The 57,671-nt window shown below is 33.0% G+C and carries 52 protein-coding genes (2 of these 52 running past the window's edge); 35 read left to right on the forward strand and 17 right to left on the reverse strand.

All coding sequences use genetic code 11. From position 1 onward, the window contains the following. From LO744_RS18175 to LO744_RS18195, 5 genes are all read left to right on the forward strand, one after another. A protein-coding gene (locus tag LO744_RS18175; RefSeq protein ID WP_230671928.1) for a LemA family protein crosses the window boundary here: on the forward strand, positions 1-574 show its 3' portion. 35 nt of this gene lie to the left of the window's left edge; 574 of the gene's 609 nt are visible here — the last part of the coding sequence; its start codon lies off the left edge, out of view; it ends in the stop codon at positions 572-574. Beyond that, complete coding sequence (locus tag LO744_RS18180; protein WP_230671930.1) at positions 574-1,002, forward strand: TPM domain-containing protein; 429 nt, start codon at positions 574-576, stop codon at positions 1,000-1,002. Before LO744_RS18175 ends, LO744_RS18180 begins: the two co-directional genes overlap by 1 nt. Beyond that, complete coding sequence (locus LO744_RS18185) at positions 983-1,786, forward strand: TPM domain-containing protein (protein ID WP_230671932.1); 804 nt, start codon at positions 983-985, stop codon at positions 1,784-1,786. The genes LO744_RS18180 and LO744_RS18185 overlap by 20 nt, the downstream gene beginning before the upstream one ends. A 282-nt stretch (positions 1,787-2,068) precedes the next feature. Next, positions 2,069-2,590, forward strand: a complete 522-nt coding sequence (locus LO744_RS18190; RefSeq protein ID WP_230671934.1) for an NAD(P)H-dependent oxidoreductase — start codon at positions 2,069-2,071, stop codon at positions 2,588-2,590. A gap of 1 nt (position 2,591) precedes the next feature. Beyond that, a complete protein-coding gene (locus LO744_RS18195) occupies positions 2,592-4,469 on the forward strand; it encodes a monovalent cation:proton antiporter-2 (CPA2) family protein (protein ID WP_230671936.1) in 1,878 nt (625 codons plus the stop codon). A gap of 1 nt (position 4,470) precedes the next feature. Here LO744_RS18195 and LO744_RS18200 read toward each other — a convergent pair whose 3' ends face one another. Further along, the gene (locus LO744_RS18200) at positions 4,471-5,280 is read right to left on the reverse strand and encodes a head GIN domain-containing protein (protein WP_230671938.1); all 810 of its coding nucleotides are present in this window, start codon (positions 5,278-5,280) and stop codon (positions 4,471-4,473) included. A gap of 230 nt (positions 5,281-5,510) precedes the next feature. On the opposite strand from LO744_RS18200, the gene LO744_RS18205 reads away from it, so the two are divergent. Beyond that, entirely contained in the window at positions 5,511-7,652 is a 2,142-nt protein-coding gene (locus tag LO744_RS18205) for a M3 family metallopeptidase (RefSeq protein ID WP_230671940.1), read from the forward strand. A gap of 62 nt (positions 7,653-7,714) precedes the next feature. Here the strand turns inward: LO744_RS18205 and LO744_RS18210 are convergent, their stop codons facing one another. Continuing rightward, complete coding sequence (locus tag LO744_RS18210; protein ID WP_230671943.1) at positions 7,715-9,001, reverse strand: peroxiredoxin family protein; 1,287 nt, start codon at positions 8,999-9,001, stop codon at positions 7,715-7,717. A 198-nt stretch (positions 9,002-9,199) separates the two neighbouring features. Between LO744_RS18210 and LO744_RS18215 the strand changes: the two genes are divergently transcribed. Beyond that, positions 9,200-9,577 carry a YchJ family protein gene (locus LO744_RS18215; RefSeq protein WP_230671945.1) on the forward strand — a complete coding sequence of 126 codons (378 nt, stop codon included), beginning with the start codon at positions 9,200-9,202 and terminating at the stop codon, positions 9,575-9,577. A 350-nt stretch (positions 9,578-9,927) separates the two neighbouring features. On the opposite strand, the gene LO744_RS18220 is transcribed toward LO744_RS18215, so the two are convergent. The 3 genes from LO744_RS18220 to LO744_RS18230 all read right to left on the reverse strand — a co-directional run bounded on the left by LO744_RS18220 (position 9,928) and on the right by LO744_RS18230 (position 11,762). After that, entirely contained in the window at positions 9,928-10,428 is a 501-nt protein-coding gene (locus tag LO744_RS18220) for an FKBP-type peptidyl-prolyl cis-trans isomerase (RefSeq protein ID WP_230671947.1), read from the reverse strand. 113 nt (positions 10,429-10,541) lie between these two features. Further along, the gene (locus tag LO744_RS18225) at positions 10,542-10,793 is read right to left on the reverse strand and encodes a VF530 family protein (protein WP_230671949.1); all 252 of its coding nucleotides are present in this window, start codon (positions 10,791-10,793) and stop codon (positions 10,542-10,544) included. A gap of 114 nt (positions 10,794-10,907) precedes the next feature. Next, a complete protein-coding gene (locus tag LO744_RS18230; protein WP_230671952.1) occupies positions 10,908-11,762 on the reverse strand; it encodes a hypothetical protein in 855 nt (284 codons plus the stop codon). 214 nt (positions 11,763-11,976) lie between these two features. On the opposite strand from LO744_RS18230, the gene LO744_RS18235 reads away from it, so the two are divergent. The 4 genes from LO744_RS18235 (at position 11,977) to LO744_RS18250 (ending at position 17,120) form a co-directional block, all read left to right on the forward strand. Next, positions 11,977-12,138, forward strand: a complete 162-nt coding sequence (locus LO744_RS18235) for a hypothetical protein (RefSeq protein ID WP_230671955.1) — start codon at positions 11,977-11,979, stop codon at positions 12,136-12,138. Between the two features lie 5 nt (positions 12,139-12,143). Then, positions 12,144-13,352: a metallophosphoesterase family protein gene (locus LO744_RS18240; protein ID WP_230671957.1), complete on the forward strand. Its 1,209-nt coding sequence runs from the start codon at positions 12,144-12,146 to the stop codon at positions 13,350-13,352. A gap of 170 nt (positions 13,353-13,522) precedes the next feature. Next, the gene (locus LO744_RS18245) at positions 13,523-16,561 is read left to right on the forward strand and encodes an SMC family ATPase (RefSeq protein WP_230671959.1); all 3,039 of its coding nucleotides are present in this window, start codon (positions 13,523-13,525) and stop codon (positions 16,559-16,561) included. 109 nt (positions 16,562-16,670) lie between these two features. Then, positions 16,671-17,120 (forward strand): STM3941 family protein, encoded by a 450-nt coding sequence (locus tag LO744_RS18250; RefSeq protein WP_230671961.1) that lies wholly within the window; start codon positions 16,671-16,673, stop codon positions 17,118-17,120. Between the two features lie 51 nt (positions 17,121-17,171). On the opposite strand, the gene LO744_RS18255 is transcribed toward LO744_RS18250, so the two are convergent. Together LO744_RS18255 and LO744_RS18260 are read right to left on the reverse strand one after the other, a co-directional pair. Next, on the reverse strand, positions 17,172-18,191 hold the full coding sequence (locus tag LO744_RS18255) for an LLM class flavin-dependent oxidoreductase (protein ID WP_230671963.1): 1,020 nt from the start codon (positions 18,189-18,191) through the stop codon (positions 17,172-17,174). A 268-nt stretch (positions 18,192-18,459) separates the two neighbouring features. After that, on the reverse strand, positions 18,460-19,041 hold the full coding sequence (locus LO744_RS18260) for a TetR/AcrR family transcriptional regulator (RefSeq protein WP_230671965.1): 582 nt from the start codon (positions 19,039-19,041) through the stop codon (positions 18,460-18,462). Positions 19,042-19,440: 399 nt separating this feature from the next. Here LO744_RS18260 and clpB point away from each other — a divergent pair, with 399 nt between their 5' ends. The 5 genes from clpB to LO744_RS18285 all read left to right on the forward strand — a co-directional run bounded on the left by clpB (position 19,441) and on the right by LO744_RS18285 (position 24,751). Then, the gene (gene clpB / locus LO744_RS18265) at positions 19,441-22,035 is read left to right on the forward strand and encodes an ATP-dependent chaperone ClpB (RefSeq protein ID WP_230671967.1); all 2,595 of its coding nucleotides are present in this window, start codon (positions 19,441-19,443) and stop codon (positions 22,033-22,035) included. Between the two features lie 176 nt (positions 22,036-22,211). Further along, positions 22,212-22,688 carry a hypothetical protein gene (locus tag LO744_RS18270; RefSeq protein ID WP_230671969.1) on the forward strand — a complete coding sequence of 159 codons (477 nt, stop codon included), beginning with the start codon at positions 22,212-22,214 and terminating at the stop codon, positions 22,686-22,688. A 10-nt stretch (positions 22,689-22,698) separates the two neighbouring features. Then, on the forward strand, positions 22,699-23,349 hold the full coding sequence (locus tag LO744_RS18275) for a hypothetical protein (RefSeq protein ID WP_230671971.1): 651 nt from the start codon (positions 22,699-22,701) through the stop codon (positions 23,347-23,349). Further along, positions 23,325-24,110: a sensor histidine kinase gene (locus LO744_RS18280; RefSeq protein ID WP_230671973.1), complete on the forward strand. Its 786-nt coding sequence runs from the start codon at positions 23,325-23,327 to the stop codon at positions 24,108-24,110. Before LO744_RS18275 ends, LO744_RS18280 begins: the two co-directional genes overlap by 25 nt. After that, on the forward strand, positions 24,107-24,751 hold the full coding sequence (locus LO744_RS18285; protein WP_230671975.1) for a response regulator transcription factor: 645 nt from the start codon (positions 24,107-24,109) through the stop codon (positions 24,749-24,751). Before LO744_RS18280 ends, LO744_RS18285 begins: the two co-directional genes overlap by 4 nt. 114 nt (positions 24,752-24,865) lie before the next feature. Here the strand turns inward: LO744_RS18285 and LO744_RS18290 are convergent, their stop codons facing one another. After that, positions 24,866-25,570 carry an FKBP-type peptidyl-prolyl cis-trans isomerase gene (locus LO744_RS18290; protein WP_230671977.1) on the reverse strand — a complete coding sequence of 235 codons (705 nt, stop codon included), beginning with the start codon at positions 25,568-25,570 and terminating at the stop codon, positions 24,866-24,868. 223 nt (positions 25,571-25,793) lie between these two features. Further along, complete coding sequence (locus LO744_RS18295; RefSeq protein WP_230671979.1) at positions 25,794-28,166, reverse strand: outer membrane beta-barrel family protein; 2,373 nt, start codon at positions 28,164-28,166, stop codon at positions 25,794-25,796. A gap of 145 nt (positions 28,167-28,311) precedes the next feature. On the opposite strand from LO744_RS18295, the gene LO744_RS18300 reads away from it, so the two are divergent. Further along, complete coding sequence (locus LO744_RS18300; protein ID WP_230671981.1) at positions 28,312-29,631, forward strand: sensor histidine kinase; 1,320 nt, start codon at positions 28,312-28,314, stop codon at positions 29,629-29,631. Then, positions 29,621-30,307, forward strand: a complete 687-nt coding sequence (locus tag LO744_RS18305) for a response regulator transcription factor (protein WP_230671983.1) — start codon at positions 29,621-29,623, stop codon at positions 30,305-30,307. Before LO744_RS18300 ends, LO744_RS18305 begins: the two co-directional genes overlap by 11 nt. Positions 30,308-30,311: 4 nt before the next feature. Here LO744_RS18305 and LO744_RS18310 read toward each other — a convergent pair whose 3' ends face one another. The 3 genes from LO744_RS18310 to LO744_RS18320 all read right to left on the reverse strand — a co-directional run bounded on the left by LO744_RS18310 (position 30,312) and on the right by LO744_RS18320 (position 32,820). Continuing rightward, positions 30,312-31,139, reverse strand: a complete 828-nt coding sequence (locus tag LO744_RS18310) for an endonuclease/exonuclease/phosphatase family protein (protein ID WP_230671985.1) — start codon at positions 31,137-31,139, stop codon at positions 30,312-30,314. A gap of 120 nt (positions 31,140-31,259) precedes the next feature. Next, positions 31,260-32,141: an SDR family oxidoreductase gene (locus LO744_RS18315; RefSeq protein WP_230671987.1), complete on the reverse strand. Its 882-nt coding sequence runs from the start codon at positions 32,139-32,141 to the stop codon at positions 31,260-31,262. 268 nt (positions 32,142-32,409) lie between these two features. Continuing rightward, on the reverse strand, positions 32,410-32,820 hold the full coding sequence (locus LO744_RS18320; protein WP_230671989.1) for a DUF1573 domain-containing protein: 411 nt from the start codon (positions 32,818-32,820) through the stop codon (positions 32,410-32,412). 150 nt (positions 32,821-32,970) lie between these two features. On the opposite strand from LO744_RS18320, the gene LO744_RS18325 reads away from it, so the two are divergent. From LO744_RS18325 to LO744_RS18335, 3 genes are all read left to right on the forward strand, one after another. Then, positions 32,971-34,218, forward strand: a complete 1,248-nt coding sequence (locus tag LO744_RS18325; RefSeq protein ID WP_230671991.1) for a sensor histidine kinase — start codon at positions 32,971-32,973, stop codon at positions 34,216-34,218. Positions 34,219-34,238: 20 nt separating this feature from the next. Next, positions 34,239-34,922, forward strand: coding sequence for a response regulator transcription factor (locus LO744_RS18330; protein WP_230671992.1), 684 nt, complete (start codon positions 34,239-34,241; stop codon positions 34,920-34,922). 92 nt (positions 34,923-35,014) lie between these two features. After that, a complete protein-coding gene (locus LO744_RS18335; protein ID WP_230671994.1) occupies positions 35,015-37,309 on the forward strand; it encodes a GH92 family glycosyl hydrolase in 2,295 nt (764 codons plus the stop codon). A gap of 219 nt (positions 37,310-37,528) precedes the next feature. On the opposite strand, the gene LO744_RS18340 is transcribed toward LO744_RS18335, so the two are convergent. Then, complete coding sequence (locus LO744_RS18340) at positions 37,529-38,866, reverse strand: dihydroorotase (protein ID WP_230671996.1); 1,338 nt, start codon at positions 38,864-38,866, stop codon at positions 37,529-37,531. Positions 38,867-38,986: 120 nt separating this feature from the next. Here LO744_RS18340 and LO744_RS18345 point away from each other — a divergent pair, with 120 nt between their 5' ends. The 8 genes from LO744_RS18345 to ribA all read left to right on the forward strand — a co-directional run bounded on the left by LO744_RS18345 (position 38,987) and on the right by ribA (position 45,956). Then, complete coding sequence (locus LO744_RS18345; RefSeq protein WP_230671998.1) at positions 38,987-40,441, forward strand: lipopolysaccharide biosynthesis protein; 1,455 nt, start codon at positions 38,987-38,989, stop codon at positions 40,439-40,441. Positions 40,442-40,473: 32 nt separating this feature from the next. After that, the gene (locus tag LO744_RS18350; protein ID WP_230672001.1) at positions 40,474-41,490 is read left to right on the forward strand and encodes a sugar phosphate nucleotidyltransferase; all 1,017 of its coding nucleotides are present in this window, start codon (positions 40,474-40,476) and stop codon (positions 41,488-41,490) included. A 134-nt stretch (positions 41,491-41,624) separates the two neighbouring features. Continuing rightward, positions 41,625-42,467 carry a DUF4292 domain-containing protein gene (locus LO744_RS18355; protein ID WP_230672003.1) on the forward strand — a complete coding sequence of 281 codons (843 nt, stop codon included), beginning with the start codon at positions 41,625-41,627 and terminating at the stop codon, positions 42,465-42,467. Then, positions 42,464-44,023 carry a peptidoglycan DD-metalloendopeptidase family protein gene (locus LO744_RS18360; RefSeq protein ID WP_230672005.1) on the forward strand — a complete coding sequence of 520 codons (1,560 nt, stop codon included), beginning with the start codon at positions 42,464-42,466 and terminating at the stop codon, positions 44,021-44,023. Before LO744_RS18355 ends, LO744_RS18360 begins: the two co-directional genes overlap by 4 nt. Positions 44,024-44,053: 30 nt before the next feature. Continuing rightward, the gene (locus LO744_RS18365) at positions 44,054-44,269 is read left to right on the forward strand and encodes a twin-arginine translocase TatA/TatE family subunit (RefSeq protein WP_230672007.1); all 216 of its coding nucleotides are present in this window, start codon (positions 44,054-44,056) and stop codon (positions 44,267-44,269) included. Positions 44,270-44,285: 16 nt separating this feature from the next. Further along, positions 44,286-44,897, forward strand: coding sequence for a DUF4254 domain-containing protein (locus LO744_RS18370; RefSeq protein ID WP_230672010.1), 612 nt, complete (start codon positions 44,286-44,288; stop codon positions 44,895-44,897). Continuing rightward, positions 44,894-45,349 carry a hypothetical protein gene (locus LO744_RS18375; RefSeq protein WP_230672012.1) on the forward strand — a complete coding sequence of 152 codons (456 nt, stop codon included), beginning with the start codon at positions 44,894-44,896 and terminating at the stop codon, positions 45,347-45,349. Before LO744_RS18370 ends, LO744_RS18375 begins: the two co-directional genes overlap by 4 nt. A 13-nt stretch (positions 45,350-45,362) precedes the next feature. Beyond that, positions 45,363-45,956, forward strand: a complete 594-nt coding sequence (gene ribA, locus LO744_RS18380; RefSeq protein ID WP_230672014.1) for a GTP cyclohydrolase II — start codon at positions 45,363-45,365, stop codon at positions 45,954-45,956. Between the two features lie 75 nt (positions 45,957-46,031). Here the strand turns inward: ribA and LO744_RS18385 are convergent, their stop codons facing one another. Continuing rightward, positions 46,032-46,541, reverse strand: a complete 510-nt coding sequence (locus tag LO744_RS18385; protein ID WP_230672016.1) for a hypothetical protein — start codon at positions 46,539-46,541, stop codon at positions 46,032-46,034. 136 nt (positions 46,542-46,677) lie between these two features. On the opposite strand from LO744_RS18385, the gene LO744_RS18390 reads away from it, so the two are divergent. The 5 genes from LO744_RS18390 (at position 46,678) to LO744_RS18410 (ending at position 51,950) form a co-directional block, all read left to right on the forward strand. Beyond that, positions 46,678-48,408, forward strand: coding sequence for a glycoside hydrolase family 3 protein (locus tag LO744_RS18390; RefSeq protein WP_230672018.1), 1,731 nt, complete (start codon positions 46,678-46,680; stop codon positions 48,406-48,408). A gap of 60 nt (positions 48,409-48,468) precedes the next feature. Further along, a complete protein-coding gene (gene bshA / locus LO744_RS18395) occupies positions 48,469-49,617 on the forward strand; it encodes an N-acetyl-alpha-D-glucosaminyl L-malate synthase BshA (RefSeq protein ID WP_230672020.1) in 1,149 nt (382 codons plus the stop codon). Between the two features lie 326 nt (positions 49,618-49,943). Next, entirely contained in the window at positions 49,944-51,209 is a 1,266-nt protein-coding gene (locus tag LO744_RS18400; protein ID WP_230672022.1) for a DUF2851 family protein, read from the forward strand. Between the two features lie 4 nt (positions 51,210-51,213). Further along, on the forward strand, positions 51,214-51,435 hold the full coding sequence (locus LO744_RS18405) for a PspC family transcriptional regulator (RefSeq protein ID WP_066678441.1): 222 nt from the start codon (positions 51,214-51,216) through the stop codon (positions 51,433-51,435). 2 nt (positions 51,436-51,437) lie between these two features. After that, on the forward strand, positions 51,438-51,950 hold the full coding sequence (locus tag LO744_RS18410; protein WP_230672024.1) for a GNAT family N-acetyltransferase: 513 nt from the start codon (positions 51,438-51,440) through the stop codon (positions 51,948-51,950). A 288-nt stretch (positions 51,951-52,238) separates the two neighbouring features. On the opposite strand, the gene LO744_RS18415 is transcribed toward LO744_RS18410, so the two are convergent. Genes LO744_RS18415 through LO744_RS18425 form a run of 3 tightly spaced genes read right to left on the reverse strand, consistent with a single transcriptional unit; the run spans position 52,239 to position 54,589 of the window. After that, positions 52,239-53,057 (reverse strand): carboxypeptidase-like regulatory domain-containing protein, encoded by an 819-nt coding sequence (locus LO744_RS18415; RefSeq protein WP_230672026.1) that lies wholly within the window; start codon positions 53,055-53,057, stop codon positions 52,239-52,241. Continuing rightward, entirely contained in the window at positions 53,054-53,833 is a 780-nt protein-coding gene (locus LO744_RS18420; RefSeq protein ID WP_230672029.1) for a carboxypeptidase regulatory-like domain-containing protein, read from the reverse strand. Before LO744_RS18420 ends, LO744_RS18415 begins: the two co-directional genes overlap by 4 nt. A 9-nt stretch (positions 53,834-53,842) precedes the next feature. Beyond that, entirely contained in the window at positions 53,843-54,589 is a 747-nt protein-coding gene (locus LO744_RS18425) for a hypothetical protein (RefSeq protein ID WP_230672031.1), read from the reverse strand. Positions 54,590-54,770: 181 nt separating this feature from the next. Here LO744_RS18425 and LO744_RS18430 point away from each other — a divergent pair, with 181 nt between their 5' ends. Then, positions 54,771-57,671: the 5' portion of a UvrD-helicase domain-containing protein gene (locus LO744_RS18430; RefSeq protein WP_230672033.1), read on the forward strand. 240 nt of this gene lie beyond the right edge of the window; 2,901 of the gene's 3,141 nt are visible here — the first part of the coding sequence; the start codon lies at positions 54,771-54,773; its stop codon lies off the right edge, out of view.

Below are 57,671 nucleotides of genomic sequence, written 5' to 3' on the forward strand. Positions count from 1 at the left end.
CGGTATTGCTCTTCTTATTATCGTTGGAGTACTTTTTTTCTGGGGAAAAAACGGATACAATAATTTTGTAGCTCAGGAACAAAAAGTTGATGCAAAATGGGCTAACGTACAAACCGTATATCAAAAAAGAGCCAACTTAATTCCCAATCTTGAAAGAACAGTAAAGTCATATTCAAAATTTGAGCAGGAAACATTGACGAAAGTTGTAGAAGCTCGTTCAAAAGCTACTTCTATCAACATCGACCCATCTAATCTTACCGAAGCTGATATGGTTAAATTTCAGGCTGCACAAGGAGAATTATCCGGTGCATTGAGCCGATTAATGGCGGTAGTAGAATCTTACCCTAATCTGAAAGCAGATCAACAATACATTAATTTTCAGAGAGAATATATTGCTATAGAAAACAGCATCAGAACCGAAACAGTGTATTACAACGATGCTGCTAGAGATTATAATATTTCTATCAAACAGTTTCCGAACAATATTTTGGCAAACTTTACCAATTTCAAAGAAAAACCTTTATTTAAAGCACAAGCTGGAGCAGAAAATGCACCAAGCGTATTTACAGAATAATGAGTCGTTTTTTAACAGATCAGCAGATTACTTCTCTCGTAGAAGCTATTCAGTCGGCAGAGCAACATTCTACCGGAGAAATTCGCGTACATATTGATTCTACAACAGATAATCAGACTGCAGAAACTGCTTTTGAGGTTTTTAAAGAGCTCTGTCAAAATAAAACGGCCGAAAAAAATGCTGTTCTTTTTCATGTGAATTTTGAGAAAAAATATTTGACAATCATCGGTGACACCGGAATTCACGAAAAAGTACATCAGTCTTACTGGGATCACTTGCACGATTATATTACTTCAGAATTTGCTAAAGGTCATTTTTATCAGGCTTTAAAAAGTGGAATTCTGGAAACCGGTTTAGAACTAAAAAAATACTTCCCATTAAAAGGAGAAAATCACAACGAATTGCCCAATGAGATTACATTCTCTTAAAATATTTTTCACATTTATCTTAGTTTGCTGTTATGGTTTTTTATCAGCACAGTACACTATTCCCGAAAAGCCAGCAGTCTTATACCCTGTATATGACGAAGCAAATCTTCTTACTCAACAGGAAAAAGATGAGTTGAATAACAAACTCATCAAGTTTGCAGATTCTACCTCAACGGAAATAGCAATTATCATTATTCCTTCTACAAAAGGGGAAGATGTAAATTATTTGGCGACTATGTATGGCGAAAAATGGGGAATTGGGCAAAAAGATGTCGATAACGGAGTAGTTTTTCTGATTGCTAAAGACGACAGAACGATGTCGATTCAGCAAGGAAGAGCGGTTGAGCAATATTTAACAGCCTCAGTTGCCGGACAGATTTTAGATTACATCGTCACACCCAATTTCAGACAGGGAAAATGGTATGAAGGGATTAATACCGGAACAAATGCCATTATGGAAGCAGTTCAGGGAAAATTTAAACCTATTGCAAACAAGAACAAATCGGGAGAAATCAGTGTTACAAAACTGCTCGTTATTGCTTTTGTTATCTTTATCATCATCGTCATTTTTTTTGGAAATCGAGGTGGTGGAGATGATGATGACGACATTACGATAAGCCGTAGAGGAAGAAGAAATTATCCCGGTGGATTTTTTCCATTCCCTTTCCCAGGAAGTTTTGGGGGCGGTGGATTCGGTGGCGGAAGTTCTCGTGGCGGAGGTGGTTTCGGAGGATTCGGCGGCGGCGGAAGTTTTGGCGGTGGCGGAGCTTCTGGAGGTTGGTAGATTTAAATATTAAATGAAAAAAAAAGATAATAATCACAGCCCAAACGAAATATTAGGAATGTTTATATTTTTATTCATTATTGTATTTGTTGTCAGAATTTTATTTGAACTTATATCTTCACTATTTTAATCTATAATTAATAGATCTCAGTAATTTTGTCATTTCATAGAAATCTAAACTTTGCTAAATTGATTTTTTCCCTTCAATTAAATTTTCCTTAAACCTACCAAAACCATTCATATTTTACTCAATTTTCATTATATTTACTGAAAACGGGGTCTATGAAAAAAACGCTGGTGGTTTTTGCCCATCCTTATCTGGAACATTCAAACTCTAATGTAGAGTTGATTAATTTCTATGTTCGTCATCAGCATTTTACCCTTCGTGATTTGTACGAAGAATATCCCGATTTTCATATTGCGGCTTTCAGAGAACGAAAAAGACTGCAGCAATACGACCGTTTTATTTTTCAGTTTCCTATTATCTGGTTCGGAATTCCACCCTTATTAAAGCTTTGGATTGATGAAGTATTCGACAGAAACTGGATTAAAGAAGGCGAAAAAAACCCTCTTGAAAGCAAAGAAGTCTACATCGTTGTGACAACGGGTGGGAAAGAAAGATCTTTTAGAAAAGAAGGCACTTACAAATACACCATCGACGAATTAATCAGTGGATTAATTGTTTCTTTAAATGTTTTTAATGCCAATATCAAAGACATCACTATCGTTTACGAAGCCAATAAACTGTCAAAAAAAGAAATTATTTTACAGAAAAAGAAATTTGTAGAAACCCTAAATCAATAATATGGAATCTAGCTTAGCAATGAATACCTTACTCTTTTTGGGCGTTGCCATTATCATGGTACCGTTGGCAAGAAAATTTGGTTTAAGCTCGGTGATTGGCTATATTTTAGGTGGAATTATCATTGGACCCTATGTTTTAAAACTAACCGGAAATGATGTTGACGGCATTATGCACGCCAGTGAATTTGGGGTTATCATGCTTCTTTTTCTAGTGGGGCTAGAATTAGAACCCAGAAAATTTTGGGAAATGCGGAAGAAAATTATAGGACTCGGCCTTACACAGATGGTTCTTACCATCTCGATACTTTTCCTCATTTTCATTTGGGCGGGTTGGAAAATCGACAAGGCAATCGCAATCGCTATGTGTTTTGCATTATCATCTACAGCCATTGTACTGCAAACATTACAGGAAAAAAACAATCTTAAAACCACAGCCGGCGAAGCCTCGTTTTCTACACTTTTATTTCAGGATATCGCTGTCATTCCTATTTTGGCGATTTTACCCGTCATTGCTAATTACAAAGCGAGACATCATGATAATGAAGTTCAGATTTTAATTCAGAATCTTCCGGAATGGCTTCAGGCAGGAACCGTAATTTTTGGGGTTGCTATTTTAATATTATTGGGAAGATATGTTTTTGTTCCCTTTTTAAGATACGTTTCAAAAGCTGGAATGACAGAGTTGTTAACCGCCTCTTCCCTATTTTTGGTTATAGGAGTTTCAGAATTAATGGTTGCGATTGGTTTGTCTCCCGCATTAGGAGCGTTTTTAGCAGGCGTAATGTTGGCAAATAGTGAATTTCGTCATGAACTGGAAGCACATATCGATCCGTTTAAAGGACTTCTTCTCGCTGTATTTTTTGTAAGCGTAGGTTCTACAATGAATTTTAACATCATTGCTCAAGATCCTGTTTTCATTTTCAGTACAGTTTTTGTCGTTTTAGCGGTGAAATTTTTCGTTCTTTTTGCGATTGGAAAATTCTTTAAAATTGATACTCCACAGAGTTTGTTTTATGCTTTTGCCCTTTCTCAAGTTGGAGAATTTGCTTTTGTATTAATCAATTATGCTTCTGATCTTTATCTTTTCAATGCTGAAATGAATGCTCAGATGATGGCGATTACTGCAATTACAATGTGTATTACGCCCATTCTTTTAATTATTAACGACAGATTGATTACTCCAAAATTCATCAAAGAGATTCCCGAAATAAAATCAGATTTCGATATTCTTGACGGTAATATTTCACAGAAAAAAATTATCATTGTAGGTTTTGGTCACTTCGGAAGCACAGTGGGAAGACTTCTTAAAGCCAATAAAATTTCAGCTACGGTGCTTGACAGAGATTCTGACCGTGTAAAATTATTAAGAAGCTATGGTTTTAAAGTTTATTACGGAGACGCAACGAGAATTCCCGTTTTAAGGGCCGCAGGAATTGAGGAAGCCGAAATTTTAGTTTTATGCCTTGATGATCCCGATGACAATAAATTTGTTGCCACACTGGTTCGCGAGCAATATCCCAATGTGAAAATATTTGTAAGAGCTAAAAACAGAATTGATGCATACACCTATTTAGACAACGGAATTGATAATATTTATCGCGAAACTTTGGGTACTGCAGTCGATATGGCCGTTGATGTTTTACAGGAAACAGGAATGCGAAAATATGCAGCCCGCCGTCTTGGACAGAGGTTTATGGCAATAGACAAAGCATCAATCCGGAAGTTGGCAAAATCAAAAAATGATGAAGATGTACGTCTTTTTACCACAAAAGAAATCCTCCAGCGAGAGGAGGATTTGTTGGCTTATGATAATTTAAATTTTGAAAATAAAGACTGGGAAACCTCATCAACAGACGAAGATGAAGAAAACCCAGAATAAATTATTGTACATCTACACTTCCACCACTGCTTTCTTCTTTGCTCACAATCGTTACATTTCCTTTTTTGATGCCTTTTACACTTCCGCCAGAAGATGCATGGCCTTCAAATTTTGAAGAAACACCGATTTCTACACTTGCTCCGCTTGAAGCTTCGGCTTTTACATTTTCAGCAATTACTTCTTTTGCAGAAATTCCACTTCCTGAAGATGAAGTAAGGTTAGCATTTTTAGTTTTTCCGGAAATCGTAACGTCAGCTGCTGAGGAAGCTTCAACCGTAAGATTTACCGCCCAGATTTGTCCTTTGAAAGTGGCACTGCTTCCAGCATCAATCTCTAAATTATTAGCTTCAAGTTTCCCTGAAATATGAGCGGCACTTGAGATTTCAACATCCGTTTTCTCTTGGGTAAACTGGTCTCTTACAATAACGATAGCGGCAGAATTTGCCTCCAGTTTTGTAAAATCTTTAGTATAAATTTTAGCTTTCACATTGTTGGTATTCATTACACGTACTCCGGTTTTATAATGAATATGAAGCTCGCCCCCTTTGTTGTCAACCAAAACTTCATCAATAATATTAGCCGGTGCAGAGATTACTACCCTTTCAACATCAGATTTAATAATTTCAGCTTCAATAGCCTGAGAAACTTCAATTTCATCAAAATCTCCCTTAAATTCTTTTTGCTTTAATGACCCGTGATCTTTGTTGGTAACATCTGGCAGCCAAGTAGACTTCTCTTGCCTGTTCTCATTTTTTTTGCAAGAAGTGAAAACCACTAATCCTGAAAGAAGTAAAATTGCTGTGTATTTCATAGGTAAATGTTTTATTTTTTTTAAAAGGGCAAATGTAATCGCGTCATCTTTATCAGTGTTTGAGTATAAAAAATCATGGCGATTTCATGTTTTAATGTTTAGAAGTTTAGTTTTTAATATCTTTATACTTTAATAACAACTAAATTATGAAATCTCTTACAATTGACCATAAAACAATTTTTAAAATCAAAAGAGATTCTATATTACTTTAAAATAATAAATATCTGCACATGAAAAACATTTCATCAGTATTGTTAATTTCTGCTTTAGCATTCAATTACTCTTGTACCACAATGAAAACAAATGACATAAAACAGGAAGTTCCTGTTCCTGATGCTTCACTTTCTTCAAATCCTTTTATGAAGAAAAGCAAACTGCAATATGAAGCTCCCGAGTTTGATAAAATTAAAATGGAACATTTCAAACCGGCATTCGAATTTGGATTAAAACAACACGATGCCGAGATTTTGAAAATTGCAAATAATAGCCAAGCTGCAACTTTTGAAAATACAATCGTTGCACTAGAAAAAAGTGGTGAAGTTCTGAAAAGAGCCTTAATTACATTTTCAAATCTTACGAGTGCAAACACCAACCCTACTTTACAGGCATTAGATGAAGAATATGCTCCAATTTTTGCGGCACATTCTGATAAAATGTACCTGAACGAAAATCTTTATAAAAGAATTAAATCTATTACAGAAAACGGTTTAGATGCTGAAAGCAAAAGACTCGTACAGTTTTACAAACAAAATTTTGAAATCGCAGGAGCCAATCTTTCTTCAGCCGATAAAGAAAAATTGAAGCAGGTAAACCAGGAATTAGCTTCTCTTTCAACTCAATATTCCAACAAATTACTGGAAGCGAGAAAGCAAGGTGGCGTTTACTTTTCTGATGCTAAAGAACTAGACGGGCTTTCAGCAGACGAAATTGCTGCTGCTGCAACCGATGCTAAAACTGCAGGGCAACCTGGGAAATATCTTTTAGCTTTACAAAATACGACACAACAACCTCTTTTGCAAAATCTTAAAAACAGAGCAACAAGAGAAAAATTGTTTAAAGCATCATGGACGAGAGCTGAAAAAGGTGATGCAAACGACACTCGTGAAACCATTGAAAAATTAGCCAAATTAAGACTGAAAAAAGCTCAGATCTTAGGCAAAAAAAGTTTCGCAGAATGGAAATTGCAAGATCAAATGGCTAAAAACCCTGAAGCTGCCGTAAAACTGATGAATCAAATCGCAAATCCTGCGGTAGAAACAGCAAAACGTGAAGCACAAGACATTCAGGATTTAATTGATCAGCAAAAAGGAGGGTTCAAAGTAGAACCTTGGGACTGGAATTTTTATGCTGAGCAAGTAAGAAAAGCAAAATTTGACCTTGATGAAAGCGAGATTAAACCTTATTTTGAAATCACAACCGTTCTAGAAAAAGGTGTTTTCTTTGCTGCTGAAAAATTCTATGGATTGACATTCAAAAAGAGAACTGACCTTCCGGTTTATCATCCAGATGTAGTAACCTACGAAGTTTTTGATCATGATGGAAAATCTATCGCTATTTATTATCTTGATTTTTACACCAGAGACTCTAAAAGTGGTGGGGCATGGATGAGCAATTATGTTGAGCAGTCTTATCTTTTAGGAACAAAACCTGTAATCGTTAACTGCTACAATTATCAAAAACCAGCGCCGGGAAAATCTTCACTCATAAGCTTTGATGATGTTTCTACGATTTTCCATGAATTTGGTCACTCTATTCACGGGATGTTTGCAAGCCAAAAATACCCATCACTTTCTGGAACCAATGTACCGAGAGATTTTGTAGAATTCCCTTCTCAAATTAATGAACACTGGGCTTTAGACCCGATGGTTTTAAAGAATTACGCGCTACATTATGAAACAAAACAGCCGATTCCTCAAGCTTTGGTTGATAAAATTAAAAAAGCGGCAACCTTCAATCAAGGTTATATGACAACCGAATTGGTTTCTGCAGCTGCTTTGGATATGGATTGGCATTCGGTAACTAATGAAGGTCAGTTGATTCCTGTTTTAGATTTTGAAAAACAATCTTTAGCGAACCATGGATTTACTTTAGCAACGGTACCTCCACGATACCACACTCCTTATTTTGCACACATTTGGGGTGGTGGTTATTCTGCAGGATATTACGCTTATTTATGGTCTGAAACTTTAGATAATGACGCTTGGGAATGGATTAAAAACAATGGCGGATTAACCCGTGAAAACGGTGACCGTTTCAGAAAATATATTCTTTCTGTAGGAAATTCTGTTGATTTGAATCAGGCATTCAGAGATTTTACAGGACACGACCCGGATATTAAGCCGTTGTTGAGAAACAGAGGTTTTATTAAATAAATCAAAAAGCATCCAAATTGGATGCTTTTTTTTGTTGAAACAAAGTCTATTAAAGAAAATGTTTAGTTTTTTAATGACATTAAAATCTTTGTGATTTCTTGCTGATTATATTTTTTCAATAAAACTTTACCTTCAGAATCTAACAATAGAAAACTAGGATTAGAAGAGATTTCCAGCTTTTCTACGTAAGCACGGTCATTTTTTTCACTTTTTACATTAATCCAATTTTGTAAACCTTTTTCTTTTACAAAATTTTGCCATTTTTTATCATCAGTTGTATTGAGATAAGCAATTGACTGAATATCGGCACCTGAATTACGAATATCTGCAATATAATTTGCAATTCCGGGTGTTTCTTCTTGACAATGCACACAATCTGGGTCGTAAAACATCACAAAAGTATATTTCGATTTTGAATAAACATCAGAAAGCTTCACCAATGTTTTATCTAATTTCTGCATATCGGTATTTTCGATGACACTTCCTATTGGCACCGCTTCCAAAGCAGAGAGTTTTGCAGCGATACTTTTATAGAATGTCTCATTTTTATTCAGACACTTCATATCATTCAAATAGGTATTGAATGTATATTTATAAGCATCATTCATCCCTCTTTGGCTGTAATATTCAAGGTTTTTAAAAATCCATTTCAGATAAAAAAGATAATTTTTAGAATCGCAGTTTTGTCCTTTCAAAAGTCTGTCTACGCCAATCTTGTAGTTTTCATTATCTACAGGAAGTATATTAATATATTTAAATAAAAACTGGTACGAGTTAGGAAGTAAGGCCATTCTTCTTTCATTTAAATCTAAATCTGCAAGAAAATTAGCCTGCATTTTTTTTCTTTCATCAAGATTTTCAGGGATTTTCACATTCCTTTTTTCTTCCAGTTTGGTATAAAGGTCAAGCGTAGGACTCGGATATTTTTTTTGAACATTTCTCAATAGTTCTAATTTCTTTTCGACACTACCCGATTGCCTTTCGTAACTGAGAAAACTGATATTGGGTTCTTGCTCAGCGACAAGCCCTAAAAGGTCACTTCCTTCCAGATTAAATGATATTTTCGAACCATTGTTGACTAAAATATTTAAAGCTGATTTATTAGACTTTAGTTCCAGCTTATAGATTCCTCCTAAAATTTTCTGTTTCTCAACAAATTTGGCAATGGGTGTTTTCTCTCCGATTTTTGCAGAATCTACGGTATACGTTTCTGAAGCAGTTCCGTTGAATATTTTTAAATACAATACGTCTTTAGAAATCCCTTTGGTTTTAATACTTATTTCGTAACCATTTTGCGCCGAAAATAAATTGAAAAATCCAAAAAATAAAATGTAAATATATTTTTTCATAAATGATGTTTTTTTACAATTGCAAAGTATTACAAAATTATCAATATCTATTTAAGAATAAAATAAATTTTAATCAATTTCTTTCGTTTTACTTGATGATTACTATGCCGATTTACTTTTTAATGATGAAAATGAACTTCAATTCCCAAATAATATTCCAAAACTTTTGCGACTTTTGTACATCAAAAAAAATAAAGAATGAACTGCCCTTGTTGCTCCGGAAAATTATACGAAGAATGTTGTCAACCTTATCACAACAAAGAAAAATATCCTCCGACAGCAGAAGCTTTGATGCGTTCTCGTTTTTCGGCATTTGCCATTCCGAATGGGGATTATTTAATGGAAACAACTTCTCCCGTGAAAAGACAATTTCACAACAAAAAAGATTTGCAGGAATGGGGAGAAATTAATGAATGGACAAAACTTGAAATCGTAGATACTCCCAGTTTAGACAAAGTTGAGTTTAAAGCTTTTTATACTGATGAAGATGGAGAAAAGCAGGTTCATCACGAATTATCTCAATTTAAAATGATTCAAAACCGTTGGTATTATGTAAGCGGAGTATTTTTAGATTAAATATTTAACCACAAAAGTCACAAAAGAATAGTGCATCTTTTAAAGTTTAATTACTTTGAAAATATAAGTTCACAAAAATAGTGGAAAATTTTATAATAAGATTTCAAAATAGAAACTCTTTGATTTTCAACTTATGTGCTCTGAAATATTCTCAAAGTATTTAAATTAAAACTCATGTGGCTAATGCGTCAAAAAGCAGCATAAATTCATGAGATTTTCATAAATTTATTTTCAAACTTTTTTGAGCTTTATATTCTCAATAAATTAAACTATTCTTTTGTGACTTTTGTGGTTAAAAACAAAAAATGTCCAACTTTTCAGTCGGACATTTATATGATGTAAGCTATTTCTTAGTGAGCTTCGTTTCCGTCAATTCCATGAGCGTGACCGTGAGACAATTCTTCTTCCGTTGCAGGACGAGTATTCACGATTTCAACTTGGAAATCTAAAACTTTACCAGCCATTGGATGATTAAGGTCTGCCACAACAAATTCTGGCGTAACTTCTACTACAAAAGCCTGGAAATTATTTCCATCATTATCAGAAAGAGGCAAGATAGCTCCTACAGGAGGAATACCCGCTTCTCCGAACATATCGATTGGCAATTGAGCAATCGCATCTTCTTGTTTTTCACCATAAGCTTCTTCCGGCTGAATTACAAAAGCAGCAGTATCGCCAGCTTTTAAACCAAGGATATTTTGCTCAAATTTAGGAATCATCATTCCTAAACCATATAAAAATGTAAGCGGATTTTCTGATGTAGTTTCTTCTACTAGAGTTTTAGTTCCATCTTCTTCGATAGTGTGTAGAATATACTTTACAGCTACAACGTGATTGTTTTCGATTGTCATATTTTTTCTTTTTTCGTGAATTTTGTCTCACGATTATCGGCACAAATATACTATTTTTGAAATAATTGTTTTTGAAAACTATTTAAATAAGTATCTCCAATAAATACCAATTCCTAATCTTCTTTATTTCTTTCCGCTTTCTTTTTCTGTCTCAAAACATAAAGATATAAGCTTTCAACTTTCGCTCTCGCCCAATCTGTTTTTCTCAAAAATTTCAACGACGAATTGATACTCGGATTATCGGTAAAACATTTGATATTGATTTGTTTTCCAAGTTCTTCAAAGCCCTGATAATATTCTACCAATTCTTCTAGAATAGCATCAAGTCGTTTTCCGTGAAGTGGGTCTTTAGATTTTTGTTCCATAATTTTGTAAAGGTAAATATTTCTTTATCAAACCAAACTTCATAGGTTTTTGAAATTTATTAAGTTTGGCACTCCGAAATCTTATTTTTTTCAAATAAGATTATTTATAGATAATCATTCTATCTTTTCTTTAAAATCCACTTTCTCTGATTTATTTTTAGAAATATTTTCTACCATTTTCTTATAATCTTCAGTTTTCATTACCGTCAGATTATTATTTGAATTCCAAATACTCGTATATTTTTTTGAAATAGTGATATAATGTTCCCAATTTGTAAACTTTTGATACAACATTAAAGTACAAATATCTGTCGGAGTAATAGTTTGCCAATTTTCAATCACATGACTATGAATTCCGCTGATTGTTTTCCCCACTTTTTCATCATGAATATTATGTGCAATCATACTATTATGAAGTTTTTCAACATTCTTAATTTCATTTTTATTATTAAATGTAATTAAATAATCATTCCCAAAAATAATAAGGTTATCTACAGATGGTCCCGTTAAAACATAAACTTTTTTAACATTTTTCTTAATAATAGGAACAATATTAAAACTCGTATTCTGATAAGATTTGAATATTGTATCTGTTTTAATTCTTGTTAAAGTATTTTGTCTAATCATAAAATACTCAGCCTCTAACGGTGTAAAATCTCTTTCTTTAAGGTCAATCTTTGCGTTATTAGGATTATAATTTGTAGGAAAAGCAATCGTTGCAAGAACCTTATTTTCTTTCGAAAAGAAAATACATTTAGGAACAGACTCATCTATATAAGAAAAATAACCTCCTACATTTTCCATTTTTTCATAATTGGCTTTAAAAATATCTGTTCCATACCAACTTGCCATTTCACTACGATATAATGCAATCCCCTCATCATTAACTTCTTTCGAAATTTTTTCTAAACTTTGAGCATGAAATAAAATCGTAAACAGAATAAAAAATAAAGCTGTAATGTTTCTCATAGAGTTAGTTTTTTTCCAAAAATAGTCAATAACATTTTCATTGAGAAATTTTACTTTGCCTTTTTAGTTTCTTACATTTGAACGAATATATTCCATTTATGAAAATACAAAGCTTACCGTCTAAAAATGCGGAAGCAAAAAATATTTTTTCTGAAGAATAGATTAATTTAGCCATATCCTTTATCACAAAATAGTTACCTAAAATAAAGTTGAGATGAGTAGAAATACAGACGCCAATAAAAAAACATACAATAAGATAATCGCCAATAAGAAGCGTAAAATTCAGGAAGCCGAACTGAAAAGGAAAAACCGTTTGAAGGAAATGAGGGAAAATACAAACGCAAAATTAGCCGCAGAAAAGGAAAAAGAAGATTAAACAGTATGAAAATTCTCCACACCGCCGATTGGCATTTAGGTAAACGACTAGACCGCTTTTCAAGGCTTGAAGAACAGGTTTTAGTGATGAACGAAATCATTGAAATTGCCGATGAACAAAATGTTGATTTGGTTTTAATTGCCGGAGATTTGTTTGATAATTTCAATCCGAGTGTTGAAGCGGTAGAACTTTTTTATAAAACTTTAAAACGTTTATCTTTAAATGGAAAACGTCCTGTAGTCGCTATTTCCGGGAATCACGATTCGCCCAACTTGATTGATGCACCCTATCCTTTAGCCCGCGAATGCGGAATTATTTTAATAGGACACCCGAAAGCTAAAATCAATCCTTTTGAATTAGAACATTTCAAAATTTCAAATTCTGATGAAGGTTTTATAGAGCTTACATTAAAACACCAAGATTTCCCAGTGAGAATTTTGCACACTCCCTATGCCAATGAAATTCGTTTGAAAGAATATTTTGGAGAAAACAAAGAAGAGGAATTGAGCCGAGTTTTATCTGAAAATTGGAAAAAAATAGCAGATGAGTTTTGTGATGAAAATGGCGTCAATCTTTTAATGGCGCATTTATATATGAACAAAAAAGGCGTTCCGATTTTGGAAGAACCGGAAGGCGAAAAACCCATTAAAATTGGAAATGCAGATTTAATTTTCTCAGATATTATTCCTCCGCAGATTCAATATACAGCGTTAGGACATCTTCATGGATTTCAAAATATAGGAACTGATGAAAAACCGGTTGTTTATTCGTCTTCACCTTTATGTTACAGCTTTAGCGAAGCCGGACAGACAAAATACGTGAGTATTATTGATATTGAACCTCACAAATCAGCTACTTTTGAAAAATTACCGCTCCAAAACGGCAAAAAGCTATTCAGAAAAACATTTGATTCTATCGAAACTGCTATTGCTTGGCTTCAGGAAAACCCAAATTCTTTGGTTGAACTCACATTAGAAAGCGAAACTTTCCTTACTGCGGAAGAAAGAAAATTTATCTATAAATCTCATAACGGAATTGTACATCTTATTCCCAAAATTAAAAACCAAGATTTTAATGAAAATCAATTGAGCGAAATCAACCTGAATCAGGATATCAAAACTTTATTCAACGATTATTTTAAATCTAAAAATAACGGTCAGGAAGCGAATGAAGAACTCATTAATTTATTTAATGAAATCGCTTCCGAAAAATAGTTTAAAAATATTTTCAAACCATTAAGTTCGATTTAAGAAGTTAAGTTGATTTAAGTGAAATAAATTTCTTAGGCATATCTTAATTTTGCTAGCAAAACCTTAATTAATCTCAACTTCTTAAATGACCTTAATGGTTCAAATTACATTCTTTTAGCATTAAATTCTTAATTATGATTCCAATTCAATTGACTTTAGAAGGTCTTTATTCTTATCAGGAACGTCAGAAAATCAATTTTGAAAATCTTACGGAAGCTGGTCTTTTCGGAATTTTCGGTTCTGTTGGTTCTGGAAAATCTTCTATTTTGGAAGCCATTTCGTTTGCTTTATATGGTGAAACGGAACGTCTTAACTCCAGAGACAAACGTGCCTACAATATGATGAATCTGAAATCGAATAAATCTTATATAGAATTTGATTTCATCAATTTTGAAAATAAAAAATTTCGTGCGACTAGAGAATTCAAACGTAATTCTAAAAATTTTGAAGATGTAAAAACTCCGACCGTCACTTTCTATGAATGGAAAAATGAAAATTGGATTCCTTTGGAACATTCTAATGCAGAAAAAATTATTGGTTTAAGTTATGCCAATTTTAAACGCACCATCATCATTCCGCAAGGTCAGTTTAAAGAATTTCTGGAATTGGGCGCTACCGACAGAACTAATATGATGAAGGAAATTTTCAGCCTTCAGCGTTTTGATTTACAAAATAATGTTTCGGCTTTAAATGCTAAAAACAAATCTGAACTCGACCAGTTAGAAGGTCAGCTGAAAGGTTTTGAAGAAGTGAATGAAGAGCAGATTTCGGCTCAAAAAGAATATTTAAAACTTGAACAACAGAAATTTGAAGAGATACAGAAAATTTTCAAAAAGACGGAAGAAAAATATTTAAAACTAAAAAGTCTGAAAGATGATTTTGAAGTTTTTAATCAGAAAAAAGCTCAATTTGAAAAACTGACTCAGGAGAAAGTTGAAATCGACATTTTAGATACAAAAACTGAATTATTCGACAAAACTTTCAGGATTTTCACGCCATTGATTTCTGAAAAAAATAAACTCACCAAAGAAATTTCTGAGCAGCAAAAAAATAAAGAACATCAGTTTAAAATTCTACAGGAAACTGAAATTCAATTTGAAAACATTAAGAATAAACTTTTAGCAATTCAGCCTCAATATGAATCTTTAAATCAATCTAAAATTCAGGAAAATGATTTGATACTGATTTTGCAGATGCAGAAATTTTCTAGCGAAATCGATATTTTAAAAGACCGCACACAAAAAGGCATTGAAAAAGTAAAAGAAGTTGAAGCCCAGCAAAAGACAATTCAACAAAAAATTGACGATTTATCTAAAAAAATCCATATTTTAAAACCCCAAAAATTAGATTCAACTTTACTATTAAATGCTGGAAACTGGTTTTCTGAAAAGAAAAAACTATCCGAAACTTTGCAAAGCCAGATTCAAAAAATTAATTCAAAGAAAATCGAAATTGAAAATAGCTCAGAAGAATTAAAACCTTTTGAAATTAATCTGAAAACTTTTAAAAATGATTTTAAAACACAAATTGAAGCTTTAGACCATCAAAAGAAAACACTTTCCGAAAAAAGAAATCATTTGGAAGTGCAACAGAAACTAGCTCATTTTGCCAACGAATTGCACGACGGAGAATCTTGTCCGCTTTGTGGCGCTTTGGAACATCCGAATATTGTAGAATTTGATGATGTTAATTTAGAATTAAACGAAATTCAAAAACAAATCGAGCAGATTAAAATTCAGAAAGATGAAATTCAAAAATTAACTTTAACAATAGAAAAAATTCTTGATAGGAAAAAGATTTTTGAAGAACAGTTGAGAGGCGAAGAAGAAAGTTTGAAGCTAATTCAGAATCAGATTGATGAACATCTTAAAAACTTCAATTGGAACGAATTTAATGCTGAAAATCAAAACGATTTTGAGGAAAAACGACAGCAATCTTTTTCCATTGAAAAACAAATCGATGAATTAAATCAACAAATCGGTGTAGAACAAAAAAATCTTGATAAGGAAAGAGAAAATCTTGACAGTTATAATAAAGCGCTGGAAAAATTCAAGCTTGATGAAGCAAAAAAAGAAGAGCAAATAAAAACCAACGAAGCCAATTTAAAGCTTTTAAAATGGGTTGATTACGATAAAAAACAATTTGTTGAAACTGAAGAAATCTACAATAAATTATCTCAGTCTAATCGTGAAACTGAAGAAAATTATCAAAAATTAAATAAAGAGAAAGAAGAAATTTCGCCAAAATTAGCCGAACAAAAAACAATTGTCAATCAGCTGGAACAACGAATCTCTGAATTAGAAAAAGAGATTTCAGACAATAAAAATTTGATTGAAAAAGCCTTACTTGAACAGAAATTTAATACGTTAGAAGAAACTCAAGAAATTCTTGCTCAGGAAATCAACGTACAGGAAACGAGAAATAAAATTCAGCAGTTCAGAATTGCTTTTGAAATTTTAAAAAATAGTATACTTGAGCTTGAAGCCAGACTGAAAGACTTCTCTTTTAATGAAGAAGAATTTTCTACCCTTGAAAATCAGTTTAAAAGCTTTGAAAATGAGTTGAAAATCGCCAATGATTCTGTCGTAAAAATTGCCACCGAAATTGAGAGACTGGAAAAGGAATTTAAGAAAAAAGAAAATCTTTTAAAAGATTTAGTGCACCTTCAAAAACGTGGCGAAAATCTAAAAATCATGACGAATCTCTTTAAAGGAGCTGGTTTTGTGCAGTATATTTCATCGATTTATCTTCGTCAATTGTGCGACCATGCAAATGTTCGTTTTCATAGGATGACGCGAAATCAACTGAGTTTGCAACTGAACGAAAACCATGATTTTGAAATTATTGATTATTTAAATGAAGGTCGAAGCAGAAGTGTAAAAACATTATCCGGCGGACAGTCTTTTCAGGTTTCACTAAGTCTTGCTCTGGCATTGGCAGAAAGTGTACAAAGCCACGCCCAATCAGATAGAAACTTCTTTTTCATTGATGAAGGCTTCGGAACTCAGGATGCAGAATCTGTAAATATCGTTTTTGAAACACTGATGAATCTTCAGAAAGAAAACCGAATTGTAGGTATTATTTCTCACGTTGAAGAACTGAAGGAAAAAATTCCGGTGTCGTTGAACATTACGAAAGATGAGGAGAAAGGAAGTTTAATTGAGGTTGTTTAGTTTTTACACATTAATTTAAACAAAATTATTTTGAAAATATTTTAGAACACATCAGTAGAAAATCAAAGATTTTTATTTTTTATTTACATTTGAACCATTAAAAATTATCATGCAAAATTTACCTTTAATCTTAAGACCCGGAAAAATAAAAAATATCATTCTTATTCTTATCAGTATAGGCTTTATCAGCCTGGGGATATCACTTTTAGAAAAAAACATGCTCATCGCAGTTTTAAATATTTTCTTTTTCGGAATCTGCCTTATTATTTTCATCATCAATATGATTCCCAATTCATCTTACCTTAAAATTGATGAAAAAGGAATTGAGATGAAAAATCTTTTCAGAACAACATTTATTCCGTGGCAGGCAGTGAGTGGTTTTAAAACTAAATTTATTTTCGTAAATAAATTGGTCACTTTTACCATTGATGAAAAACTGTTGGAGAATTCTAAAATGAAAGGAAAAACCGGAGCATTTCCCGATACTTATGGAATGTCTGCACAAAAACTCGCAGCACTTCTCAATGAGTATAAACTTAAATTTGATACTAACATCTAAATAATTTCATAAAAAACTCCGATGATATTTCACCGGAGTTTCTCTATTCTGTTATTTTACTTGTGAGGCAACTTTTTCTCCAAATAATTCAATAGACTTCATCATCACGTCATTTGCAGGGTCGCCTACATCCATATGACCAATAAATCTTGTAATTCCGAAAATCTCTTTCATGTAATTGATTTTATCAGCAACTTCATTGGCATTTCCGATAAATAATGCCCCATCCTTCCCTCTTCCGCCTTCATACTGCGATTTAGTGTAAGGAGCCCAACCTCTGGAAGAGCCAATTCTATCCATCTGAGATTTATAATTATGAAAATATCCGTCTACAACATCTTTTTCATCACTTACAAAAGTGTGTGAATGAATGGCAATTTGCATTGCAGACTCATCATGTCCTGCTTTACGATATTCTTGTTTGTAAAATTCGATTAAATTTTTAAACTGAATCGGCATTCCACCAATAATCGCTACCACTAAAGGCATTCCCAATTGAGCCGCACTTAAAACCGATTGTGGAGTTCCACCAACTGCTCTCCAAATTGGAAGTTTCCCATCATTTTTTGCTCTCGGATAAACGGTTTGATTTTGCATTGGAGCACGCAATTTTCCAAACCACGAAACGTTTTCTTCGGTATTTATTTTCAGTAATAATTCTAATTTTTCATCAAAAAGAGCTTCGTAATCATTTAGAGAATATCCATATAAAGGAAAAGATTCTATAAAACTTCCTCGCCCAACGAAAATCTCAGCTCTTCCATCTGATATTAAATCTAATGTTGCAAAATCTTCGTAGACTTTTACGGGCTCAGACGAACTTAAAACCGTTACTCCACTTGCTAATTTTATATTTTTTGTGATACTTGCAGCTGCAGCCAAAACCATTTCAGGAGAAGAAACAGCATAATCTTCACGGTGATGCTCTCCCATCGCAAAAACATCAATTCCCACTTCATCCATTAACTTTACCTGCTCAAGAATTTCTCTTATTTTAACTCCTGCGTTTCTATATTTTCCGGTAGTCTGGTCAAAGGCTAAGTCGCCAAACATTCCTATTCCTAATTCCATATTTCTGATTTTTTAGATAAGACAAAAGTAAGGGAACGAAAAGGGAAAAACGTTGATGAATGATAAGAACGAACAATTCTAAACTTAAAACTTTTTAACACATTAGTCATATTAGTTTTTAGTTTACATCTTTGAAAACATTTTAGAGCACACAAGAGAAAATCAAAGATTTTCAGTAACTTATATGTTCTTATAGGCACATAGAAAATAGAACTTTCTGTGAATAATGTGTTAAAATTTTCTGGTAAAGGTTAATTCAAAACAGATTCTAAGATTGTTTTTGATTTCCTAAGAGACCAAAAAGCAGTTTTTCTCTTATTTCAGAGGTAATTTCAGAAGTTGATTCTATATTTCTTTTAAACCAGAAATAAGAATTATTGAGGGTATGAAGGATAAATCTTGTCGTAAAAGCAGAAGATTTTAGTTCCCAATTTTCAGCCTGATAAATCTCAGAAATCAATTGCTCAACTTCTTGCTGATAATTTTTTCTTAATTCAATAAACTCGGGTAATCTTTCTTCCAAATGTTTCCATTCATTAGAATAAATATGGGTAACATCTCGGTTTTTAAGAACAACTGATAAATGTTTGTCTAAAAATAAATTCAGCTTTTCCTGTGGAGAAACTTTTGTATTTTTCACTTCCTGAAGCTCTTCAAAAAACTCATGGGCAACCCCAAAGCAAATCCACTCAAGAATTTCTTCTTTAGAACGAATGTGCGCGTACAACGACGCTGCTTTGATATTCAGTTTTGTGGCAAGATCTCTTACCGAGCTGCCCATATACCCTTTCTCTTTGAAAAGCTCTACCGCAACTTCGAGTATTTTAATCTGTTTTTCTTTTAGCTCCATAAGTAAAGTGCAAAAGTAATTATTCTGATTTTAATATCTTGATTTTCATATCATCATTTAGAATATTTTCTCAATTTTAAAAATACTCTCCATATTCATTTACTTCTGACGGATATTTCTTAATTTTAAGTAGAATTATTTAAAATCGGAAATTTTGTCTTTCATAAACACTCTTAAAAATCAATAATTCGGAAATTTTGTCCGTTATATTTGAAAAATCAATAATTGAACAGTTTTTGAAATAACCTTCTCGAATTAAATGATTGAATCAGATTGAAGGACATCAGACTTTAGATTAGATTTAAAAAATACGATGTATTCAAATCTTAATAGTCTGAAATCTGATGTCTAAAATCTGAAAATACAAGCAAATTAGTAAAACCAAAAAATACATAAAATATGAACTTAAATCAATTTACCGTAAAATCGCAAGAAGCCATCCAGGCGGCACAGCAAGTGGCGATGGAATTTGGCAATCAACAAATAGAACCTCAACATTTATTGGAAGGAATCTTTCAGGTAGATGAAAATATATCGCCTTTCTTACTGAAAAAATCTGAAGCAGATGCTAATTTGGTGAGAGAGCGAAACCGCGAAAATTTAGAAAAACTTCCAAAAGTACAGGGAGGAAATATTTATCTTTCACAATCAGCAAACAAAGTGTTGCTTGATGCTCCGAATATCGCAAAAAGAATGGACGATGAGTTTGTGACTATCGAACATTTATGGCTTTCTCTTTTAGAAACCAATTCTGAAGCATCGAAAATGCTGAAAGATATGGGCGTAACAAAAAGCCTCTTGGAAGGTGCTATCAAAGAATTAAGAAAAGGAAGTAAGGCGACTTCTGCAAGCTCAGAAGAGACTTATCAATCCTTAAATAAATACGCAAAAAACTTCAACGAACTCGCTGCAGAAGGAAAATTAGACCCTGTAATCGGTCGTGATGAAGAAATCAGAAGAGTGTTGCAGATTCTTTCAAGAAGAACCAAAAACAATCCTATTCTGATTGGTGAACCGGGTGTTGGTAAAACTGCCATCGCAGAAGGTATTGCCCACCGAATCATTAACGGCGACGTTCCTGAAAACCTGGCTGATAAAACACTTTATTCATTAGATATGGGTGCTTTGATTGCCGGTGCAAAATACAAAGGTGAGTTTGAAGAGCGTCTAAAATCTGTTGTAAACGAAGTCACAAAATCTGACGGACAAATTATTTTGTTCATCGACGAAATCCATACTTTGGTGGGAGCCGGAGGTGGTGAAGGTGCAATGGATGCTGCAAACATTCTAAAACCAGCTTTGGCAAGAGGAGAATTAAGAGCAATCGGTGCAACAACTTTGAACGAATATCAAAAGTATTTTGAAAAGGATAAAGCCTTAGAAAGACGTTTCCAAAAAGTAATGGTGGAAGAACCGGATACTGAATCTGCGATTTCGATTCTTCGTGGAATTAAAGATAAATACGAAGCACACCATAAAGTAAGAATCAAAGATGAAGCAATTATTGCGGCGGTAGAAATGTCTCAAAGATATATTTCAGACCGATTTTTACCGGACAAAGCGATTGACTTGATTGATGAAGCTTCGGCTAAATTGAGAATGGAAATCAATTCAAAACCGGAAGAGCTGGATGTTCTCGACAGAAAACTGATGCAGATGGAAATTGAGTTGGCAGCCATCTCAAGAGAAGGAAATCAAACCCAAATTGACCATTTAAAAGAAGATATTTCGAAAATCTCTGAACAGAGAAATGAAATTAATGCTAAATGGCTGAAAGAAAAGCAAAAATCTGAGGATTTAACTCAAATTAAAAAAGATATAGAATCTCTGAAACATGAAGCAGAAAGAGCCTCAAGAGCTGGAGATTACGCAAAAGTTGCTGAAATACAGTACGGAAAAATCAAGGAGAAAGAAGATGCTTTGCAGAAACTAGAATTAGAGATGCAAAACCATCAAAATGAATTAATTAAAGAAGAAGTAACTGCAGACAACATCTCTGAAGTGATTGGAAAATGGACAGGAATTCCTGTTACAAAACTTCTTCAATCTGAAAGAGAAAAGTTATTGCATCTGGAAACCGAACTTCACCATCGTGTTGTAGGGCAAGAAGAAGCGATTACAGCGGTTGCAGATGCTATCCGTAGAAACAGAGCAGGATTAAGCGACGATAAAAAGCCAATTGGAAGTTTCTTATTCTTAGGAACAACCGGTGTTGGTAAAACTGAGCTTGCAAAAGCCTTGGCGGAGTTTTTATTTGATGATGAAAACAATATGACAAGAATTGATATGAGTGAATATCAAGAAAGACACAGCGTCTCTAGACTTGTCGGTGCTCCTCCTGGATATGTGGGCTATGATGAAAGTGGACAATTGACGGAAGCGGTGCGAAGAAGACCTTATTCGGTGGTGCTTTTAGATGAAATAGAAAAAGCGCATCCTGATGTTTTCAACACATTGCTGCAAGTTTTAGATGATGGTCGTTTAACGGATAACAAAGGTCGCGTTGTGAATTTCAAAAACTCAATTATTATTATGACGTCGAATCTCGGTTCGCACATCATTCAGGAGAATTTTGAGAATATCACAGAAGAAAATCAAGACTCAATTGTTGCCAAAACGAAGATTGAAGTTTTTGATTTGCTGAAACAAACACTTCGTCCGGAATTCTTAAACAGAATTGATGAGACGGTATTGTTCCAGCCTTTAAGAAAAAAAGAAATCGGAAAAATCGTACAGTATCAGCTGAGAGGATATAATGATTTGTTAGCAAAACGAAACATTATGATGACGGCTACTCAAGATGCTCTAGATTATTTAATGAACAAAGGTTACGACCCTGCATTTGGAGCGAGACCTCTGAAAAGAGTCATCCAACAAGAAGTTCTTAATAAATTATCGAGAGAAATTCTTGCAGGAACTGTAAATGACGGTGATAAAATCACGTTAGATTATTTCGAGGAAACAGGTTTGGTTTTCAGACCAACGGAAAAATAAGTAGTTTTTTTTCATATACATTATTTTTATAATGAAGTGCTTTAGATTTCTCTAAAGCACTTTTTTTCATTTATAACAACCCGTAAAAACACGGTTTTTTTTCATGGGATAAACACCTTGCTGTGATTTAGCTTTTTTTTCAGACCTTTGCGGGAAACTAACCAAAAACTTTCGATATGACAAACGACTCTAACGGAATAGAGAATGAAAATTCAAATAACTCAAGTCAACTTCCTGTAACATTTATTCAAAAATTAGTTGACAATTACCGAAACAATCAATTGGCATTAATCAATCAAAAAATGGCAATGGATGATGCCCATTCTATTTGGTTTGACTTGGTAACTCTGAAAAATTTTATTGCTGAAGTTGAAGCTAAAGCTTTAGCAATTGACCCTAATGTAGAAAATATAGATTTAGGAATCCGTTTTTACTACGCAGCGTATGGTCAAGAGACACAACAGCCAATTCCTACTAATTACTCTAAAAAACACACTTTAGTAATGGTTCCTACAAAAAAAGAAGAAGGTCTGAATTATGACTTCAACCCTCTCCAAGAAGAAGGAAAAGCACTTGCCATTACCGGTTTTGCATTAGCTCAGAATCATGGTGATTTGGTTCCTCCAGGAGCATCAATTGTAGAGTCTTACTAATTGATTTTTGATGACCGATTTCCAAATAGCTTTACAGCATGGTATGAGAATAAGCGAAGGCATTGCTGCTTTGGCTTCAATCTTATTTTACAAAAAAATTAAAGATAGTCACTATCGGTACTTTTCGTTTTTTCTTATTCTCATTTTTTGCTGTGAACTTTTTGGTAAATATGGAGGTGAGTATATTTCATATTCAAAAAATGCATTTTATAATTATTTTGTCATTCCTTTAGAATTCATTTTTTTGTATTGGCTCTATGCTTACAAATCACTTAACCGGAAAAAACTATTCTGGATATTTACTGCTATATTTCTACTATCCTATATTCCAAATGAACTATTCTTCTTAAAAAACAAGCAGATTTTCTCTTTCAATTATACTTTTGGAAGCCTGCTTCTCATGTTTTTGGTGGTGATGGAATATTACAAACAGATTAACTCAGATAACATTCTTAATTTTACCAAAAACAGGATGTTTTACATTAATCTTGGCGTAACTTTGTTTTATATAGGAACGCTTCCTTTTTGGACATTTTATTTCCAGTTATTAGAACATAAAGATCTTTGGGATCTCTATTTTTCTTATTTTCTTATTTCCGGAATTACAATGTATCTGCTATTTGCAAGTTCATTTATATGGGGAAAACAGAATTACTCTTAACGATTATTATATTCAATGTATTTTTTGCGATGTTTATTGTCGCCGTGATGATTTACATTAGAAAATACAAGCAGAGAAAAGTAGAATACCTTAATGAAATTCAGCTTAAAAACGAAATTCACGAAAAAGAGCTTTTAGCCACCCAGCTCGAAATACAGCAGGCTACCATGCAGCAAATTGGTCGTGAATTGCATGATAATATAGGTCAAAAACTTACTTTAGCAAGTCTATATACCCAACAACTGCTTTATGAAAATAAAGTAACTGAAGAAAGTGAAAGAATAGATCAGGTTTCGCAAATTATTAATCAGTCTTTACATGATTTAAGAAGCCTTTCAAAAACATTGACGGATGATAATATTAATCAGAAAGAGATTGTAGCGTTAATTCAGAAAGAAGTAGATAATGCGAATGTAATCAAAAAATGTAAAATTCATTTTGAGCATAATTTTGAATATTTAGATCTCGATTTTGTTCATAAAAATGTTTTGCTGAGAATTACGCAAGAGTTTATTCAAAACAGCATTAAACATTCCAAGTGTGAAAATATTTTCATTAGGCTTAATACTTCCGAAGAAAATCTATGGGAACTCAAAATCAATGACGACGGGATTGGTTTCGACATCGATAAAATTCTCTCAAACGGAATCGGGCTGACCAATATGAAAAACAGAACTGCCATCATCGGAGCCGAGTTTAATCTTGAAAGTAATGAGAACAAAGGAACTTCGATTGAAATAACACTAAAAAAACAGCCATGAAAAAGACCATTATAATTGTTGACGACCATTTATTGATTGCCAAAGCTCTTGAAGGAATCATCGGTAACTTCGACGGTTTTCAAGTCATTGATGTGGCCGAAAACGGGAAAGATTTGATTGAAAAATTTAAAAATGGACAAAAAATCCCCGATATTGTACTTTTAGATATCAGTATGCCGATTATGAATGGTTTTGAAACCGCTTTATGGTTGAAAGAAAATCATCCTAATATCAAGGTAATGGCTCTCAGCATGCAGGGTGATGACAGCAGCGTTATCAAAATGATAAGAAACGGAGCCAAAGGATATCTTCTAAAAAATACTCATCCAAAAGATTTAGAAACAGCGCTTACAAAATTGAGCAGCGAAGGTTTCTTTTATCCGGATTGGGCCTCAAAAATTATTTTTTCTACTATGGCTGATGAAAAAGGCAATGAGAAAAAAAAGAAAATCTCCGAAAGAGAAAAAGAATTCCTTACTTATACTGTTACCGAACTCAGCTATAAAGAAATTGCAGAAAAAATGTGCTGCAGCCCGAGAACTGTAGAAAGCTACCGCGATCAGCTTTGTGAAAAGTTTGATCTTAAAACAAGAGTAGGCTTAGCGGTTTTTGCCATCAAAAATGGATTTGCAGAATCGTAGTTCATGATTCTTTCCCATAGGCTAAACATAACCAAAACTATTGAAAATCAACAATTTAACCATAAAAAAAAAGAAGCTAAAAAGCTTCTTTTTTTTATGAAAAATATGTTAGATTTATTTTACACCTACCAATTCTACATCAAAGATGATAGTAGAGCCTGCCGGAATTGCTGCTCCTGCTCCGTTATCTCCATAAGCAAGATCTGAAGGAATATAAAATCTGTATTTAGATCCTTTGCTCATAAGCTGAATACCTTCTGTCCAACCTTTGATTACGCTTCCAAGATTAATATCCATTGCAGCACCTCCATTTTTGTCAGTAGAGTCGAAAACAGTTCCATCCAGAAGTTTACCTGTATATTTTACCTGTACAACGTTCGTAGCAGTCGGTTTTGTTTTACCATCACCTTCCTGCAATACTTCATACTGTAAACCAGAAGCAGTAGTTTTTACTTTAGGATTACTTTTATTTTTTGCAAGAAAATCCTGGCCTTTTTTCTTATTTTCACCCGCCAAAGCTAACGCTGCAGACTGTTTTTTTTCACCTTGCTTCTGCATAAATTCTTGCATAAAAGCATTCATTTCCTCAACTGGCATCAATTTCTTTGTTCCAGCCATCTCTTCTTTAATAGCCTGAGCCAAAAGATCCGCATCTACCTTGAAACCTTCTTGTTTCATATTTTGTGCGATATTTAAACCTATATAGTAAGATGCTTTTTGGTCATCTGTATATTTGCTATCACTTTTTCCATCATTTTTTTGAGCGCACGAAATGCTAAATATTGCGACGCAAAATAATGCAACAATCTGTTTTTTCATTTGATATTTTATTATTTATAATTAACGAATTACATAATTGCTGCAAATCTATCATTAATTGCAGAAACTTTACTGCTGTACAACATTTTTTCTGTTAAAATTTTCAAGTTTTAATTCAGTTTAAAATCAATAAAAAGAATATAATCTTGAAATCTTTATTTTATTTTTTTCAGAAATAGAAAATACCATTCGTAAATCAGCGTGGTAAAAATGATTTTCACATCTACAATCTCTCCTGTTCATCAGCTTTTTTAATCGTTTTTGAATTTTTCACCGATTGATTTCCGAAGTTATATTTTAGCGAAAAAGTAAAACCTTGGGTATCTTGGTAATCTAGAAAATAATTATCCTGATTGCCATATTTTGTGCTTATTTTTTGTTGCGTTGATTTGAAAATATCATTAAAAATAAATGCTGCTTCCAATTTTTTATTAAAAAACTTCTTATTCATGACAAAATATGCCGACCATTGACTAGAAATACTGAATGTTCCCTGTATTGCCGGAGAATAATATTTATGCCCCAATTCCATTTTCCAGTCTGAATTTTTATCTAAAGTGAAGCTTGTTGAGACATTTGAAACCCAATTCCAGACTTGGTTTTTATTTAAAGCTCCATCGAGTCCTTTGAAATAATTTTCGTTGTGCTCTAGGTTTTCAGAAAGAATTAAACTCCACCAAGGTTTGATTTCAAAGCTTTTATAAACATTCACACCATATGCTTCCCCTTTCTCAATATTGGTAAAATAATAAATCAGATTATTGTTTTCATGCTGCTGAAATGAGATTTCCATAGATGGGAAAATTTCTTTCCGGTAATAAAAATCTAAATTCCAGTTTTTGAATGAATAGGTGAAATTTAAATTGTGAATAATCGTAGCTTTCAACTTGGGATCCCCCTGATAATAAGAGAATAAATTATAATAAGATTTTGCTGGGTTTAACCATGAATAAAAAGGTCTGCTTATTCTCTTTCCGTATGAAAAGCCAAATTCATGCTTATTTTCTGTGGTATATTGTGCGTAAAATGTAGGAAACAAACTCCAGTACTTATTTTCATTGACTTCATAAGGTTCAGAAACAACACCTTCAAGATTGGTCATCTCAGCACGAAGCCCTCCTTTGAAATTCCACTTCCCAAGATTATAGGCCATCGATGTATAAATTCCAAAGTTGTGCTCTTTATAATCAAAAAGACTGCTTTTTTCTGGTCTGTATTGAAATTGCCCATTTTCGTTATCCGAAAAATCAAGCAAACTATTTGTTTTTACAAAGCTGTATTTCGCCCCAGATTCCAATTCCAATTTCTCATTTTTCCATTGATAATCAAGTTGTGTAGAATATAATTGAACATCACTTTTATTATTGGTCATAAAATTAGTTTCCTTCGGATTCTGATTCGCAAAATTCAAATACGTCAAAACATTTTGATATTTTGTTGAATTATTTCCTGTAAAATAATTAATCCACGAAATACTGCTTTTTTTATTCAGTTTTCTATCAATTTGAAAACTCAAAGAATTATTGATTGTTCTGGAATGATGGTCGTTTATGGTTGTATAATTTGATTCAACAGAGTTTTGAGCATTGTAAATCAAAGTAGGAACATTATACGTTCCAAAAGATTTCGGAGCAAAAAATCCTGAGTAATTTAGACTCGCCGTTGTAAGGCTGTCAATTTCATATTCTATATTAAAGTTGACGGTATTCTGGCTTTTATTTTGGTCCTTACGATTCATCGTACTAATCCATGTAGTGCCATCTTCAGGATAATTTACATAATCGGTACCTTCTCTGTAGTACGTTCCACCACCACGAAAGTAACTTCCCATCACCGAAAGTTTATCTTTTTTATAATATTGTGAAATACCCGCAACTCCTTTTGCATATTGGGTTTGAATGTATTTGGAAGAAAGAATTCCACGATATCCTTCAATTTTATTTTTCTTCATCACAATGTTCAGAACAGCGCCACCTTCAGCTTCATATTTTGCGGGCGGATTGGTAATAACTTCTACGGATTTCACATCATCTCCCTGTGTATTTTCAAGAAAATTTTTGAGCTCTTCGCCTGTCATCATCACTTTTTTATCGTTAATCGTCACCAAAACCGAAGTTCCACCTTTTACCGCCAAAACATCATTATTAATGGTAACCTGAGGAGTTTTTTTTAGAATCTCCCAGGCATTGAGAGAAGAAATATTGCTATTTTCTACATTGAATTCCAAACGGTCTACTTTTCTTTTAACCAACGGTTTTTTCTTGGTAATGGTTACCGCTTCAATATCTTTCTGATTGTTTTTTAGAATAATATTTAAAATTTCATTCTCATTTTTGGCTTCAATTGTTTTTTCAAACGAAAGATATTTTTCATCATTAATTTTTAACTTAAATGAATTTGATAAAAGATTATCAAAAGAAAATTTACCTTCAGAATCGGTATAAAAACTTTTAACGAAAGTATTTTCGTGATTATACAATTCCACTTTCACAGAATCGAGCTTTTCTTTATCAGCATTAAAAACAGTTCCGGAAATTTTCTGCGACTGCGAAAACATAAAAACCGGAAAAACAAGAAAGAGAAGATATTTATACATTTCAGTTAGTTTTAAGTTTAATTCAAATGATTTTGATATTTAACTTTCACAAAATTGAATATTGCCACCGAGAATTTCGGTTAATGGAAGGTTAATGCGAGGTTAATGGTAAAAACGCATTCACGAAATGTATATATTTGCTTCAATGATTTCTAAAAGTAAATATCTGATATCTCTTTTTGCAGCTTTATTTCTGCTATTATTGGGCATTCAGGTATATTTCATGTATAAAACTTCTCAGGTAAAAAAGCGGGAAATCTACAGCGATGTTCATAAAAGAATTGATGATTACATCGATAATCTGGAAAATCTTGGCGGAACAAGTAATTTGGGTGATGAAGGTCAAAGGAAGATTTTTGCAGAGTTCAGCAATAAGAAAATTAGCAAAAAAGAGTTTTTAAACTATTTCGAAAAAAACAAAAAAATCACACAAGATATATTAAGTGATTATATTGACCATAAATTTGAGAAAGAAGGCTATAAAGTTGCCGTAAGAACTCAGTTTTTATCCATTGTTTATGTACCCAAAAATATCAATCTGATTAATCAACCTGTTACTTTGTACGAAACGCGAAACAAGATTACAAAAGCAGGAATTTCTAATACCGGGAAATGGGAAACCTCTTCCACCTCGAGGTCTGATAAAAGCAATCAACTTGAAAGAGACGATTCTTTTTTTGTAAAAAGCCAGACCGATTTTCAAATCTTAAATATCAACGCTGTTGTTTTTCAAGACTTAACGTTACTCATTTTATGCTGTGTTGCTATTTTATTGAGTGTTTTGATTTTATATATTTTCACTGTCAAAAATTTAATCCGGCAACAAAAACAGGTTGAAGTTTTACACACAGTCGTTGATAACATTTCTCACGAGTTTAAAACCCCGATTGCAACGCTTAAAATAGCCTCAAAAACATTAAAAAAAGAATTTACCCCTGAAATATTGCCGTTAATTGACAGACAAATTTCAAGGCTCGAAGATTTGATGTTGCAACTTCACCCTGAAGATTTTGACGAAAAAAATTCTACCATACAACCAGAAAATTGGGATTTTTTTATTCAAGATTTGGCCTTTACTTACGAGAATATTGATTTCCAACTGAATAATTCTGTTTCAAAAGAACTTCCTTTTGATAAAAAACTAATGGAAACCGTCATTAAAAATCTTTGTGAAAACAGTGTAAAATATGGTGCTTCAGAAATTAAAATTGATACAAAAACTATTCAGAATAAACTTGAAATTATCGTTTCAGACAACGGAAATGGAATAGAACAAAGCGAACTGAAAAATATTTTTGAAAAGTTTTATAGAATACAATCCAACAATATTCACAATAGTAAAGGTTTAGGCTTGGGATTATTTTTCGTTAAAAAAATTGTTGAAAAATATAACGGAAAAACTGAAATTACGAGTGAAGTAACGATAGGAACAACTTTTAAAATATCAATGCCGTATGAAGATTAAAATTCTATTAGCAGAAGACGATTCAGATTTTGGGATGATTTTAAAACAATATCTCGAGCTGGAAGATTTTGAAGTTTCATGGTTTCAGAATCCTGAAGATATTTTACCGGTTTTACAATCTGATTTCCCTTTTCATATTGGGATTTTAGATATTATGATGCCTCATATTGATGGATTTTCTTTGGCTAAAATAATTTTAAAAGCTAAACCCGATTTCCCTATTTTATTTTTAACCGCAAAAAATCAAAAAATTGACCGCTTAACCGGACTGAAAATCGGAGCAGATGATTATATCTCAAAACCTTGCGACCCTGAAGAATTAATTCTAAGAATTAAAAATATTCTGAAAAGAACACTGCCTTCAGAAACAATTACTCAATTTACAATCGGAAGCTATATTTTAGATACAGAAAAACTTTTGCTTTCTCATTCTAATGAAAAAATAAGGCTGACCATTCGTGAAAAAGACCTTTTGCTTCATCTTTTAAAATTCAATCACAAAACCATTAAAAGAGACGATATACTCGATAATCTTTGGGAAACCAACGACTATTTTACCGGAAGAAGCCTTGATGTTTTTATCAGCCGACTGCGAAAATATTTCCAGCATGACCCAAATATAAAAATCCAATCCCTGCGAGGAATTGGATTTGAGATTAATTTTCCTGAGAATTAATATTTTAAAACTGCAGCTCTGTCAAAACCGGGAAATGGTCTGAAGGATACAGTAAATTTTCTCTTCTGTCGTTGATATGTCTGTGAGATTTTATTTTAAAACCTTTTACGAAAATATAATCAATTCTTTCCTGTGGAACTTCGGTTACGTTGAATGCCGTAAATGTTCCTTTCGGGCCGTAAGGTTTAGTCTCAGAATTATAGAAAGTGTCTTTCAGGTTTTGAGAAATTATTTTTATCGGCTCAGTATCGTCTGTCAAGTTAAAATCACCGCTTAATGTTAAAGGTAAATTTTTAGGATTAATCTCTTTAATTTTCTTTAAAATCAAATCTGCAGATTTTACTCTTGCTACATCTCCTACATGGTCAAAGTGCAGATTCATCGCCAAAAATTCTTTCTTCGATTTTTTATCTTTAAAAACTGCATACGTGCAAACTCTGTTGTAAGCAGCATCCCACCCTTTCGACGGTTTTTCCGGAGTTTCTGAAAGCCAGAATGTTCCAGATTTTATCACTTGTAATTTTTCGGTATCGTAAAATATTGCAGAAAACTCGCCTTTTTCTTTGCCATCATCTCTACCTACGCCTACATAATCATAGTTCTTTAAACCACTTTTTATATCTTTCATTTGCTCCGGAAGTGCTTCCTGCACGCCGAAATAATCAGGATGGTAATAACTCAATAAGTCTACTGCATCTTGTTTCCTGTTTGTCCATGAGTTTTCTTTATCAGATTCTACATTGAGTCTGATGTTGAAAGACATTACTTTTAAATTTTGAGAAAAGCTCCATGCAAAAACAAATAGTAATAGCGCTGAAAATCTGAAATTCATTAGGATTTTATTTAAATTAAAGAACAAAAATAAAGCTTCTGTTTCAGAAAGAAGCTTTATTGATATTTTTTTTTAGGGATTAGGGATTAGGGATTAGGGATTAGCAAAAATAACTAATTATTAATTCGATTTTTTGGCTTTAATCATTGCTTCCAAGGCATCCCACATTTCTTGCGGAATATCTTCAAGCATATTAAATTCACCCGCACCTTGCAGCCATTCTCCACCATCGATGGTTACCACTTCCCCGTTCATATAAGCTGAATAGTCTGAAACCAAATAAGCAGCAAGATTTGCCAACTCCTGATGTTCTCCTACTCTTCTCAACGGAACTTTTTTTCTCATATCAAATTTTTCCTGTAAATCTCCAGGAAGTAATCTATCCCAAGCTCCTTTTGTTGGAAAAGGTCCCGGAGCAATTGCATTAAAACGGATTCCATATTTTGCCCATTCAACTGCTAAACTTCTTGTCATCGCTAAAACTCCCGCTTTTGCACAAGCTGAAGGAACAACATACGCTGAACCTGTCCATGCATAAGTGGTGACAATATTTAAGACGGTTCCTGAAGTTTTAGAATCAATCCAATGTTTTCCGATGGAAAGAGTACAGTTTTTTGTTCCTTTTAAAACAATATCTAAAATTGAGTCAAAAGCAGAATGTGTTAGTCTTTCTGTAGGCGAAATAAAATTTCCGGCAGCATTATTCAGCAAAATATCAATTTTTCCAAATTCTTTTAAAGTCGCTTCTTTCATCGCTTCTACCTCATCCCAATTTCTGACATCACAAGCAACACAAAGAACTTTTCCGCCCGTTTCTTCCTCTAATTCTTTTGCAGTAACCTGAAGTTTTTCCAAATTCCTAGAAGTAATAACCACTTTTGCACCTAATTGTAAGAAATATTTGGTCATCGCTTTCCCCAGTCCGCTTCCGCCTCCTGTAACAATAGCAACTTTATCCTTTAGAGCGCCTTCACGCAACATTGGTTGTGTATAAAGATTCATACGTTTTATTTTTTCTTAAAAATAATAAATATTAAAATGTAATGCCTTAAAATAGATTGAGAAATAATGCTATAAATAATTGTTTTAAATAGATGAAAGATTTCCATTCAAACGTATATTCTTATAAAGTATACTATTAAATGTTTTTTAATACTTTAAATATCGAATCTTTTGTGCCTTTTACCGTTAAATAAAAAGTTTAAAATTAAAAAACCAGTCTGACAAAAATTATCAGACTGGTTTTTAATATTGAACAAGATTAAATTAATTAAGAAACAACAGTCCCTTTAAAAGAAAGTGTTTTAGGGGTTTTGCTGTCACTTGTAGTAACATTTACCGTTTTCATAAATGCTCCTGCGCTCGCTGCATTATAGCTTGCTTCTACAAATCCTTTTTTTCCAGGCTGAATAGGAGTTTTAGTATAATCTGCAGTCGTACATCCACAAGATGGAGCTACATTTTCGATGATAATCGGTTTTGAACTTGTATTGGTAAATTCAAATCTGATTAATTTTGGTTTTCCTTGAGGTATATTTCCTACATCGATAGATTCTGATTTCCACGTAATCGCAACCTTAACTGTTTTTACAATAGCTGCTGGAGCAACAGGAAATACATTTGCATAAAATGGAGAGAATGCCAAAACCGCAAGAAGCGCTGTAATTTTTAAATTTTTCATAGTGTAAATTTTAAATCAAATATTATTTTTTGTTGAAACAAATGTAGACCTGAAATCGGTTGAAAGTTGTTAAGCGTTATCAAACATTTGTTAACGAGTTGTTAATGATTAAAAAATTATAGATATTTTTGGATAATATTGCTCCTGAAAATGAGAATAAAGAAACTCAATATTATTATAAGCTTGGGCTTGGTTGCTATCATCGGAATATTGATAGCACAGCTTTTATGGACGAAACAGGCATATAATCTTGAAGACAGAAAATTTAATCAAAAAGTAAATATTGCTTTGATGGAGGTTGTCGACAAAATGTCTGAAGGAAAAACCTCTTTCACCGAAAATCCCGTTCAGATTATTGCCAATGATTATTACGTTGTTAATATCAATAATGAATTTCATCCGGCCGTTCTTGAGCATTATTTAAAAACAGAATTTACGAGATTTCAAATTAATACAGATTATGTTTACGCTTTGTACAATTGCCACAGCGACCAGATGATTTACGGAAAATATATGACCACTCATCAGGAAGAACCCAGTGAAAAGGTGATTCAGTTTCCGAAACATAAAAATCTTACGTATTATTTTTCGATTCGTTTTCCTGATAAAACAACTTATCTCATCAGCTCTTTGCGTTTTTGGTATCTGCTTACTTTTGCACTGATTATCATTCTTTTGGTTTACGTTTATTCGATTTATACAATTATTCAGCAGAAAAAATTCTCAGAATTGCAGCGTGATTTTATCAATAACATGACGCATGAGTTTAAAACTCCATTATCATCTATTCTTTTAGCCTCTGAAGCACTCAGCAAGCAAGAATTGATAAAGGAAAATGCGAAGTTGCAAACCTATACTTCTATCATCATCAATCAAAGTTACAAACTCAATAATCATATTGAAAAAATATTGAATATTGCTAAAAACGATGCCTCAGGATTGTCATTAAAGCCTCAAAAGATTATTTTATTGCCATTTATCCAAGAAATTGCTGATACGATAAAGCATAAGAATGAAAACATTTCCATTGAGATAGACATTGACAGTACTATTTCAATTATTGCCGACGAATTTCACTTTACCAATATTGTTTATAATATCTTAGATAATTCTATTAAATATTGTGAAACAAAACCCAAGATTCTTATTTCATCAAATAAAGATTCAAAAGGCTTATATTTAAAGTTTAAAGACAACGGAATGGGTATTCCTGCAAAGAATATGGCTCATATTTTCGATAAATTTTACAGAGTAAATACTTCTAAAAGTGAAGAAATCAATGGTTTTGGATTGGGTTTATTTTATGTAAAAAAAATCGTGCAGCAACACAATTGGAAAATTTCAGTTGAAAACAATACAGACCAAGGAATTACCAATACTCTGTTTTTTCCGTTTTAAAATTTAATACCGTGTAAACAATGGAAAAATCTAGAATTTTATATGCTGAAGATGACCAAACCATCGCTTTTCTAATTCAGGACAGCTTGGAAAACTATTATGAAATCAACCATTATTCAGATGGAAAATCAGCGCTTAATGCGTTCAACAGTCAAGATTTCGACATTTGTCTTTTAGATATTATGATGCCAGAATTAAATGGTTTTGAATTAGCTCAAAATATCCGTCACAAAAACTCTGAAATCCCAATTATCTTTATTTCTGCAAAGGCATTAAAAGAAGACCGAATTAAAGGTTTAAAAATTGGTGCCGACGATTATCTCGTAAAACCCTTCAGTATTGAAGAACTTATTTTAAAAATTGAAGTCTTTTTGAAACGTTCCAAGAAAACTGAAAATTCACCACAGAAATATAAAGTTGGAAAATATGATTTTGATTCTAAAAATTACACTTTAAATGATACTCAAAATACAATTACACTTACCCAAAGAGAATCCGATTTGCTATTGTATTTTATTCGTCATAAAAATTCAGTCGTGAAAAGACAGGATATTCTCAAAGCAATTTGGGGCGATGATGATTATTTTATGGGACGAAGTCTGGATGTCTTTATTTCAAGATTGCGAAAAGTTTTTGCAGATGAAAAAAATATCGTCATTGAAAACCTGCACGGAATTGGCTTTCGATTTACAGAAAAACAATAATTTTCGTCTACATTAAATTTTTCAAAATAAGGTTCAGGCAAATAAGTGTTCTTTCATTTTTAATTAAATTTATCACTTAAAATTTGTCATACATGAGAAAAACTGCACCTTTTGCCTTCATATTTCTTCTACTTTTCAGTTTAAATAAAGCTCAAAAATTCGAAAAACTGCATCAATATGTCAATCCGTTAATCGGTACAGAAAAAATGGGACATACCTATCCTGGAGCAACTGCACCTTTTGGAGCCATTCAGCTCAGTCCGGAAACCGATACGATTTCTTATGAAATGAACGGAAAATATAACGGTGATGTTTATAAATATTGTGCAGGATATCGTTATGAAGACAAAACCATTGTAGGATTCAGTTCTACCCATTTTAGCGGGACAGGACATTCTGATTTAGGAGATTTTCTCGTAATGCCAACCGTTGGAAAATTACAATTAAATCCCGGAACAGCAACCAATCCTGAAAGAGGTTACAGAAGTAGATTTTCACATGCAAATGAAACCGCAGAAGCTGGATATTATAAAGTAAAATTAGACAACCACAATATTTTAGCAGAATTAACTTCTACAACAAGAGTTGGTGTTCACCGATACACTTTTCCAAAATCTGACCAGGCACATATTATTTTAGATTTGATGGCCGGAATTTATAATTACGAAGGTAAAAATGTTTGGACTTACGTACGTGTAGAAAACGGAAATACCATCACCGGTTATCGACAGACCAACGGTTGGGCAAGAACAAGAACGGTTTATTTTGCAATGAAATTTTCAAAGCCATTTAAATCTTACGGTCAAAAAAATTATGACGGAAAACAGGTTTACGGTGGATTTTGGAGAAAATTTGACCAAACAAAAAACTTTCCGGAAATCGCAGGAAAAAATCTAAAAATGTATTTTGATTTTGATACGAATGAAAATGAAGCGATTGAAGTAAAATTGGCAATTTCGCCGGTAAGCCAAGCCAACGCAGCAGAAAACTTAGAAAAAGAAGCTGGAAATCTATCTTTCGACCAAGTAAAAGCACAAACGCAGGAAATTTGGAATAAAGAATTAAATAAAATCGTCATTAAAGGTTCTGAAACAGAAAAAACTAATTTTTATACGGCGATGTATCATACCTTCATCAATCCAACAACTTATACCGATGTGAATGGAGAATATAAAGGTTTAGACCAAAACATTCATAAAGCAGAAGGTTTTACTAATTATACAACTTTTTCACTTTGGGACACTTATCGTGCTTTACACCCTTTCTTTAATATTATTCAGCCGAAAAGAAACGGTGATATGGTAAAATCGATGATGGCACATTACAATCAGTTTTCTATGAAAATGTTACCGATTTGGTCGCATTATGCAAACGACAATTGGTGTATGAGTGGCTATCACAGCGTAAGTGTCGTTGCAGATGCTATTATTAAAGGAAATTATGACGGCGATGCAAAAGCGGCATTAAAAGCCTGTGTAGAAACTGCCAATAAAAGAGATTACGAAGCAATCGGATATTATATTGATAAAGGATATATTCCTGCAGAAAAAAGTGGAACTTCGGTTTCAAATACCTTAGAATATGCTTATGACGACTGGGCAATTGCCCAATTGGCTAAACATTTAGGCGAAACAGAAATTTATAATCAATTCATCAAACGTTCTGAAAACTGGAAAAACAATTTCGATAAAACCGTAGGATTTATGCGTCCTCGCTTAGCAGATGGAAGTTTCAAAAAAGATTTCAATGCTTTAAGTACTCACGGACAAGGCTTTATTGAAGGAAATTCTTGGAATTACAGTTTCTTTGTTCCTCAAAATCCGGATGAATTAATGCAACTCATGGGTGGAAAAAAAAAGTTTGCCTCAAAATTAGATGAATTGTTCACGATGCATTTACCAGACGAGTTTTTTGCCGACACCGAAGACATTACACGAGAAGGGATTATCGGTGGATACGTTCATGGAAACGAGCCCGCTCATCATGTTGCTTATTTTTATAATTGGGCAGGACAACCTTGGAAAACACAAGCGCAAATCAGAAGAATTTTGGAAATGCAATACAAAGCTACTCCTGATGGATTGGGCGGAAATGATGATGCAGGACAAATGAGCGCTTGGTATATTTTGAGCTCGCTTGGCTTTTATCCTGTGGCTCCGGGTTCGGAGGATTACGCCATTGGTAGTCCGGCAATTGATAACGCCATTTTAAATTTAGAAAACGAAAAAACTTTTGAAATTGAAGCTATTAATCAAAGCCCGAAAAATGTCTATGTTCAGAAAATTATGTTGAATGGAAAGGAAATTAAAAACTTTACACTAAAGCATTCTGATATTATGAATGGCGGAAAACTGAGTTTTCATATGAGTGCAAAAGCAAAAAAGTAACTTTTTAACAAAACCTAACAGGTTTTAGAAACCTGTTAGGTTTATATTATTTAATTGATTCAAAAATTTATATTCCCACAGATTCCTCAGATTTTCAAAGATAATTGTGTTTAAAACCTGCTTCATCTACAAAATCTGCGAGAGATTTAAATTTAAGCTAAAGCAAAATTCAATTTCAAAATAAAAGCGGACTAAAAAAGCCCGCTCATATTAATCAATTTATTCTTCAACTTCAAAAAGCAAACGCTCTCCGAATTTTTCTTCGTTTACTTTACCGTTTTCGTAAACCAGATTTCCGTTAACGAAAGTATGGGTTACTTTAGAATGAAAATTCATTCCTTCCAACGGGCTCCAGCCGCACTTATAAAGAATATTTTCTTTTTCAACCGTCCATTTTTCATTTAAATCAACCAAAACTAAATCGGCTTTGTAACCTTCTTTAATGAAACCTCTTTTCTCTATTCTGAACAAAATCGCAGGATTATGAGCCATTTTTTCAACAATTCTTTCCAACGAAATCTTTCCGTTTTTATAATTCTCCAACATTACCACCAAAGAATGCTGAACCAAAGGTGCTCCGGATGGACATTTTAAATATGTATTTTGTTTTTCTTCCCAAGTATGCGGCGCGTGGTCGGTTGCAATCACATCAATTCTGTCATCCAGCAAAGCTTCCCAAAGTCCGTCTTTGTCTTTTTGAGTTTTTACGGCAGGATTCCATTTGATTAATCCGCCTTTTGTATCGTAATCTTCATTGGTAAACGTTAAGTGATGAACGCAAACTTCTGCCGTTATTTTTTTATCTTTTAATGGAATATCATTTCTAAACAATTCAGTTTCAATCGCTGTTGACAAATGGAAAACGTGAAGTCTTGCCCCAGTTTTTTTTGCCAATTCAATTGCCTTTGAAGAAGATTTATAACAAGCTTCTTCACTTCTAATTAAATGATGGAATTTTACGGGGATATCTTCGCCATATTCATCCACATATTTTTGAGTATTTTCACGAATCGTTGCTTCATCTTCACAATGAACGGCAATCAGCATTTTGGTATTGCTGAAAATATTTTCAAGAGTTTCAGGATTATCAACCAACATATTTCCAGTTGATGAACCTAAAAACAATTTAATTCCGGGAACATTTCTAGGATTTGTTTTTAAAACTTCTGCTAAATTATCATTAGTTCCGCCCATCATAAAACCGTAATTGGCAAATGATTTCTGAGAAGCAATCTCATATTTATCAGCTAATAATTCCTGAGTTACCGCATTCGGAACCGTGTTTGGCTGCTCGATAAAACTGGTTGTTCCTCCTGCAATTGCTGAACGAGATTCAGATTCAATATCACCTTTATGAGTCAAACCCGGTTCACGGAAATGCACTTGGTCATCGATAATTCCAGGCAAGAGATATTTTCCTGACGCATCAATAATTTGGTCTGCTTCTTCAGAAATATTCGACTCTATTTTAGAAATCAAATCATTTTCAATCAGAATATCACTTTTGATAATTTGACCTTCGTTGACGATTTGAGCATTTTTTATAAGAATTTTCATTTTTACTTTTAGATATAAGATTGATATTGCACAAATTTAATATTTTCTAAAGTGATTTTTAAACATCAATCTAAAAATTATGAATTCTAATATTTACATTTGCATTTTAAAAACCTAAAATTGTATAAGAAACTATTTGGACAAACCGCTGTTTACGGACTCAGTTCTGTGCTGGTAAGAATTTTCCCATTTCTTATTGCTCCTATTGTAACAAAAGCTTTCGGGCCGTCTGCATCGTCACCTTTTGTAGATTGGTATTCTATTGCCGGAGTAATCACTGTTTTTCTTACTCATGGGATGGAAACTTCATTTTTCCGCTTTGCACAAGAAGGTGATATTGATAAGAAAACCTTGGTTTCTACCTGTGCACTAAGTATTTTAGGAGCCGGATTTATTTATTTGATTTTAGGATATGTTTTCAGGCAGGACCTTGCGAATGCTTTTGAAACCCCAGACCAGGTCAATTATTTAATTATTTTTCTTTTTATTTTATCTTTCGATGCATTTTCTACGATTCCTTCCGCTGTTTTAAGGCTTGAGGGAAAACCTGTTCAGTATATGCTTTCAAAAGTAATTGGTTCTTTGGCGTATTACTTTTTAGTCGTATTTTTCATTAAATGGCTACCCAATTATCCCAATGGAATTTTAGGAATTAAATACAATCCTGAGATTGGTGTTGGCTACGTTTTCATCGCCAATTTGGTACAAAGTATTATTACTTTAGCGATTGTAGGAAAAGAATTTGTGAATTTTAGTTTTAAAAAATTTGATTTCAAACTTTGGAAGAGAATTATGAATTATTCTTGGCCGGTAATGATTGCAGGTTTAGCAGGAATTATCAATCAGACTTTAGACCGACAGTTTTTAAAATATTTACTTCCAAAAGAAGAAGCAAAACATCAGATTGGGGTGTATGGTGCTGTATATAAAATTGCGACTTTCATCACCGTGTTCAGACAGGCATATCAATTAGGTATTGAACCTTACTTTTTCTCAAGTTTTAAAGACAAGAATAATCATAAAACCTATGCCGTTTTAATGGATATTTTTGTGATTTGCAACTGTTTAATCTACATCGGATTAATGGTAAACTTACAATGGATTTCTGAAAAATATTTGAAAAATCCACTTTATTATGAAGGAATAGAAATTATACCTTTTGTCATGCTGGGCGCATTGTTTTTAGGAATTTATTTAAATTTATCGATTTGGTATAAACTTTCTGACCAAACAAGAGTTGGCCTGTATATTTCTTTAATTGGAGCTGCTATTACAATTTTCATCAACTTTACATTTATTCCTACCTACGGGTATTGGGCAAGTGCTTTTGCAGCATTAATTACGTACACAAGCATGATGATTATTTCCTACCTTTGGGGGAAATCGCAGTATCCTATTCATTATAACACATCCAAAATTGCAATCTATCTATCATTATCTATTGCGATTTCGATGATTTCATTTTATTATTTCCGACACAATTATTTAATTGGAAACGGATTGTTTCTTTTCTTCATCGCATTTTTAGCGTATAGTGAAAGAACAATGATTAATAAAATACTTAGAAGACCTTAAATTAAACTTATAAATAAAACAAATATTCACATATGAAAATTATTGTTCCAATGGCTGGAAAAGGCTCAAGATTGAGACCACATACATTAACAGTTCCAAAGCCATTGATTCCTATTGCAGGTAAACCAATTGTACAGAGATTAGTAGAAGATATTGCTAAAGTAGCGGGTGAAAAAATTGAAGAAGTAGCCTTTATTATTGGAGATTTTGGAGCTGAAGTAGAAGCTTCATTACTTAAAATAGCAGAAAAACTGGGCGCAAAAGGAACTATTTATCACCAACTAGAGCCTCTTGGAACCGCTCATTCTATAAAATGTGCTGAAGAATCGATGCAGGGAAATGTGGTGATTGCTTATGCAGACACTCTTTTCAGAGCAGATTTTACGTTAGACACCAATTCTGACGGCGTAATCTGGGTAAAAAAAGTAGATGACCCTTCTGCTTTTGGGGTTGTAAAATTAGATGACTACGGTTTTATTACCGATTTTATCGAGAAACCGGCAACTTTTGTTTCAGATTTGGCGATTATTGGTATTTACTACTTTAATTCAGCAGAAAAATTGATGTCTGAGATTAACCATATTATGGATAATAACATTAAAGTAAGTGGAGAATATCAATTGACCACAGCATTAGAAAACCTTCGTCAATCTGGCGCTAAATTTTCTTTAGGAAAAGTGGATGACTGGATGGATTGCGGAAATAAAAATGCTACCGTTGAAACCAATGGTAAGATTTTAGAATACGAAAAAGATGAGTTTACAGAATTCCCGCAGTCTGCTAATATTCAAAACTCGTTGATTATTCAGCCTTGTTATATTGGTGAAGGAGTAGAAATTTCAAACTCTAAAATCGGACCTTATGTTTCATTAGGAAAAGGTACAAAAGTAATCAACTCTAATATCGACAACTCGTTGATTCAAGAGAAGACCATCATTGACCACGGAAATCTTTCCAACTCAATGATTGGAAGCTCGGCTCATTATTTTGGAGTATCAAGAGAAATTTCTTTAGGAGATTTTTCAGTTTTAGATTTTGTATCAAAATAAATTTAAATAAAATAACGTTGAGAAAGCCACACAAAAACATTTTGTGTGGTTTGGCGTTAATATTGTAAAAGATTATTATACATTGCAGATGAAATCAAAATGAGCGCATTTGCTAAAAACTATAAAAACTCTATATGAAAAACTGGGCTATCTTACTGATTATAACATTGACTGTACTTTCCTGTAAAAGCAGAAAAGCACTTAATCAAAATTCTTCTGAAAATGACAGCATCCAGATTCAAAATTCAAATCAAAACGACCCTAAAGATGCCAAAAATATTCAGGACCGTTTGACTTTTTATGAGAATATATTTCTGCATCCTAAATTTGAGCACGTAAAAATCAATAGTAAAATTACAGCAAGTGACTTGAGAGTAAGTCCGCTTGATGCAGTAATTTATATCGAAAATGATAAGAAAATATGGTCTAATATTACTTTTCTAATCATTCCTGCGGCAAGAGCAATTATTACTCCCGAAGGCATCAAGGCAATGGATAAGTACAACAAAAATTATATCGATTCAGATTTTGACTACCTTAATAATCTTCTGAATGTCAATTTCATTGATTATAAAACTTTAGAAAAACTGTTGATGGGACGTACATTTATGCAAATCACCAACGGTAATTCAAAAATTGTGAAAAATTCTCAGGGATATCAGTTGACGTCAATTGCCAATCAAAAAATTGTAACCAACGAGGTTACACGAGAATACAAAGTAGAAATGCAGTATACCGATGATTTTAATTTAAATTGGGTAAAATTACAAGATGTAAAATCCAACGATGCTATTGAAATCGTATATGAAAATTGGGAGACCTTTCCAAATGAAGTTAAGCTTCCAAAAAATGTTAAAATAATTATAAAAGGTTCCAAAACAAGTCAAATTTTAATTGAAAACACGAAATTTGATTTTTCGAGGATGGAAACACCTTATTCTGTTCCAGCCAATTATAAGAAAATTGATATTAAATGATTAAAAAAATTAGCTTTTTAATAGGCATTTTGCTGTTTGGTTTACAATTTGGCCAACAAAATAAAGAACAGTTGCAAAAACAAAATGCTGACCTAAAAAAACAGATAGCTCAGATAAATTCAGATTTGGCAAAGACTAGAAACGAATCTAAATTGTCTATATCATATTTGGATAACGTTAATAAAAAATTAGCGCTTAGAGAAAAGGTTTACAACAATACGCAAAAAGAAAAAAGATTTATTGAAGACGAAATTTTTCTTCGTCAAATGGAAATTAACACACAGAATAGAGAGCTTGCGGTTTTAAGAAAAAACTTTGCTCATGTTTTGGTCAATGCATATAAAAACAAAGGAATAGAAAATAAAGTAACCTTTATTTTATCGGCAAAAAGTTTAGGTGAAGCTTTACGAAGAGTACAATATCTTAAAAAGTACTCTGATAACAAAGATAAAAAAGCCGCAGAAATAACCACTGCTTCTATTGCATTAAAAAACTCTATTGAGCAGAAAAAGAAATCAGCAACCGAGAAACAAAATCTACTAGCCAATCAGAAGAAAGATTTGACAACGATTAGTGTTGAACGTACTCAGAAAGAACAGTTGGTGACAGATTTCAAGAAAAATGAATCTAAACTTACAGTCGACCTTAGACAAAAACAAACGCAGTCTAAAGCTCTGGAAGGACAGATAAGAGCCATTATTGCTGAAGAAATAAGAATTGCAAAAGCTGAGGAAGAAAGCAGAAGAAAAGCTGAAGCTGAAAAAATTCGTTTAGCCAAAATCGCTGCAGACAGAGAAAAAGCAAGAATTGAAGCTGAAGCAAAAGCTCGTGCTGAAGCCTTAGAAAGAGAAAGAAAACTAGCGGAAGTTGAAGCTAAAAAAGCTGCAGAATTAGTTGCTAAAAGAGCTGAGGAAGAAAGAAAAAGAAATGAAGAAGCCGCAAAAAGCGAAGCCAGTGCAAAAGATGAAGCCAGAAAAATTACAGCTAAAAAAGCCTCTGAAGATGCAGAATTAAGAGCTAAAGAAGCTACTGTAAAACTAAATGCAGCAAAAGCGGCGGAGGAAGCTTTAGAAAAGAAAAAAGAAGACGATAAAAAAGCGGCAGAGGCAAAAGCAATGACTAATTATGGGGTATCTGCTCCATCTGCAGGAAGTAATTTTGCATCAAACAAAGGAAGAATTTCTATGCCTGCGCAAGGAACAATTACTCATAGATTCGGAAGGCAGCAACACCCTGTTTTTAAATCGATTTGGGAAGAAAATAACGGAATCAAAATATCTGTAGCTAAAGGAACTTCTGCAAGAGCTGTTTTCCCGGGAGTAGTATCTCAGGTAATTCCTTCAGCAGACGGAACAAGAACGGTAATGATAAAACATGGTGATTATTTTACCATCTATTCAAATCTTAGCAGTACTACGGTTTCTAAAAACCAGCAGGTTTCTGCAGGTACAGTGGTAGGAGCAGTTGCTCAAGATTTTGACGGAACGTATACGCTTGATTTCCAGATTTGGAATGGAAATAATGCAGTTGACCCTTTAGGTTGGGTTTCATATTAAAAAAAGATTAACTTTGCAAAAATTTAAGAAATGTACACATTAACAATACTTGCGTTATCTTGGCAGCACATCCTTATCGTTGCCATCATACTTTTATTACTTTTCGGAGGTAAAAAAATCCCTGAATTGATGAGAGGTATGGGTTCTGGAATTAAAGAATTTAAAGATGCTATCAAAGAAGAAGAAAAACCGGAAGCTAAAACTACCGAAAACAACCCTTCAAACAATACCACAAAAAGCAACTAAATAATTCTTCATTTCTATGAATTTTACCGATACTGCCTGGAAAATCTTCAACCAATCTATTGAAGACTATCATGTATTAGACAGCGTTGATACACCTGTAAATAATCCTTTTGAAACAGACAGTTTGGAACGGATTTTGTATGCTAAAAACTGGATTGATACCGTTCAATGGCATTTAGAAGATATTATTAGAGATGAAAACATAGACCCTGTTGAGGCTCTTCAATTAAAGAGAACAATAGATTCTTCAAATCAAAAAAGAACCGATTTGGTAGAATTCATAGACAGTTGGTTTTTAGATAAATACAAAAATATCACCCCTAAATCTAATGCGAAAATAAATACTGAAACTCCAGCTTGGGCTGTTGATAGGTTGTCTATTTTAGCATTAAAGGTTTATCATATGTCGTTGGAAGCCAACAGAGAATCTGCTTCAGAAGAGCATCGTCAAAATTGCCAGGCAAAATTAGATGTATTGCTTACTCAGAAAGAAGATTTGTCAACTTCAATTATTCAATTACTTACAGATATTGAAAACGGTGATGTTAAGATGAAAGTGTACAAACAAATGAAAATGTACAATGATGAAAGTCTTAACCCAATCCTTTACCAAAAGGAGCAAAAATGAAACGACTACTTTTTTTAGGAATACTGATACTAATCACTTCTTCTTGTGCGACCGAAAAGCTGAATTTATCACCTTTATCAAACACGTTTTCAAGTGACTCAAAATCTGTCGACCCTGAAAATTCAAAAAGTATAAGCATCAATATTACCGAAAATGTAAATGCCTCAGAAATCACTAATTTGATTTCCACTTTTCCTAGATTTACCAATTCTGCCGTAAACGATGAAGTAAGTAATTTAAAGTATACTCTTCAAAATTACCTTTATGCAATAGCGTCAGGAAATATTTCCGGGAAAAATAAGACCATCAAAGCTTTGGAAAAATCTTACAAAAATATTCAGAAGCTAAGAAAATATCTGAAGAAAGATGAAGATGAAGTATTAAACAGGTATTTGGTAAGACTCAAAACAAACGTTACCGTAATAGAAGATTCTGTAAACGGAAAAAAATAAACAAAACAATTCAATGATTAAAATTCAGGCGGAAGCTAATGTTCCTACAGAGCACGGTAATTTCCGAATGATTGCTTTTTCGGAAGATGAAAATGACTGGATGCCACACATGGCAATATTAGCAGAAAATACAGATTTTTCTCAACCTGTCAATGTACGTTTTCATTCTGAATGCATTACCGGAGAAGTTTTCCATTCAAAAAAATGCGAATGCGGGCAACAGCTTGATGCAGCAATGAAATATATGCACGAAAACGGCGGGCTCATCATTTATCTTCGTCAGGAAGGCAGAAATATAGGAATCATTAATAAACTTAAAGCCTACTCTCTTCAGGAAAAAGGTTTTGATACCGTACAGGCAAATCTAGAACTAGGCTTACCTGCCGATGACCGTAATTTTGGTGTCGCCATCGAAATTCTGAATCAATTGAAAATAGAAAACATTAATCTTTTAACTAACAATCCTGAAAAGGTAAAATTTGTAAAAGAGAGCAACATCAACCTCAACTCAAGAGTTCCGTTGCAAATTCCATCAAATGAAAATAGCAAGGGATATTTACAAACAAAAAAGGATTTCTTCGGTCATTTTTTAGATGACGAAAAATAATCCCAATTAGATAAATCAAAAGCGCCAGAAAATAATTTTCTGGCGCTTTTTTTATTATAAAAATTTGAAAAGATTTTATTTTATTTTTACAACTTTTGAGTCATCAATATTAAAATACTTGATAACCGCATTGTAATCACTGTAATCAACCGGAGACGTTCCTTTATTTAAGTATCCCGCAGGAACAAGAACAATTCTAAATGTTTGATTATTATAATATGCAGGGGTAGTCGTTACATCATAATTACCATTAACATAGATTTGAACGTCATTTTTTGTAAAGTCAAAATCGTAGTCAACTTCATTTCCATTAAGAAAATAAATAGTCTTAGGAGTCTGTTCCCAAACATCAGCACCTTGATAAACCCCTTTTAACCTATAAACCAAAACCTTATCAGATTCTTGCATGCCATATTGGCCTATTACTTGTCTTATAACATGTTGTTCTCCAAAATTTCCAGCGCTATTATATTGAAAACTTCTCGTAATCTCAATAACTCCGGCATAAGTATCATTATCTACATACACTACATTATCATCATCATTATCACAACTCACGGTGAATATACTGACAAATGCAAGCATTAAAAATGGAATAATTTTTTTCATTTTAAAAAAGTTTTAATATTAATAAAGTCGGAATCAAAACATATACCAAAAATCACAAAAACTTTAGTATTCATCATTTTTTTAATCGTATTTTTGTTCATATTCAAAAATCATGAAGAAATTAGTTTTTAATTTTCTCTTAATTACCGTTTTATTCAATATAAATCTTTCGGCACAATATCAGCCTAAAGATATTTCAAAGCAAGATTTAAAAAAAGCAAAAGAATGGGTAAACCAAACTTACAACAGTCTTTCACAGGATGAAAAACTAGGTCAGCTTTTTATCGTGGCGTTGTATACCAACAAAGATGAAAACCACATCAATCAGGTAAGAAACATCGTTACCAATGATAAAATAGGTGGACTGATTCTAATGCAGGATGATGCGGCAAGAGAAATTAATTTGGTGAATGAATTCCAACAAAAATCTAAAGTTCCATTAATGATTGGAATGGATGCAGAATGGGGATTATATCAAAGAATCAACACCGCTCATAAATTTCCTTGGGCAATGACTTTAGGCGCTATTCAGGATAAAAACCTTATTTATCAAATGTCTGCCAAAATTGCCGAAGATTGCAAAAGAATGGGCATTAATTGGGACTTCGCACCTGTGGTTGATGTCAATACCAATCCAAATAATCCGATTATCGGGAATAGAAGTTTTGGTTCAGAAGTTTCTAATGTCACTCAATCAGCATTATCTTATGCCAACGGATTGCAAGACCATAATATTCTTGCGGCAATTAAACATTTTCCGGGGCATGGCGACACCAATACAGACTCTCACCTAGACCTTCCCGTAGTTTCTCACAGTTTAGAAAGATTAAACAAAATAGAGCTCGCTCCTTTTAAAGCTTTAATGAATAAAGGAATTGGCGGTGTGATGGTGGCACATTTATATGTTCCAAGCCTGGAATCTGGAAAAGGAATCCCAGCCTCTGTTTCAAAAAAAATCATCACAGATTTATTAAAAGACAAATTGGGTTATAAAGGTTTAATTATTACCGATGCTCTGAACATGGGGGCTGTAGCTAATAAATACAAACCGGGTGAACTAGACGCGTTAGCTTTCAAAGCAGGAAATGACATTATGCTATTTTCACAAGGAGTTGCAGAAGGTAAAAAACTAATCCAGAAAGCGATTGACAAAGGGGAAATCTCTCAGGAAAGAGTGGAAGAAAGTGTGAAGAAGATTTTATTAACTAAATATTTTTTAGGCTTAAACCAATACACTCCAAAAAATCCTGAAAATGTAAATTACGACCTCAATAATGATTCGCATACAAAATTGGTTCAAAATCTTTATTCTAATGCTTTAACGTTATTGAAAGACGAGAAGAAATTGCTTCCGTTGAATTCTACTTCAACCTATTACTACATTCCGTTAGAAGAAGCTCCTTATCAGACTTTTGAAAACAGATTACAATTAGATTCAAAAATCATTATTAAAAAAGCTTCTGAAATCAATACAATTCCGGCAAACTCTACAGTAATTGTTGGTTTTCATAAAGATAACTCTACAGCTTACAAACCTTACAAAATTTCACCAGAATCAAAAAAGATTTTGGTAGATTTAACTAAAAATCAAAATGTAATTCTTAATGTTTTTGGCAGCGCTTATGCTTTGAAAGATATTGATATTTCTAAAGTTTCTACCGTTTTAGTTTCTTACGAAAACAACGATGATTCTATGACAGCAACGGCAGATGCATTTCGTGGAAAAACAAAAATTGTAGGAAAGCTTCCCGTTTTGGTTAATGAACAATTAAAACCAGGAATGGGGATAACTTTAGACCCTTTTAAATTTTCAAAATTAACAGAATTCACCACTTCAAAATAACAACAGACCTGTGAGACGTTTATTTAATCGTTTCCTATGGCAATTAAAAAAAATTAACAGATGAAAATAGGCATACTTTGCTACCCAACATATGGCGGAAGCGGAATCGTAGCGACAGAACTCGGGATGTCTTTGGCAAACAAAGGCTATGAGGTACACTTCATCAGTTCTGCACTTCCGGCAAGATTAGATATTACCAATCCTAATATTTTTTTCCATAAGGTAAATGTTCAAACTTACCCTCTTTTTCAATATCAGCCTTATGATATTGCATTAAGCTCGATGATTTACCGTGTTGTGAATCTTTACAAACTAGATTTACTGCACGCTCATTACGCCATCCCTTACGCTTATGCAGCTTTTACAGCGAAGCAAATGTTGAAGGAAGACAATAACGACGTTCCTTTGGTTACTACGCTTCACGGCACAGATATTACCTTGGTAGGGCAACACCCGAGCTACAAACATGCGGTAGAATTTTCGATTAATAAATCGGATGCCATTACTTCGGTGTCTGAAAGTTTGAAAAAAGATACCCTGCAGTTTTTCAATATTAAAAAAGAAATTCAGGTGATTACCAATTTTATTGATAATTCTGAGTTTGACGACTGCAACGAATGTCAGCGTACACAATTTGCAAATGAGGACGAAAAAATATTGATTCACGTTTCCAATTTACGTCCGGTAAAAAGGATAGATGAAGTTTTACAAATCTTTAAGAATGTAGAAAAGAAAGTAAAATCTAAACTGATTATCATCGGTGAAGGTCCCGATATGGAAAAAGTAAATCAGTTTTTGGAAGAAAATCCAGAATTGATTTCAAAAATCAGATTGTTAGGAAAAGTAAATGATTTATACAGAATCTTACAGCTTTCAGACGTCTTTTTATTGCCTTCAGAACAAGAAAGTTTCGGTTTGGCGGCTTTAGAAGCAATGGCAGCATATACTCCTGTCATCAGCTCAAACGCTGGTGGAATTCCTGAAGTAAACATCCAAGGTGAAACAGGATTTTTAGCTGAAATCGGTAATGTAGAAGCGATGAGTAACTACTGTATCAAATTATTGAGCAACGATGAGCTTTTAGCACAAATGAAGATTAACGCTAAAGAACAGGCTGTAAAATTTGACTTAAAAAACATTCTTCCTATTTATGAAGAGATGTACAAAACAACGATTGCGAATTTTAAAGGCGAACTGACGAAAGCATAACTCCATTCAAAAATACATTATAAAATCAGGGCAATCGCTCTGATTTTTTGTTTAAATGTAATTTTTTTCGAAAGTTTGTTGCAGGGCTGCGACAGACTTTCGGGACTTCCCGAAAGCTTCTTACTAGGGTGCAGAAAGGTTTCGGGGCTTCATGAAAGCTTCCTGCAGAGCGCAGCAGACTTTCGGAAACGTCCGAAAGCTTCTTACTGCGCGCATGAGGGTTTCGGATAAAAAAGATTCAAAACTTCGCAGATTTTTATTTTATTCGACTTTACTTTCCAGATTAAAATTTTTCTTACATTAGTTGTAACACAAAAACACCACTGATGAACGAAAAATTACTTCAATACCTTTGGAATTTCAAAGTATTCACCAACTTCGATTTTATAGACACAGAGGGAAATCCTGTTGAAATTTTAGATTTCGGACGATGGAATACAGATTCCGGACCCGATTTCCTCATGAGCAAGATTAAAACCAAAAACATGATTCTTGCCGGAAACATAGAGCTCCATGTAAAATCTTCCGACTGGATTTTTCATCAACATTCAAAAGACCCAGCCTACAAAAATATTATTCTGCATGTTGTTTTTCAGAATGATATTGATATCAAAGAATTCAAAGACCAAAATATCCCTACTCTTGAATTGAAAAATTATATCGATAAGAATGTTTTTCAGAAATATGAAAATCTTTTGAAGGAAAACCAGTTTATTCCGTGTGAAAAGATTTTCAGCATCAAGAAAATCCCAGTGAACTTTCATGAAGAAAATTTGCTAAAAAAACTGGAAGAAAAATCTTTAGAAATAGAAGCCGATTTGCATCGACATAAAAATAATTATGAAGCCGTCATGTTTCATCACCTCGCCTACTCTTTTGGCTTAACCGTCAATGCGTCCTTATTTAAACAAATTGCTGAGAGTATTGATTTTAACATCATCAATAAAATACGGCAAAATAAAACACAGCTTGAAGCTTTATTTTTTGGAATTTCCGGCTGGCTTGAAACCCCACTAGACTTACAAATGAGTCTATGGAAAAGAGAATTTGATTTTCTTAAAGCCAAATATAACCTCCCTGAAATTATCATTCGTCCCAAGTTTCTTCGGTTGAGACCGCCCAACTTTCCGACCATTCGTTTATCGCAGTTTGCTGACCTCTATTTTAAACATCAGAATTTATTTTCAAAAATTATTTTACCACAAAACACAAATAGTTTGTTTGAAATTTTCAAAGAAATTCAGGCTTCAGACTATTGGACTGACCATTTTAATTTTGGTAAAATATCATCCATCAATCATCCAAAAGTGGTAACGAAAGATTTCATTGAGCTTATTATTTTAAATACAATACTTCCTGTAAAATATACCTATCACAAACATCAGAATGAAAATATTGGTGACGAAATCTTAGCTTTTTACAGTGAAATTCAGTCAGAAAAAAATTCAATTATTAAAGAATGGAAAAAATTAGGCTTAAAAACCAAAACCTCTTTAGAAAGTCAAAGCCTGATTTATCATTTTAAAAACTTTTGTAAAACAAAAAATTGCTTAAATTGCAGTATCGGATTTAAAATTTTAAAAGAATCTTAAAAAAATGTTTGATAATCTACGCCACAAAATGGAACGCGAATGGTTTGGTGTACTCACAAGAATGGGTGCTAAACTAGGAATTCCGGTTTCTAAACTGAGAATTTTCTTTATCTATTCTACCTTTGCAACGGCAGGATTTTTCTTTTTAATTTATCTTGGCTTGGCTTTTATCCTTTGGATTAAAGACATTTTTATCACCAGACGACCAAGCGTTTTTGACCTTTAAATATGGAGTTTTTACAAATTACATCACACGATGATTATCGTGTAGAGCAGATTTTCAAATCTTATTCAACAACCTTTCCAGCAGAAGAAAGGCGAGAATGGCCTCAGTTTATAAAACTGTTTGACCATCCGAATGTAAAAATAATTTCTGTCTTAAATCATTCTGAAAATATCGGTTACCTTATTATTTGGGAATTAACAAACTATGTTTTTGTGGAACATTTTGAGGTTTTTGCTGAATTCAGAAATCAAAAATTGGGCTCACACATTACTGATTATTTGTTTAAAAATTATCCTAGAATTATTTTGGAAATAGAGCCAGAAGATTTAAATGAAGATGCTAAACGACGTTTTTCGTTTTATAAGAGAAACGGTTTTAATCTAATTGACGAAACTTACGTACAGCCAAGTTATGGTGAAGGTAAAAAAAGTCTTCCGCTCTGGCTACTTGCCAACTACACTCCGGAAAATCTGAAAGAAGTGAAAGATGAAATTTATGATATTGTTTATCATTAAAAATATACAATCCAAAGTTATCTACTTTGGATTTTTTGTTGCCTAATGATTACGCTGATTTTCACAGATGATTGCGAATATCTTATTTAACCACAAAAGGCACAAAAGATTTAGATATTTTAAATGTAAGCTTATCATTAAGCTTAAAAAAAGAACACATCAATTTTCAAAAATCTTTGATTTTTATTCTTTTGAGAGCTTTGAATATCTAAATAAAATACATTTCAAATATCTTTTGTCTTTTGTGAGTAAAGGAAAATTAGCTTAAACAGACTTTTTGAATAAAAATCAATCGCTTAATTTATTCACTTTAGAATATTCTACAAATGCAGTCTGAAGCTCACTCAAAATTGTAGCGCTATTAAAATCTTTGCGATATTTTTTTGAAAGATGATTTACTTGTTCAGCATAAGCAAGGAAATGGTCTATTTTTTCTTCATCCATCCCATATTTTTTAAACATCGTCAGATTTACTTCAGCTTTCACTTTAGCAAGAAAATTCTGAGTTTCAACATAATTAGGAGTAGTATTTTTTGTTATAGAACCTTTTTTAGTCAAAAAAACTATCGTTGCAATCGTTTCAAAAATATCTAAACTTACATGTCCTGCCTTAAAATCGTGTCCTTGAAAAGATTTTGGAATTTCATTTTTAGGAAGTGGCTCATTCAGCTCAGACTTCATGTATTCATTGATTGAAGATTTTAAAGAAGCTACTTTCGGAGAATCATCTAAACGTTTGCTGTCTTTCGCAAGATTTTCGGAAGGTTTATAATCAATTTTCACTTCCTGAATCAACGTTTCGGCTCTTACAAGTTGTATTTCAATGCTAGATTGTAGTGTTTCTTTTTTTATAATTTTATCTATACGGTAAAAGCCTTCTTTTATAAATCTTATTTCATTATTTTCTTCTGCTTCAATCGCATATTCTCCTGAAGTATTGCTGTATGTTTTTATATTTTGGGTAGTATTAAAAATTAAAACGTTACTTAAAGCATTTTTATCTTCATCAATAATTTTACCTGAAATGTGTTGTTGGGAAAATGTAAAAATCATCGTAAACAAAGCAACTACAGTTACCAATTTATGAAAAGCAATATTCATTTTCATTCTTTAGATTTCATATTATTTTCTTTGAGCCTATCTACATAAACAGGAATAATTTCATCCAAATTAAATAGTACTCGTGATATATTTTTAGCTTTCACATAAGACCTTATTTGTGGCTTGACGATAAAACTGAATTCTAAAAATTCTGAAATTCTTTCAACAGGAATTCCGTCTTTCACAAAATCGTCATCATCAATTCTTTTTCTTATCCAAAGAATATCATCTTGCATATCTTCATACTTATACCATCTTTTCTGCCTTCTGGATTTCCCGCTTATCAAATCAAAAACAGCCTGTACATCTACATTTCCAAAAGCCGCCGCCAATAAAACTTTCTTTACTTCCGCCGGAACTTCACGAGGTTTTTCTGGAGGTTTCGGAAGACCGATATCTTTTTGAAGCTGCTCTTTTTTGTCTATTTTAGTCAGTCTTTTAGAATCTTTTGCCAAATCTCCGGTTGTAGAAATTATTTCTACTACTTCTATTTCTTCAGGAATTCTCACCAAAATTACATTCATTGAAGATTCTGTATCTGAAACTTTTCTTGAAGCTCTTTCGTATCCTTTTTTGACAAACCTGATTTCATCTTTTTCTTTCCCTTCAATAGAAAATTCGCCCAAAGAATTGCTGTAAACCTGTTGATTATTTGAAATATTAACAACCAGAACTGAGGTGATAATCATATCATTCTCACTCAAAGTTTTCCCTGATATTTTTTGCTGACCAAAGAAATATATTGTCATAAAAAAGAAAAATACCGCTAAAACTTTTCTCATCAGATGTGTTTATTTTTGAGTCTGAGGAGTTTTATAGGAAGAAATCCGCATCAAAACAGACCTTTGAAATCTCATTAAATCTGCATCACTTACAAAACCGTATTTCAAAATCTTTGACCTTTCAAATCCACCAGCAAGAACATAATTGATAAAGTGATTAATAAAAGGTTTTTCAATTTTCAAATCTTTAAAATACTGGTCTCCTAAAGCATATGCCAGATAATTTGAAAAATCAAGGTCATCCCATTTGTTTTTCACCTTTCCAATAGAGAAACCCTCCCCTTTTGGCTGCACAAATTGACCGGGTCTAGCGGCTAAAATTCTAGGGTCAGATTTTTGTTTGAGATAATTATTGATATCTGCTTTCAGTTTCTCCACTTTTTTTGGAGGATTTAGCATTTTAGAATCAATTTTCAAGTCTCCGCTGAGCCCTTTTTTAATTTCCACTTCGGCAATTAATTCTGCAGCTCTCAATAACTTCACATTCATCGGAGATTCTAGATTATCTTTAGACACTTTTTGGTCTGTTCTTTCGTATCCGTTTTTAAAAAACCGAAGAACATCACCTTGTCTTCCCGAAATCATAAAATGACCATCTCTATTGGTAAAAGCCTGCTCATCCGTACGCATATTGATTACAGTGACATTCGGAACTTCAGACAAATCTTCGGATGAAATCTTCCCAAAAATATAATTTTGAGCATTCATTTGAACGAAAGAAATAATAGATAAAATAAAGAGTAATTTAAATTTCACGGATTATGGTTTTATTAAACAAAACTAAAGTTATTTTTCATTAACACAGCAAGTTTAACCAGACTTAACGGGTTTTAATATTTTTTTTGAATTTAAAGTTCAAAACTGTTAAAATATCGGCTTCATTTTGTTAAATTTTCAAATAAATTTTATCTAAATTGCATAAAATCTTTCGTAAAAAATGTCAAATTCATATACTGTAATCAACGCATCGGCGGGTTCCGGCAAGACGTATGCTCTTGTACAGAGACTTCTGATGATTTGTCTGAGATATCCTAATCAACATCAATCTATCAGAAATATTTTGGCATTAACGTTTACCAACAAAGCTGCCAACGAAATGAAAGAAAGAATTCTCTCGTGGCTTGAAAAATTTACCGCTGAGAATTACGCAGATAATAATGACCTTAAAAACATTCAGAAAGCATTTGAAAATGAAGGGGTAAAAATAACGATTGATGAACTTCACCTCCGCTCAAAAAAGCTTTTAGATTATATTCTTCATAATTATTCTACCATAAATATCGGAACAATTGACCGTTTCAATTCACGTTTAGTCCGTAGTTTTTCTTACGAATTGGGTCTGGCTAAAAATTTTAATCTCGAAATTGATGCAGAACCTTTTTTAATTGAAGCAGTTGACAAAATGCTTGACCAGATTGGAGAAAATGAAAATATCTCTAATTCTTTTATGGATTATGTAGATTACAGCCTTGAAAATAATGAGAAAATTAATCTGAACAAAAATCTATACGATTCTGCGAAAGAATTTGTAAAAGACATTCATTATGAGCATCTTAAAAACAACAAAGAATTTGATGATGAGAATTATGAAAATATTAAAAACACATTAAGGAAAGATATTACCTCAAATAAAAAGCAAGCATTAGAATTAGCTTTAAGCTCAATTGAATTATTTAAATCAAGAAATATTGAGATTGAAGATTTTGCACAAGGAAAAAACGGACTAGGAGGATTTTTCACAAAAGTTGTCGATTTTTATCAGAAAAAAAGACCCGGATTTCCTTTTCCAACAGCTACCGAAGAATCTGTGGTTGAAAAGTACCGAAAAGGAGCTGCCGCAAAATCAAAACATAAAGACGGTGAGATTTCAGAAATATTGGAACAGCTTCTTGAAAATCGAATGAAACTGATTCTTTTATTCATTGAAACTCAGAAAAAAGAAAAAATACTTTCAGCTTTACTGCCATTGAAAGTAAATAAAGATATTCAGGATGAACTGAGAAAAATTGAGGAAGAAAACGACTTGGTTTTGCTTTCAAAATTCAATATTCTGATTAATGAAAATCTTAAAAATGAGCCTTCTGCTTTCATTTATGAAAAAGTAGGTACACAGTTTCAGCATTATTTCTTTGATGAATTTCAGGACACTTCAGAATTGCAGTGGCAGAATTTTGTTCCGTTGAGAGACCACAGTATTTCGACAGAAAACACTTCTTTTACTTTGGTGGGAGACCCGAAACAGAGTATTTATCGTTTTCGAGGTGGTGAAAGCAAACTAATGCTGGATATTATCAACAAAAAAGAATTTGCACCTAAAGAAGCAGAATTATTAGTCCTAAAAGATAACTGGAGAAGTGCTAAAAATATCGTTCAGTTTAATAATGAGCTGTATCATTTTCATTCTTTAAATCTGGAGGAAGAACATCAACATATTTTTGGGGTGGATGGCGAACAAAATCCAAAAGCGAAAATTGATGGGCGAGTAAAAGTAAATTTGATTGAAAATTTAACGAATGAAGATTTCTACAACGATGTTTCCGAGAAGATGCAGAAAGATATTCAGGAATGCTTAAATAACGGATTCAAATTTTCTGACATTACCATCCTCTGTCGCGGAAATTTTGACATTTTCTCTTATTCCCAGAAATTAGGAAATCTGAAAGTCAATTATCATGGAGAAGAAACGAATATTAAAACGATTTCAGATAAAGGTTTAACGCTAGAATTATCGAATACTTTGAAGGCTGTTGTTGAGTTTTTGAAATGGGAAACCAACCCTAAAAACAAACCTCATCTGATTATGACGATGTTTTATCTCAACAGACTCGGAAGAATCAGCATGCCGGATTTTACTTTAAATATGAAAGAAATTCTGGCTTTGGAACAACATGAAACAATTATTCAATTCATTGAAGAAAAATATCATGTAAAGCTGAAACAGGACCATTTTCCAAAATTTAACCTTTATAATTTTATTGAATATTATATCAACGAATTTTCCATAGAACATAAAGAAACTGATTTCCTTCTTAACTTTTTGGAAATGCTTTTCAATTTCACTCAAAATGCCGGAGCAAGTACTAAAGAATTTCTGAAATATTGGGACGAAGAAGCTTCAACGTATACGATTCAGGCTTCTGAAAATATTGATGCCATTCAAATCATGACGATTCACAAAGCAAAAGGACTTGAATTTCCGGTAGTTTTTATTCCGATGATGAATAAAAATCGTGATTCTGAATTCAGCAACTGGTTTGAAACGGATGAGAAATCGGTTTTAAAATCGGTCAACATCAATCAGTTTAGTAAAAACCTTGAAGTTTACGATGAGGGAATAGAAAAATTTAATCAGGAAAATTCTTACAAAAACCTTGTCGACAGACTTTGTTTACAATATGTGGCAACAACGAGACCGGTAGAGCAGTTGTTCTTTTATCTTCAGAAACAAAATAAAACTTCGAATAATTTAGAAATTCTGGAATTTGTACAGTCTAAAAACCTGCAAGACCTTGATGAATTTGATTTGTATGAAACTCATCCTGAAATGTTGAAAAAGCAAATTTTCCACAAAAAGTCCGAATTTAAAACGGAAAACATTCAGAACCTCAGAAACGAGCACGAAAATACAAGCGCGATAAAGATTGCGACTCCGTCAAAAAATTATCAAGTAAGAAATGAGAAAGTAAGAATCGGGCTTTTTGTACACGAATTGCTTTCAAAAATCAATACCGAAAAAGATATTGATAAAGTTTTAGAAACCTATGTTTTGGAAGGTCAAATTACACTCGAAGAAAAGGTAAACATTAAAGACGACCTCAAAAAAATCATCCACCAATAT

Origin of the sequence: Chryseobacterium turcicum (assembly GCF_021010565.1) — a bacterium.
Lineage (GTDB): Bacteria > Bacteroidota > Bacteroidia > Flavobacteriales > Weeksellaceae > Chryseobacterium > Chryseobacterium turcicum.

Excerpts from the sequence above, each read along its gene's own strand:
- LO744_RS18180 (WP_230671930.1), top strand. The coding sequence starts at position 574 with ATGAGTCGTTTTTTAACAGATCAGCAGATTACTTCTCTCGTAGAAGCT.
- LO744_RS18185 (WP_230671932.1), top strand. The coding sequence starts at position 983 with ATGAGATTACATTCTCTTAAAATATTTTTCACATTTATCTTAGTTTGC.
- LO744_RS18190 (WP_230671934.1), top strand. The coding sequence starts at position 2,069 with ATGAAAAAAACGCTGGTGGTTTTTGCCCATCCTTATCTGGAACATTCA.
- LO744_RS18195 (WP_230671936.1), top strand. The coding sequence starts at position 2,592 with ATGGAATCTAGCTTAGCAATGAATACCTTACTCTTTTTGGGCGTTGCC.
- LO744_RS18200 (WP_230671938.1), bottom strand. The coding sequence starts at position 5,280 with ATGAAATACACAGCAATTTTACTTCTTTCAGGATTAGTGGTTTTCACT.
- LO744_RS18205 (WP_230671940.1), top strand. The coding sequence starts at position 5,511 with ATGAAAAACATTTCATCAGTATTGTTAATTTCTGCTTTAGCATTCAAT.
- LO744_RS18210 (WP_230671943.1), bottom strand. The coding sequence starts at position 9,001 with ATGAAAAAATATATTTACATTTTATTTTTTGGATTTTTCAATTTATTT.
- LO744_RS18215 (WP_230671945.1), top strand. The coding sequence starts at position 9,200 with ATGAACTGCCCTTGTTGCTCCGGAAAATTATACGAAGAATGTTGTCAA.
- LO744_RS18220 (WP_230671947.1), bottom strand. The coding sequence starts at position 10,428 with ATGACAATCGAAAACAATCACGTTGTAGCTGTAAAGTATATTCTACAC.
- LO744_RS18225 (WP_230671949.1), bottom strand. The coding sequence starts at position 10,793 with ATGGAACAAAAATCTAAAGACCCACTTCACGGAAAACGACTTGATGCT.
- LO744_RS18230 (WP_230671952.1), bottom strand. The coding sequence starts at position 11,762 with ATGAGAAACATTACAGCTTTATTTTTTATTCTGTTTACGATTTTATTT.
- LO744_RS18235 (WP_230671955.1), top strand. The coding sequence starts at position 11,977 with ATGAGTAGAAATACAGACGCCAATAAAAAAACATACAATAAGATAATC.
- LO744_RS18240 (WP_230671957.1), top strand. The coding sequence starts at position 12,144 with ATGAAAATTCTCCACACCGCCGATTGGCATTTAGGTAAACGACTAGAC.
- LO744_RS18245 (WP_230671959.1), top strand. The coding sequence starts at position 13,523 with ATGATTCCAATTCAATTGACTTTAGAAGGTCTTTATTCTTATCAGGAA.
- LO744_RS18250 (WP_230671961.1), top strand. The coding sequence starts at position 16,671 with ATGCAAAATTTACCTTTAATCTTAAGACCCGGAAAAATAAAAAATATC.
- LO744_RS18255 (WP_230671963.1), bottom strand. The coding sequence starts at position 18,191 with ATGGAATTAGGAATAGGAATGTTTGGCGACTTAGCCTTTGACCAGACT.
- LO744_RS18260 (WP_230671965.1), bottom strand. The coding sequence starts at position 19,041 with ATGGAGCTAAAAGAAAAACAGATTAAAATACTCGAAGTTGCGGTAGAG.
- clpB (WP_230671967.1), top strand. The coding sequence starts at position 19,441 with ATGAACTTAAATCAATTTACCGTAAAATCGCAAGAAGCCATCCAGGCG.
- LO744_RS18270 (WP_230671969.1), top strand. The coding sequence starts at position 22,212 with ATGACAAACGACTCTAACGGAATAGAGAATGAAAATTCAAATAACTCA.
- LO744_RS18275 (WP_230671971.1), top strand. The coding sequence starts at position 22,699 with ATGACCGATTTCCAAATAGCTTTACAGCATGGTATGAGAATAAGCGAA.
- LO744_RS18280 (WP_230671973.1), top strand. The coding sequence starts at position 23,325 with ATGGGGAAAACAGAATTACTCTTAACGATTATTATATTCAATGTATTT.
- LO744_RS18285 (WP_230671975.1), top strand. The coding sequence starts at position 24,107 with ATGAAAAAGACCATTATAATTGTTGACGACCATTTATTGATTGCCAAA.
- LO744_RS18290 (WP_230671977.1), bottom strand. The coding sequence starts at position 25,570 with ATGAAAAAACAGATTGTTGCATTATTTTGCGTCGCAATATTTAGCATT.
- LO744_RS18295 (WP_230671979.1), bottom strand. The coding sequence starts at position 28,166 with ATGTATAAATATCTTCTCTTTCTTGTTTTTCCGGTTTTTATGTTTTCG.
- LO744_RS18300 (WP_230671981.1), top strand. The coding sequence starts at position 28,312 with ATGATTTCTAAAAGTAAATATCTGATATCTCTTTTTGCAGCTTTATTT.
- LO744_RS18305 (WP_230671983.1), top strand. The coding sequence starts at position 29,621 with ATGAAGATTAAAATTCTATTAGCAGAAGACGATTCAGATTTTGGGATG.
- LO744_RS18310 (WP_230671985.1), bottom strand. The coding sequence starts at position 31,139 with ATGAATTTCAGATTTTCAGCGCTATTACTATTTGTTTTTGCATGGAGC.
- LO744_RS18315 (WP_230671987.1), bottom strand. The coding sequence starts at position 32,141 with ATGAATCTTTATACACAACCAATGTTGCGTGAAGGCGCTCTAAAGGAT.
- LO744_RS18320 (WP_230671989.1), bottom strand. The coding sequence starts at position 32,820 with ATGAAAAATTTAAAAATTACAGCGCTTCTTGCGGTTTTGGCATTCTCT.
- LO744_RS18325 (WP_230671991.1), top strand. The coding sequence starts at position 32,971 with ATGAGAATAAAGAAACTCAATATTATTATAAGCTTGGGCTTGGTTGCT.
- LO744_RS18330 (WP_230671992.1), top strand. The coding sequence starts at position 34,239 with ATGGAAAAATCTAGAATTTTATATGCTGAAGATGACCAAACCATCGCT.
- LO744_RS18335 (WP_230671994.1), top strand. The coding sequence starts at position 35,015 with ATGAGAAAAACTGCACCTTTTGCCTTCATATTTCTTCTACTTTTCAGT.
- LO744_RS18340 (WP_230671996.1), bottom strand. The coding sequence starts at position 38,866 with ATGAAAATTCTTATAAAAAATGCTCAAATCGTCAACGAAGGTCAAATT.
- LO744_RS18350 (WP_230672001.1), top strand. The coding sequence starts at position 40,474 with ATGAAAATTATTGTTCCAATGGCTGGAAAAGGCTCAAGATTGAGACCA.
- LO744_RS18355 (WP_230672003.1), top strand. The coding sequence starts at position 41,625 with ATGAAAAACTGGGCTATCTTACTGATTATAACATTGACTGTACTTTCC.
- LO744_RS18360 (WP_230672005.1), top strand. The coding sequence starts at position 42,464 with ATGATTAAAAAAATTAGCTTTTTAATAGGCATTTTGCTGTTTGGTTTA.
- LO744_RS18365 (WP_230672007.1), top strand. The coding sequence starts at position 44,054 with ATGTACACATTAACAATACTTGCGTTATCTTGGCAGCACATCCTTATC.
- LO744_RS18370 (WP_230672010.1), top strand. The coding sequence starts at position 44,286 with ATGAATTTTACCGATACTGCCTGGAAAATCTTCAACCAATCTATTGAA.
- LO744_RS18375 (WP_230672012.1), top strand. The coding sequence starts at position 44,894 with ATGAAACGACTACTTTTTTTAGGAATACTGATACTAATCACTTCTTCT.
- ribA (WP_230672014.1), top strand. The coding sequence starts at position 45,363 with ATGATTAAAATTCAGGCGGAAGCTAATGTTCCTACAGAGCACGGTAAT.
- LO744_RS18385 (WP_230672016.1), bottom strand. The coding sequence starts at position 46,541 with ATGCTTGCATTTGTCAGTATATTCACCGTGAGTTGTGATAATGATGAT.
- LO744_RS18390 (WP_230672018.1), top strand. The coding sequence starts at position 46,678 with ATGAAGAAATTAGTTTTTAATTTTCTCTTAATTACCGTTTTATTCAAT.
- bshA (WP_230672020.1), top strand. The coding sequence starts at position 48,469 with ATGAAAATAGGCATACTTTGCTACCCAACATATGGCGGAAGCGGAATC.
- LO744_RS18400 (WP_230672022.1), top strand. The coding sequence starts at position 49,944 with ATGAACGAAAAATTACTTCAATACCTTTGGAATTTCAAAGTATTCACC.
- LO744_RS18405 (WP_066678441.1), top strand. The coding sequence starts at position 51,214 with ATGTTTGATAATCTACGCCACAAAATGGAACGCGAATGGTTTGGTGTA.
- LO744_RS18410 (WP_230672024.1), top strand. The coding sequence starts at position 51,438 with ATGGAGTTTTTACAAATTACATCACACGATGATTATCGTGTAGAGCAG.
- LO744_RS18415 (WP_230672026.1), bottom strand. The coding sequence starts at position 53,057 with ATGAAAATGAATATTGCTTTTCATAAATTGGTAACTGTAGTTGCTTTG.
- LO744_RS18420 (WP_230672029.1), bottom strand. The coding sequence starts at position 53,833 with ATGAGAAAAGTTTTAGCGGTATTTTTCTTTTTTATGACAATATATTTC.